Genomic DNA, 55,999 nt, shown 5'->3' on the forward strand with positions numbered 1-55,999 from the left:
CAGCATGCGCCGAAACCCTCGAACTACGACATTTCAACTTTGCCCAGATACGACATTACAACTTTGCTCTTACAACGGTTCGGTTGATAATTCACGTTATGTAAAATCAAATCAGGAAGTCCACAGGGATGGCGATAATCATGGCGGCGCCCAGCCATTGCTCTTGGGTGCGTTGGCTACCGTGCCCGACGGCAAATAGCCGTATTGCTCCCATTCCTCCGCCGTCCTCGTATGGACCGGGATTTCGCCAATTTCGACAAGGCCGTGGCGAGTTACGATGACTCCGTGCCGTTCGCCGAACCAATTGTCCATCTGATTTTCCCACGCGTCCTGCAAGCCAAGGAGTTCAGGCTCTCCGGAATGCTTGCTCGTGACGTGCCCGGCTTCGATGGTCGGCCCGTGCGCCCAGTCGACGAGATCTTCATGCTTGCGCGAAGGTGGACGCGTGAAGGCTTTGATGGTGTTTCCGGCGGCGTCTTTTCCCAGCAGAAAGCGCAACGGATGGTTGGCGTCTGCCCAGATTTTGTCCAGCGCCCACTTTCTGAATTCGCTTTTGCAATCCGTCCCGTGCGGATCGATCCACGAGTACGGATTGGGCGCGTACATGTACGGATTGCGCCCGCCTTTGAGGCCGATCGGATCCTGGCTGATGAAGTTCCCGGTTACGGGATCAAAGTAGCGATGTCGGTTGTAATGCAGGCCCGACTCATCGTCGAAGTATTGGCCCTGCAGCCTGAGGGGCTGTTTCATGACTTGCGGGAGCCCGGAGATTTCCGTCGCGGCGCCTGTCGGGCCATAAGACGCCTCCCAAACGACGTTGCCTTGGGAATCGTGCATTCGCACCGGCGCGCCGTTCGGATCATTCTGGAAGAAATACGGTACGCCGGGGCGTGGTGGCGAACGTGTGGCCGATTCCGATGCCTTTTTTTCCGCCAGTTCGGTATGTATCGTCGCATGCGGCCGGAATGTTCCAGGGTAATACACCCATTCACGGGCGCATCCCGGCACGGATATCGGTATTGACGCGTTGTCGGTTTGACGGTTGCGGCCGCTTCCGACGGCCGTCGTATAGTCATATTCGCCCACGAGCGTATTGCGATCCCAGAAAAAACGGCTGATGCGAGACGGCGATATCGAATGTTCGCCGCCCGCCGATTCCGTATCCACAATCTTGCGCACGCGTCGCCCGAATGGATCGTATTCGTAGCGCGTATGGATGCGGCCGTGCCCGCCTGCAGCGCCCGGAACGTCGAGTCGTATGGCTACCGTCTCTTCCAGTTGTCCTGTCGCATCCCAACGCAGTGTCAAATCCTGCCTGGCGTCGTGCCGCCGTCTCAGGTTTCCTGCGCGGTCGTATTCGTGGTGCTGTCCGTCGTAGGTGCCCTCGCGCACCCAGATCCCTCTCAGCGCCGGATTCATTTCGTCTACGGTGCGGCGTTCGCGAACTCGCGTTTTCAGCAGATCGCCGGCGGGATCGTGCATCAAGCGGCCGAGATGTCCGGCAGGATCGAGATGTCCGGTAAGGCGGCCCAGCCGGTCGTAGTGAAAGTGCTCGGCATAGCCGCGCGCGTCGCGTTTTTCGACCAGTTCGCCGTTCGCATCGTACAAGTATTCGCTTGTGAACAGCATGGTCTTACCGGTCGAGATCAGCAGGGCCTGCGAGGCTAGGCGGCCGTCGGCTTCATATGACAGTTCGCGTTGCAAGCCGGTCCCGACGTGCTCGGTTCGAGCGTGACCGAGCGGATCCCGGTCGATGACGGTCGGCGCGGCATCGTCGATCTGGATTGACGTCATCGCATTCAGCATGTCGTACGTATAGCGAACGGCATGCTCGATGATCTCGCTGCCGGCAACAAGCCGAGTTGCGCGATCGATTCGGTTTCCTGAAATATCGTATGCGCTGGTAATCGTGAAAGTGCTGCCCTGCTCTACGTCAAATTGGCTTTCCACGATCACCCTGCCGTCTGCGTCGTACTCGAATTCGACCCGACTGAAAGGATTTTGCGCGAGCACCAGATCGCCATGCTGATTGTAAGAAAAATGGTCGATGCGTACGCTGTTATCGCGCGTCGAGTCGGCCATTCGCTTGTGGACGAGGCGCCCGGATAGATCGTAGCCGTATTCGATCGTTTGCCCGAGCGGATCGATGCTGTGAAGCAGCTCGCCCGCCGAGCCATACCGATAACGACGCGTTTGCCCCCAATAGTCCGTTTCTTCGACAATGCGTCCCAGAGGATCGCGTACGAGCTGATACAGTTCGCCGCGCTCATTGACGACCCCGATCAACTGCTGCTCGGTGTCGTACCGATACTCCACTTGACTCCCGTCCGGTGCAAGCCGTTTGCACATCTGGCCCAATGCGGAATATTCCATTTGCGTAATCTGGCCGTTGGGGTCGCGATAGCGCGTCAGGTTGCCGTCGGCGTCATATCCGAAATGGATTTCCTTTTCCCCGGGTTCGATCGCTCGCGTCAGGTTGCCGTTACGGTCGTATTCGTAGCGGCTGACCTGATTCAGTGCGTTGATTTTCCGCGTGAGGTTGGCTCGTGCGTCATAGGCATACGTCGTGCGATGGCCAAGCGCATCGATGACCTCGATCAGGTTCCCGTCGTTGTCGTAGGAAAAGTGCATCGTCGCACCACGCGGATCCGTATGCGATATCAACTGCCCATGCGCATCATGGATGTATCGCGAGCTTGCCCCCGCAGGTGAAGTCTGGGCGATCAGCTTGCCGCACTCATCCCATGTGTACCGCCATTGCCGTCCACCCGAATGCGTCATGGACACGGGCCTTTGATTCCTGTCGTAGGCCGCGCGCACGATGCTCCCGTCAGCCCGCGCACTCGTCAGCAGATTGCCGCATGTGTCGTACTCCCATGTGGTGGCGCGTGCGGCGGGATCGACGCTTTTGCTGGTGCGCCGTTGCCCATCGTACCCGTAGCTCGTTACGCCTCCGAGAGAATCGATTCTCGCGACGGGCAAGCCGCGCTCGTTCGCCTGCAGGATGGTTACGTGTCCCCTGGAGTCGGTGATTCGCGTCTCATGATGCGCGATATCGTAGTCGAAACGGTAATCGAAAAGCCCTTTGTCGCCCCACGCATGATCGACACGCCATACTCCGTCGTCGTGATGCCGATGACCGTAGTAGAACGAGACGCCTGAGGCACTCGTGTGGCGCACCATCCGATGCCCTTCCGCGTAAGCGAATCGATGCGGCTGGCCCAAGGCATCGAGCGCGGCGACCATATTGCCGTTGCGATCGTGTTCGTAACCGACCAGCTGATGGGCGCTACCGTTGGCGTCGATCAATATCAGCGCGGTGAGCCAATTCGCGTGCGTCCGGCCCCTGCTTGCCATGGCCGCTTCACACCGGATCGCTCGTCCGCTTGGTCCGTTACGCATCCACTCGAGCAAGCGCGTGAGCGCGCCGTCCGGTCCACGTTCGAACCCCCAGCCGTTGCCGTCGAGGTCGGCCATCTTGTCGAGGGGCAGCGTCAACACGGCATCTCCCGCGGACATCGCCATCGTGCGCTGCCAGTTCGCGGGCAATGCGAACTCGTATTCGATTCCTGCGCGCGTTCTCACGACGAGCCACCTGTCTCGCTGATATAGCGCGTATCCGTACTGCCAATCATAGACGCGCGCAGGCCAACCGGCGGCATCCGGCAGCGCATCGAACGCCGTCGCACGATCCGGAAAGCATGCGGCAACGCCGGTCGCATCGATGTGATGCATCAGTTCGAGTCGAATATCGGCGGGTGTTTGCCAGCCGACGCCAATGACCCCTTGCCGCATATCGTGACTGGCGTAGTAGCGGTTCCAGACAAGCGGTAACCGTCCCGCGATCGTGAAGTCGTGCTGTTGGACGATCACCTCGCCGGTAATCGAATCAACAGGCTCTGCATCCAGCACCTTGCACTTGAGAAACCCCGGCTTCAGATGCAGCTTGTCCGCCAGCGTCTTCGCCCACTTCGATCCGCGAAACGCCTTGAACAACCCCTTCGCCAGCGCAGCCATGTTGACGATCGGTGGCCCGCCCACCAGCACGGGGCGTCCGGTCGGAACCGGCAGCATGAACGACGTCGGCAGCGACAGATGCTCGCGCTTCGTATGTGCGCCGTTGTGCGTCGGCGGCTCCAGCCCGACCGCCCAGCAACTCATCGCCGGCAGCGCCAGGAAGGCCATCGGATCGTTGTTCGCGAGCACGGTCTTGCTGCCCATGTACGCTTCCGCGTCGTTCGACGGATCCGGGTCGGGCGGCGCGAACGATTCGCCCAGCGGAAAATGCAGCGACGGCACGTGAAATGCGTGTGTGCCGGCCGTCGCGCGCAGCATTCCGTTCACGAAGATCGGCCTGCCTGCGATGCTGCCCATCCCGACGCCGGCGCCTGCCGCATTCGCGATGTCGGCGGCCACTGCCGCACCCTTCAGCGCCTGCGCGACGGTCGGATCGCTTGCCAGCTTTTTGGCTTCGTTGGAGACCGAGTTGACCGCGTCGTCGAGTTTCTTCGCGTCGTCCGGATGATCCTGGAGATACTCGACCGCCTTTTCCTCGATGATCGTGAAGGCGATTGCGCCGATGACGCCCAGCGCGGCGTTCACGTACTCGCGCAAGTCCAGCATGAACCCGACATGGGGATGCGGCAGAAACACGGGTGTCGGGCTGGGTGCGACCAATACCGAATGCAAGTCGACGCCGACGACCGGATCCAGATGTTTGACCGCGGGCAATCCCATGGGCGTCTCCGCTCACCGGCCGCCGCGCAACGCGGCGACTTTCTCGCTGAGTGCGGCCCGGCGCCGGTCGAACGCGCCGACTTGCGACACCATCCATTCGACGACGAGCTGCAGGTTGCTGTTGACGCGCGTCACGTCATCGAGCATCAATCCGGCGTCGAGCGCGTTGAAGCCGGCTTCCAGCGCGTGCTCCCGCTCCCCTGCCCGCTCCCAGCACACGGCGCTCATGCGCCACGCCTCGACGGTCATCAGTGCATCGTGCGCGGCTGTCGTCGAAGCCGCTGCCTGCTCGTAGCAATAGGCGGCTCGAGCATGATCCTTGTGCGTCAGATATACGCTCGCCTCGCCAAACAGGGCGTTCGCGACGAGCTTGTGTCCGGCTGGATGGCTTGCCTCGACCGCGCGCATGCCGCTGCCGGCGGCACGCCGGTACGCATCGATCGCATGCTCGCGATCACGCCATTTCAAATAGGCCGCACCTGCGATCAAGTGCACGACGACGCATTGGTCGAACCACTTCTCGCCTTCGGCCACCTTCAGCGCCGCAGTGCGGAGTTCCTCGAGGCGGGCGGGACTGCCGTTTTCGATCGTCTCGCTCAACGTGACAAAAAGCCGTCGGAATTCGCCGCTTGCGCCACGCTCACCCGACTCGGCCAGCAGTTCGCGCGGCACGCTGGCCATCGAATATCGACCATGCACGATGCAGACGAGAGTCGGATGATGCTGAATCAATTGTGCGAACGGATCGATGTTCGTCCGGGGCACGACGAAGCGCAAACGCTCGCCGAGTCGCGGCGACGCGACGAGGGTCGACATCAGGCGATCGATCCACCGTACCCACGCGGTTTCATCATCGACGCGGGCGGGCTCGAGCACGAAAACCAGCGCGGGGAACACGTCCGGGTGATGCTCGATCAGACTGGCTGCTACCGTCAGCATATATCGCACCGGATCGCCACCCTCGAAGAACGGCGGCTGCCAGTCGGTGCGTATCCCGTGCGTGCTAGATGCGTCACGGCGGCTATCGTAAAAGGCAATCAGTTCGACGGTCAGCGCCTGTGCATAGCCGGCCTGGTTTGCGAACGCCGCACGCATCGTTCTCACCGCACACGACGTATCGTCCTGTGCCTGAAAGTACAACCGCACGAGCGGCGCGTCCGCTTCATCGGTATGCCAGACCATCAACCGTGCGGTCTTGTTCTTCGCGAAACTCATCCAGTCCGAATGCGCATCCATGAACCTGCGCTCCACCGGATTGGTCGGCTGCCAGTGCTGCATTCGTACGGCCCTCCGTCACGGATTGAGTTTCAGGATCGTGCCTTCGACGGTGTGTTCGCCGGTGGCCGATGACGTCACCTTCGTCCCGCGCACGCTGTGACTCTCGGAGCCGATCGATGCGACGTTGACGCCCTGGATCGCAATCGTGCCGTCGCTCTTCATCACGATGCTGGACATCCCGCAGACGAGCGAAAGCTGGTCGCCCGCGTTGACGAGCACCTGATGCTGCACGTTCGTCGTATGGTTCGCGCCGACATTGACGGTGTGTTCTCCGCCGACCGTGTGCGTATGGGCATTCGTGATCGTCGACGTTCGCGTGCCGATCTCTTCGGTGTGCGCCGAGGCCACCAGCGTCTTCATGTCCTTCGACGTCGTCTGATACATCTGTCCGACGTTCAGCGTCTTGCCTTCGCCGATCGTTTCGGTCTTGGCATGCGTGACCGACTCCGTGTGGCTGCCGCCGATCGTCGCCTCACGATCCGACGCAATCGTCACGGTCTCCTTCTTCCCGACCGTTCGTGTCCGGTTCCCGCCAACCGCATGCGTCTCGTCCACCCCGATCTGCGCGACCCGGCTCTTGCCGATATTCACCGTCTCGTTCTGCCCGACGCTGCGTTGCCGGTTGTTCTTCACCTGCATCGTCTCGTCGTTCCCGACCGTATGCGTGTGATTGTTCCCGACAGAAAGCGTGTGATCGGCCTCCGTCTCCGCATCGAAGTTTCTTTCCGCATGCATCCACAGCTGCTCGGCGCCCTTCTTGTCCTCGAACCGGAACGCGTTCGCGTGCTCGGTCGTTCCGCCCGGCGACGATCGCGACAACAGCCCGCTCTGCGTCGCACTGCCCGGCAGCCCCCACGGCGGCATCTTCTCGCCGTTGAAAACGCGCCCCGTCACGATCGGCTCGTCGGGATCGCCATTGAGGAAATCGACCACAACTTCATCGCCCACGCGTGGAATCTGCACGCCACCGAACCCGCCGCCGGCCCAAGGGCTCGACACCCGCACCCAGCACGACGAATCCTGGTTGCTCTGCCCATACCGGTCCCAGCGAAACTGCAGCTTCACGCGCCCATACTGGTCGGTCCAGATTTCTTCCCCCGGCGGCCCGACCACGGTAGCCGTCTGCGGCCCATTGGTGCGCGGCCTCGGCGTCTCTCGCGGCGACCGGTAAGGCAGGCTCGACGGCTGCACGAGCATCATCGTCTGATGCACGACGGCCTCGGCGCCCTGATCGCTCGCATACGCGTTCTCCTGAAACCGGTACTGGCACCGCACGATCAGATACTCGCGATTCTGGTCAGCGCGCGGACAATGCTCGAGCGTGAAAAGATATCCAGGCGCTGCCCCCCGCACGTCCGTTTCGGCACTCGCGCGCTCATGCTCGGCCTGCTGTTCCTCGAGCCGCACACGGCTGTAATGCGCACCCGGCGCATCGTCGCGATACCCGCCGGGCCATTCGAACGACGCGAAGCTGTCGTGATCGTGGCCGCGCGGATCGACCTTCTGCGTCGACAGATCGGCCCGCGGCTTCGTGTAGTCGTAGTCGGTGGTCTGATGCTTGCCGACGCTCACCTCCTGTGCGGGCAGCCACGCGTCGATGCGCTCCTCGTCGGCGATTGCCGTGCGATCCTGCGCGATGTACGGGATCGTTTCGTAGCCGGGCAACGCGACGTGCGACGACATCGCATCGCACAGCACGAGCGTGTGACTGTCGGCCGCGTGCCGGAAATAGAAATAGATGCCCTCGAATTCCATCAGCCGCGACACGAACGCCGTATCGGTTTCGTTGTACTGCACGCAGTACTGGCGCGGCACATAGGATTCGGTCAGCTTGTTCTCGATCGGAAAGCCATACGGCGCCAGCACCTCCTGCACGATGTCGGGCACGGTGCGGTTCTGGAAGATCCGGCAGTCGGAGCGACGCGTCGCGAGCCACAGCCACGGCCGCACGATCAGCTCGTAGCCGTAGTGCCGTTCGGCGCGCCGGCCGGCCAGCGTCGCGCGCGCGACGATCCCGTTCAGGTAGCGCGTCGACAGATCCTGCTGCTCGATCCGCACGGTCACGGGCTTGCCGAGCATGTCCTTCAGCGACAGGCTGTGGTTGTCCGCCAGCGCCTCGATCCGGAATTCGAACAGGCGGCCCAGTTCGTCGCTGCCGTCGAGCGTATGGAATTTCAGGTCGTCGCCGTGCGGGCTGTCGAGTGTGAATACGCGATTCACGTTGTTCCCTCCTCGTCGAACCGGTACGCGAATTCGCCGCCAACCGCATTCACTTCGATCGACGTCAGCGCACGCCCTTCGAGCGTGGCCTCGAGGATCGCGCGGCCGATCCGCGGCATCACGGTATGCGTGAGGATCGCGTCGACCATCCGGCCGCCGGATTCGATGGTTCGGCAGCGCTCGACGATCAGCGCGGTCGCCGCGTCGGAGCACTGCAGCCGGATCCCGTGATGCAGGTCGATCCGCTTCTCGAAGCGTCGCAACTGGAGCTCGACGATGCGCGCGAGCGTCGCATCGGTCAGCGGGTAGTAAGGCACGACGGTCAGCCGGCCGAGCAGCGCGGCCGGGAACACGTCGAGCAGCGGTGCGCGCAGCGCATCGGCGAGCGTTTGCATGTCGGGCAGGCGATCCGGGGCGCGGCACAGCTGCATCACGCGATCGGCGCCAACGTTCGAGGTCAGCAGGATCACGGTATGCCGGAAATCGATGTCGCGCCCCTCGCCATCCTCCATCCAGCCCTTGTCGAACACCTGGAAGAAAATCTCGTGCACGTCGCGATGCGCCTTCTCGATCTCGTCGAGCAGCACGACGCTGTACGGCCGCCGGCGCACGGCCTCGGTGAGCACCCCGCCCTGTCCGTAGCCGACGTAGCCGGGCGGCGCGCCCTTCAGCGTCGATACCGTGTGCGCCTCCTGGAACTCGCTCATGTTGATCGTGATCGCGTTGCGCTCGCCGCCGTACAGCGTGTCGGCCAGCGCAAGCGCGGTCTCGGTCTTGCCGACACCGGACGGCCCGCACAGCAGGAACACGCCGTGCGGCTTGGTCGGGTCGTCGAGCTTCGCGCGCGCGGTCTGGATCCGTTCGGCGATCAGTTCGACCGCATGCCACTGGCCGACGACGCGTTCGCCGAGCGTTTCGGCGAGCTTCAGCACGGCCTGCGTTTCGTCGCGCACCATCCGGCCGAGCGGGATGCCGGTCCAGTCGGCGACGACGGCGGCAACGGCATGCGTGTCGACGGCGGGCAGCACGAGCGGTGCGTCGCCCTGCATCTCGGCCAGCGCCCGCTGCGCGGCGGCCAGGCGCGATTGAACATCGGCGCGTGCGGCGGCGGAAAGCTCGTGCGACGGATCGTCGTCGAGCAGTGCCGCGCGAGATTCGACGATCGCCGTCAACGCATCGCGCTCGCCCTGCCAGCGCATGTCGAGCCGATCGAGTTCCGTCTGCACGGCGGCAAGCCCGGTATCGATCGCGTCGCGCCGCGCGATGTCGCCGCTGCCGAGCGTGCATTCGCGCCCGACCCGTTCGCGCTCGACGCGCAGGCCGTCGATGCGCCGCCGCGCGTCCTCGATCGGCGCGGGCACCGCGTGCTGGCTGACGGCGACGCGCGCGCAAGCCGTATCGAGCAGGCTGATCGCCTTGTCCGGCAACTGCCGCGCGGGAATATATCGGTGCGACAGCGTCACGGCGGCCTGCAGCGCGTCGTCGAGCACGAGCACGCGATGGTGCGCTTCGAGTTTCGCGGCGAGGCCGCGCAGCATCGTCACCGCAGCCGCCTCTTCGGGTTCGAGCACGTGCACGAGCTGGAAGCGCCGCGTCAGCGCCGGGTCCTTCTCGATGTACTGCTTGTACTCGGACCACGTCGTCGCGCCGATCGTGCGCAGCAGGCCGCGCGCGAGCGCGGGTTTCAGCAGGTTCGCGGCGTCGCCGGTGCCGGCCGCCCCGCCTGCGCCGACGAGCGTATGGACTTCGTCGATGAACAGGATCGCCGGTTGCTCGGACGACATCGCTTCGTCGATCACGCCGCGCAGCCGGCTCTCGAATTCACCCTTCACGCTCGCGCCGGCCTGGAGCAGCCCGATATCGAGCAGATACAGCGCAACGTCGCGCAGCGACGGCGGCACGTCGCCGGCCGCGATCCGCAGCGCGAAGCCTTCCGCGACGGCCGTCTTGCCGACGCCGGCCTCGCCGACCAGCAGCGGGTTGTTCTGCCGGCGCCGCAGCAGGATGTCGACGATCTGGCGGATCTCGGCGTCGCGCCCGACGACGGGGTCGATCTCGCCGGCCCGCGCGCGCGCGGTCAGGTCGACGGCGAAGCGCGCAAGGGCCGAACCTTCCGCGGGCGGCACGCCGCACGTTGCGGCAGCGGCGCCGCCCGCGCCCGAGCCCGCGTCGGGATGTGCGGCCGGTGGCGCCTCCGGCGAGCCGTCGACGATCGATTCGAGTTCGTCGGCGAGCAAGTCGGGCACGACGCGTTCGAACTCGCGCGCGATCGCATACAACACGTTGCGCAACTGCGGCGTCTTCAGGATCGCGAGCAGCAGGACCGCACCGCGAATCCGCGTCGCGTCGTATTTCAACGTGGCATAGACCCACGCGCGCTCGACCGCGTCGTCGATGTGCACGGACAGGTCCGACACCGATCCCGCGCCGCGCGGCAGCCGCTCGAGCGCGGCCACCAGCCCGCGGTCGATGGCGGCCTCGTCGATCCCGAACCTGCGCAATACGCGCTGCAGGTCGCCGTCGGGCCGCTGCAGGAGCTGCTTGAACCAGTGCGCGAGCTCCACGTACGGATTGCCGCGCAGCCGGCAGAATCCGGTGGCCTGCTCGAGCGTCTCGTAGAGAAGCGGATCGAGCTTTCCGAACAGGTTGACGCGGCCGATATCGGACATGACGGTTCCCGTTTAGGCGGTTTCGCGATGAAAGGCGGCGCCGGTACGCGGCAGGTCGCGACGGCGTGCGTCGTAACGGACGACGAGATCGCGCGCGGGCCCCGCATCCAGCCGCTGCCCGAGCCACGCGGTACGGCCGAGGCCCTGCGCCGCGCCGAGCGCGATCGCCGGCACCGCGTCGGCCGCGAGTTCGAGCTGCACGTCCCAGTCGAACTCGATGCCGACGTATTCGCGCACCCAGTGCGCGAGCTGACGCGCGTGCGGGCCGCCGGGCAGGAAGCGCCGGTACGCGTCGAGCGACAGCGGCCCGAGCACGATCCGGAAATGCGACTGCGCGTCGCGCACCGCGATGCCGAGCGCGACGCCGCCGACGCGCATGGTCGGCCGCGTCGCACGGATCGTGCAGCGCTGCGACCGCTCGATCGCGACCCAGCGCGGCACGTGCTCGACGATGCGCGCGTCGACGCCGAAATGCTGGCGCAGGATCTGCACGAGCCCTTCCGGGTTGCGCGTGTGCCGCACGAGATGGCTCGCATGGAAATACAGCGCGTGCGGTGCGAGCGCGTCGGCTGCCGTGCGCCGGGCAGCGGCGGGCGCGGCCGGCTCGTCGCCGTGCGCCGCGCGCCCGATCAGGCTCGCGACATACGCGTCGAACCGTGCGCGTCCCGGCCGATCGAGGCTCACCGCCGGCTGCGCGTCGGCCCACGCCCGGTAGAACAGCAGGATCAGCCGGTGATGGAACAGGTCCGCGAAGGCGGCGAAGGTCGGATCGTCGTGCTGGGCCGCGCGCTCGTGCGCGTATTCGGTCAGGTGGGTCGGCAGCGGCCCGTTCGGCCCGAACAACCCGAACCCGTGGATCGCGATGCGCGGCCGCACGACGCCACCGCCGCCGTCGCCGTCGTCGGATACGCCGGCCAGCATCGATGCCGCGAACGCGAGCGACGGCTGCTGACCGAGCCGCACCGGCTCGTCGCGCGGCCGCGCGGCATGACCGAGCGGCACGCGGCCAGGCGACAGCGCGTCGAGCCAGCGCAATGCCGCGAACAAGTCGTAGCCATGCGGGGCGGCACGCAGCCGTGCCCACCACGCATCGCGGCGTGCGGTGTCGGTAACCGGCTGCGCGCCGGGCGGCGTGCCGTGTTTCATATCGCCGGCCGCCGGCCGATCCGCGCCGGCCAGTGCGCGAGCGTGCCGCGCTGTGCGCTGGTCAGCACGCATTCGGCGAACGCGTTGATCGACACGTGACGCGCGAAGAACTGTTCGAGCACCGCGCCGAGCAGGAACGGACTGTCGCCGGAAAACGCATGATCGTCGACGGTCACGTCGACCTGCACGCCGCGCCCGAACATCAGCGGCCCGAGCGCCGGCAGCCGCCGGAACACGGGCGAAAACGCGACGCGTCGCACACCGTCGATCTGCCGGCGCATCGCGGCGTCGGCCGGATCGGCGTGCAGGCCGAGCAGTTCGCGCAGCGCATGCGCGCCCTCGTCGTCGTCGAGATCGGTCAGCGTCTGCCGCGCGAGCCCGAGATGGCGAATGAGCCGCCAGGCCGTCTGCGCATCGGCGACGGGCGGGCGCGGTCGCGACGGGCCGCGAATCGCGACGACTCGCTCGACGGGCGCGGAGATGCGCAGCGTGAACGCGTTCGCGTCGCCCGGCGGCAGCAGCAACGCGAGGTCGCGGTTCGTGCACAGCGTGTCGACGGCCAGGTAGCGCATCGTTTCGTCGTACGGCGCGCACTGGCTGTCGACGAGCGACACGTAGGTTTCGCTGCCGACGTAACCGGTGCGCGTGCCGTTCGCGCGCGCCTGTGCGGACACCAGCCGAGGCTCGCGGCGCATCGTGTAGTACGCGCCGTAGTTGCCGTCGTCGCTCGCGAACGACGCATGAAACGGCCGGAATTCGCGCGACTGGCCGTCGTCGCGCTGTTCGCTCGCGAGCCGCTGCACCGCATAGACCTCGTGATCGAGCGGCCGGCTGCGGTCGACGACGACGTGATGCTCGCGCGCGCCCGGCTGCACCCGGATGCGGTCGCCGCGACGCGCGAACAGGTTCACGGCCGGCGTGCAGTTCAGCGCCAGATGCCGCGCATCGACGGCCGCCTCGAGCGCCGCGTCGTGGCGGTCGAGCAGCACGGTCAGCTCGCATTCGTCGCCGGTGGCGCGCGCGAGTGCGGCACGCAGCCCGCCGATGCTGAAGAACAGGAAGCGCGCCGGAAACGCGAAATACTCGCGCAGCAACCGGTAGCCGTGAAAGCTGCGCCCGTCGTCAGGCAGGATGGCCTGCGCCGGATCGAAACCCTCGTGGACGATCGCGTCGGCATCGAGCGTGTGCAGCCAGCGCGGCGGCTGCCCCGGGTCGTGGCAGACGACGCCGAGCGCATGCGCGGCGATCAGTTCCAGCAGATGCAGCGCGTCGCGCTCGGGGCCCGCGAGATGAAAGGTCAGCCGATCGAGCGGCAATTGCGAGAGCCTGGCGCCGCCGCGGGCCTTGAGCCGGATGCGCAGCGCGCCGCGCACGTCCTGGCGTGCCGGCACGGCGCCGCGCGGCAGCCACGACGGCGCGCCGGTCACGGTCGCGCCGGTCAGTTCGAGCGGCCACAGCGTCAGGTCGTGCGCGGTACGGAATTCGCAAGCGGTCTGCTCGGACGCGGCCGCGCGGGCGCGCAGCGCGGTGCCGGCCGGCAGCCGCCAGCCTTGCGCGAGGCTGCCTTCGTTGAGCATCGGCGCGAACTGCACGATCGCCATCGACGGCAGCGGCGCGAGATAGCCGGGATACACCGCATCGAGCAATGCCTGCGTGAAGCGCGGAAACTCGGCGTCCATCTTCAACTGCACGCGCGCGGTGAGGAAGCTGAAGCCTTCGAGCAAGCGTTCGACGTACGGATCGGGCGGCCCCGATTCGTGCAGCCGCAGCCGCGCGGCGACCTTCGGGAACTGCTGCGCGAATTCGTCGCCGAGTTCGCGCAGGTACGCGAGTTCGCGGTTGTAGTAGTCGAGCAGGCGTGTATCCATCGTGTCAGCTTCCCGTTGCCGACTGCAGCGACATCGCGCCCGTCTCGAGGTCGAGGTCGGAGCGCAGCACGAATTCGACCGGATGCGGGATCGACCACAGCGTGCCGCGAATCTCGAACAGCAGCACGTTGTGACGCCGCTCGCCGGCGCGCGCGCCCGATGCATCGGCGATGCTGTGCACCTCGACGCTGTCGGGCGCGATGCGCGGCTCGAAGCGGACGATCGCATCGCGGATCGACGCCTCGACCGCCATGCGTTCGACGCCCGACATCGGCTTGCCGACGAGCGGCCGCATCCCGTAATTGACCACCGACGCCTGGGCGTGCGCGAACGCGGCCCAGTCGACGAAACCGTCCTCGGCGTTGCGGGTATTGAGCAGCCACGCGAGATCGCGCAGCACGGCCGCGCGCAGGCGCTCGGCGTCGATCCACTGCGTGCCGGGCAGATCGGTCGCGCGCTGCGGCGCGTCGTCGGTCAGCCGGTCGAGCAGCGCGGGCTGCAGCCGGTCGCGCATGCCGCCGTGCCGGCCGTCGCGGGTATGCGGGTCGTCCGTCGTCATCGTCGCACCGTCACATCTCGGTGTTTTCCTTGATGTTCCAGCCGACCGACACCTCGGCGCCCTTGCCGCCGTTGTCGTTCTGCTGCCAGTACTGCTTCTTCACCTTCGCGGCCTGGAAGCCGTAGTGCATCATCAGCCGGTCGGCCGCGTCGCCGGGATCGATGCCCGCGACCTGCGCGGACGTGACGAGCACTTCCTGCAGCGTCACGCGCATGAACTCGACCTGCGTGCCGCCCGTCTTGCACGCGGAGATCTCGATCTTCGGCAAGTGCTTGCCGCTCGCGCAGTTCTTGACGATCGCGGGCGCACCCTTGTCCATGTACGCGGCCACGACGAGATCGTTGAAGCTCGCCTTGCCCGCGTTGCCGCCGCTGCCGCTCGCCATCGCGCCCGGCTGGCTCGCGCCCCACGTGAACGATTCGATGTCGGTCCAGCCCTTGTGCTGCGCGTCCGCCGATTCGCCGGTCACGCCGTCCACCTTCATAAACATTGCCACGCCCATTGCCGTCTCCGTTTCGGTGCGAAATCAGGTTGAATGCCGGGTTGAATGCGGTCCCGAATGCCGATGGCCGTTCACTCGTTCGCCGCCTTCGCGGACGGCAGCCGCGAGATGAGTCGCAGCGACACGGTGAGCCCTTCGAGTTGGTAGTGCGGTCTCAGGAAAAATTTCGACGTGTAGTAGCCGGGGTTGTCCTCGACCTCGTCGACGACCACCTGTGCCGCCGCGAGCGGCTTGCGCGCCTTGGTTTCCTGCGACGAATTCACGGGGTCGCCATCGACGTAGTTCATGATCCAGTCGTTCAGCCAGCGCTCCATGTCGTCGCGCTCGCGGAACGAGCCGATCTTGTCGCGCACGATGCATTTCAGGTAGTGCGCGAACCGGCAGCACGCGAACAGGTAAGGCAGGCGGCCGGACAGCCGCGCGTTCGCGGTCGCGTCGGGGTCGTGATACTCGGCCGGCTGGTACAGCGACTGCGCGCCGATGAATGCCGCGAAATCCGAGTTCTTCCGATGCACGAACGGCATGAAGCCGTTCTTCGCGAGCTCGGCCTCGCGGCGGTCGCTGATCGCGATCTCGGTCGGGCATTTCTGGTCGACGCCGCCGTCGTCGGTCGGGAACGTGTGACTCGGCAGCCCTTCGACCGCCCCGCCCGATTCGACGCCGCGAATCGACGAACACCAGCCGTACAGCTTGAACGAGCGATTGATGTTCGCGGCCATCGCGTAGGCGGAATTCGCCCACGTGTAGCGGTCGTGGTTCGCGGCGTCGGTGTCCTCCTCGAAGTCGAATTCGTCGACCGGATTGGTGCGTGCGCCATACGGTAGCCGCGCGAGAAAGCGCGGCATCGCGAGGCCGACGTAGCGCGAATCCTCCGACTGCCGCAGGCTGCGCCAGGCCGCGTATTCGGTGTTCTGGAAGATCTTGGTCAGATCGCGCGGATTCGACAGCTCCTGCCACGAATCCATCTGCATCAGGTCCGGCGACGCGCCCGCGATGAACGGCGCATGCGCGGCCGCCGCGATCTTCGACAGCTCGCCGAGCATCTCGACGTCCGGCGGGCTGTGATTGAAGTAGAAGTCGCCGACGAGGCAGCCGAACGGCTCGCCGCCGAACTGCCCGTACTCCTCCTCGTAGATCTTGCGGAACAGCGGGCTCTGGTCCCACGCGACGCCCTTGTAGCGTTTGAGCATCCGCGCGACCTCGTTGCGCGACGCCGGCAACGCCTTGATCTTCAGCAGTTCGTCGGTCTCGGTGTGCGTGACGAGGTAATGCAGGCCGCGCCACGCGCCTTCGAGCGTCTGGAATTCGTCGTGATGCAGGATCTGGTTGATCTGCTCGGACAGCTTCCGGTCGATTTCCGCGATGATCTGCTTCACGCTGCCGTATGCGTCGGTCGTCATGCCGACCGTGTGTTCGAGCGCCTGCTGCGCGAGCGTGCTCACCGCGCGCTCGACCGACTCGCGCGCCTCGGCCGTCTTCGGCTTGAACGCCTTCTGCAGCAGCGCGGCGAATTCGCCGGGCGCGGTGGCCGGCGCCGCAGTGCTGCGGGCGTCGCGGGCATCGGCACGGGATTGGGCGGGATCATTCATCGCGGGCCTCCGGTTGGGTCGCGTCGCCGCCCTGCGCGTCGGGGCGCGGCTCGCGCACCAGCGTCTTCAGCAGGTCGGGGTCGTTGATCGCGCGTTCGATCAGTTGCTCGGCGCCGTGCTTGCCGTCCATGTACGACAGCAGGTTCGACAGCTCGGTGCGCGCGTCCAGCAGCCGGCGCAGCGCGTCCACGTTGCGCGCGATCGCCGCCGGCGAGAAATCGTCGATCTGCTCGAACGTCAGGTCGACGCTGAGCATCCCTTCGCCCGTCAGCGTGTTCGGCACCTGGAACGCGACGCGCGGCGCGACCGACTTCATCCGCTCGTCGAAGTTGTCGATGTCGACCTCGAGGAACTTGCGCTCCGGCAGGTCCGGCAGCGGTTCGGCGCGCTTGCCCGCCAGGTCCGCGATGACGCCCATCACGAACGGCAGCTGCACCTTGCGCTCGGCGCCGTAGGTCTCGACGTCGTACTCGATCTGCACGCGCGGCGCCCGATTGCGCGCGATGAACTTCTGTCCGCTGCCTGCCGCCCTGGTTCTGTCCGTCATCGTCCACTCCTTCACATCGATCAGATTGCATGTACGCCGCCGCCGCATGGCGGCCTGCCTCATTCGCTCCGCTCGCCGCTCAGCAGGTCCAGCTTCGGCAGGCTCTCCGGAGCGAGATCCCGGATGATTTCGTAGAAGTCGAGCGCGAGCAGCCGCTGCGCGCGCCGCAGCAGCAGCGGCGCCGGGTGGCTCGGCTCGTGCAGTTCGAAATAGCGGCACATCTTGTCGAGGCCGATGCGCACGTCGTCTCGGCTCGTGACCTCGGCATCGCGCCACGCCTGCCCGTTCGGCACCACCGCCGGCGCCGATGCGGCCTGCGCCGCCGGCGTCGAACCGTCCGGCGCGGCCGGCTGCTGCGCCGCCGGCGCGGGTTCGTGCACCGGCACTTCACGGGCGATCCGTTGCAATGCCTTCTCCGTATCGCTCGCATCCGGCGACCATTCGCTGCCGAGCCGGTCGGTCACGTGCGCGCGGATCGCGTCCAGTGCGCGCAGCGCGGCACGCACGACATCGACCGGCACGCGGCCGTCGTCGCCCGCGGTCGACAGCGCGGCGACCAGGCTGCCGACGCCGCCTGCCGCCGGCCCGCCGGCTTCGTCGCGGCCGTCGAGCGCGCGTTCGGCATCGCGCACGCTCGGGCCGCCGTCGAACAGCGGCTGGCGCCGTGCCGCGCGCGCGCACTCGTGCGCGCCGGCGACATCGGCGAGCGCAGTCATCCGCGGTGTCGGGTCGGGTTCGCCGTCGGCGTCGAGGCGTGGATGAAGATCGTCCCACCAGCGCTCGAGCCAGCCCGCGACGACCGCGAGCCCGTCCGCGTAGCCGGGCATGCCGTGCTGCTCGGTCCAGCTGCGCGCGAGATACGCGGCGACGCGCAGGTCCTTCGTCCGTTCGCTCAGCACGAGTGCGAGACGCTCGACCGCGCGCCAGTCGGGCGTTTCCGCCGGAATCACGGTGTCGCCGTACTGCTGCTCGGCGCGCGGCGTCGCCCGCTGCTGAAGCTGCATGAACTCGGCGTCGTATTCGAGGTTCGCCCCGCACGGCGCATCGGGCGCGACCTCCGCGAGCAGCCGGCCGATCAGGTCGGCGCGCGGCGTCGCCGACAGGCCGGACGACGGCGAGGACGCGACGGCGGCGGCCAGCGCCGCCTGGCTGACGTCATTCGAATGCATAGTCGATGTTGATCGGTTTGCTGCCGAAATCGATCGCCACGGTGCGGTGCAACGGCGGCAGGGAACCGTTGCGGATCTCGATCTGATAGACGCCCGGCGTCAGCGACACCGCGCGCAGCGGCGGGCTCGCGCCGCGTCGCGCGCCGTTCACGTACACGTCGCCCCACGGACGCACGTTGAAACGCACCTGGACGGTTTCCTGCTTCGGGGGCCGCTGCTCGGTGGCCTGTGCGTTGACCGCGGCGACCGCCGTGTCGGCGTCCGATGGCGATGCCGGGGCTGGCACCGGTGCCGTCGGCGGCGACGCGGCGGCTTCCGACGGCGGCACGTTGACGACGCGCTCGGACGCATCGAGGCTGCCGGCCGGCGCAATCGTCGAGCCGGAGCCGGCTTGCGGCGGCGTCGCGGTTGCGATGTCCGTGGCGGTCGTCGCAACCTGCGGCGCGGAGCCGGCCGCCACGGCGGCGGGCGTGCTGGCGGGTGTGGCGGCCAGCGACGGCGGCGGCACCTGTGCGGACGATCCGGCCGGCAGGCTCGACGGCGGCACGACGATCGGCGTCGGGCCGTGCTGCGCGAGCGCCGTGTCCGACGCACCGGCCGAAGACGCAGCGCCCGCTTGCGGCTGGCTTGCGCCGGCTTCCGGTTCATTCGCGACTTTCGCGGGGGGCGACAGATAGGTGGTGGCGATGCCGACGACGATCAGCACCGCCAGCGCGCCACCGACGTAGGTCGGGATGCGCCGGTTGCCCGTCCGGGTGAACGACGGGCGGCGTGGCGTGCCGGCCGGAGGCGATGCGCCCGCCGGGGACGTCGACGTGGATGCACCAGCACCAGCAGCACCAGCAGCACCAGCAGCACCAGCAATCGGCCCCACCGTTCCACTCGGGTTCCCGATATCCGTTGCATCGCGCTGCCCGATGCCCGCCCCGGCGCTTGCCGATCGCATGCCGGTGTCGTCGTGCGCTTCGGTCTTCGAAGCCGACCGTGCATCCCGCGGTGCGTCCTGTGCGCGTTCCGCCTCGGCTTCACGTCCGTCGGAGCGCGCTGTTTTCGCGGAAGCCGGCGACGTTTGCGATACGGACGAAGAAGCGGACGAAACGGATAGCGCGCCCGCTGCTGATCCCACGGCGGCAGCCGTCTTCGCCGCCGAAGGCACGCTGTCTTCCGGCTTGTCTCCAGCGGCATCGGGCGCGGCAGACTGCGTGTCCGATGTATTCGACCGACCTTCCGGCTGCCCGGGCTGCGCCCCTCGCACATCAGCGGTTGCGTTTCCCGACGCCGTCCCGCCTTCACCAACCGACGCCGACGCCTTCGTCGCGGCAGCGGCAGCGGGAGTGAGAGCGGCAGCGGCCCCCGAACCCCCGGCAGCCACCTTCCCCTCCCCACTGTCCCCCGCATCCCCGGCCGGCGTCACAACCGCCGCGCCATACCCGCCGCCCGTCCGGTCGAGATCACGCAACCCGAGTTCCGCCGCGAACGCCGCGACCGACTCCGGCCGATCCGGGATCCGCAACTGCAGCGCATGATCGATCGCCGCGAGAAACGCCGGGCTGTATACCTCGCCGGCCGGCAACTCGCGCGACGCGAGTGGCCGGTACGTGTCCTTGATGCTGCGCACGACGGCCGCCGGCGGCAGTTCGCCGGTGATCATCGCGTGCATCACCGCGCCGAGCGCATAGAGATCCGTCCACGGCCCCTGGCTGAATGCGGGATCGTCGGTGTACTGCTCGATCGGTGCGTAGCCGGGCTTGATCATCATCGCGCCGTCGTCGACGAGATCGCCGATCCGTTTGCGCGCCGCGCCGAAGTCGAGCAGGATCGCGCTGCCGTTCGGGCGGATCAGCACGTTGTCGAGCGCGACGTCGCGATGAAAGCACTGCGCGCGATGCAGCGTGTCGAGCGCACCGAGCAGCGCGCCGACGATGCCGCGCAATTGCGTCTCGCTCATCCGCATGCCGCTGTCGAGCAGTTGCTTGAGCGTGCGCCCCTCGTAGAACGGCATCACCATGTACGCGGTGCCGTGGCTCTCCCAGAAATGCAGCACCTTGACGAGCCCCGGGTGGTCGAATTGCGCCAGCAGGCGCGCCTCGTTGAGGAACGCGCCGCGTCCCGCGTCGAACGCCTGCGCGAACCGCTCGGAGCGCAGCGACACCGTGTAGTCGCCGCCGCGCGTCGCGAGCATCGACGGCATGTACTCCTTGATCGCGACCGCGCGCCGCAACGTGCGGTCGAAAGCGCGATAGACGATCCCGAAACCGCCGATGCCCAGCACCTCGTCGAGCTGCAGCTCGCCCAGGCGATGACCGAGCGGCAGCGGCCGCACCGTGAATTCCGGCGCGTCGCCGCGGGTCGCCGTGTCGTGCTCGTTGTCTCTCGATACAGGGTCCTTCATGTCTACCTCGCGATACCGCATCCGTGTTGCCTGTGTTGCCTGCCGTCGAGCGCCGGCCGTCAGCCGTCGCCGAACAGCGTCAGGAACAGCGCGTTGTCGGGCGCGCCCGTATGCGCATGCGTGCGCAACGGAGATCCATCGGCACGATTGGTCCACCAGAAGCTCGTCCCGCCGTGCGGATCGAAATAGCCCGACAGGCCGGGCCATGCGGCGAGCGCTGGCCGCTGCGGCAGCGTCGCCGGCAGGCCGTCGACGCGTTCCGCCGGCGGCGCGCCGCCCGCCGCGAGCCGCACGCGATCGAGCGTCTGCTCGAGATCGACCGGCGCGCGCGCATGCCGGATCGCGTCGAGCAGTGCATGGCCGATCTGCCAGTAGAACGCGTCGGCGGCATCCGGCAGCCCGTTCCAGTAGTCGGCCGCCGGCATCGGCAGCGTGACGATCACCGGGTAGTAGCGTCCGACACGGTCGCAGCTCGGGGCCAGGCAGCCGGCCTGCACGCATGCCGCACCGGCGCCCGCCGGGATCAGGAAATTCCAGACCGGCGCGACCGTGTAGTGGCGCGCGATCTCGTCCGGGCCGCGCTGGCGCATCGCGGCCATTCCCTGCTGAAGCCAGCGTTCCCACCAGAGCGCGAGCGCATGCGGCAGCCGGCTGTTCACGAAGTCGCCGGCGCCGGGAATCTTTCCGTACCAGGCCGGGGCGTCGCCGTCGGCGCGCGTGAGCGGCGGGATGCGGCTCATTGCTTCGGAGGGCATGTAAAGGACTCCATCTGGGGCAGCCTGAACGGATTGCGGACACTGCCGGCATTCACCTGCAGCACGAGCGGTTTGCCGTCGACCGTGAAGCGGGCGATCATCTGGTCCGAGCCGCGCCCGGCCGACACGGCCGCGCGGTCGAACAGCCGGTGCAGCGCCCACGGCCCGTCGGTGGTGAAGCCGTCGCTCGCGCCGGCTTGCCCCGACACCTGCAGCCGCACCTGGTTGCTGCCGCGCGGGCCCGGCCAGTCCACCGCGCTCTGCACGAGCGGGCCGTGCGCATAGCGGACGATCTGGCCGTCGACGTCGAGCACCATCTCCGTGATCGACGGGTCCATTTCGAGCGGCTGGATCTGCACCTTCAGCTGCGCCGTGCGCGCGCCGCCGCCGAAATAGACGTCGCGGATCACCGCGGCCTTCTCGAACGACGACAGCATCGCCGCCGCGGCCGGATCGGCATCCGCATTGCGGTTCGCGAAACGCCACGGGTGCGACGTCGTATCGACGATCGACTGCAGGTTCTTCTGGAAGAAATCGTCCATCAGGCCGCCCGGCGCGAACATCTGCGCAAAATCCGCCGGCGCGACGTCGCGCGACGCGCCGCGCGCGAACGGATAACGGCCCGCGATCGCCTGCCGGCAGAAATCGCCGACGTTCGCGCCGGCCCGCTGGGCGACGCTGCGCTGCTCGACGGTCGCGACACTGCCGTTCGCGACGTTCGACAGGTCGTCCAGCACGTCGCGGAACGGCGTGGGCAGCCGCCCGGCCTGGGCGCGCAGACGCGCGGGCGCGTCGGACGGCGGCGGCTGTGCGCCGCTGCGCAATGCGTCATCGGTGGCCGTCAGGTACGTATAGAGCGCGTCGATCGACTTCAGCACCGCATCGAACGCCTGCGCCTGGTCGCCGCTGCCCGGCGCGAACGCGCGCAGCCCGGCGAAGTGACTGTCGACCACCTGCTCGGGGCTCGCGGGCGCCGCCGCGGACGGATTCGCGTCGCTCGCGCCCTGCCCGGCGAAGATCTGCGACAACGAGTTGCGCGCCTCGTCGACCTTGTCCTGTGCGCGCGACGCGAGATTGGGCGCGCCGCCCGGCGCATCGCCGAGCGCCGTATCGCGTGCGAGCGCAACCATCAGCCGTGTGAGCGGCGAATCCGCCGACGACAGCGCACGCGCGACCTGGATGCTCTGCGCGAGCGTCGCCGTGTGCTGCAGCTTGATGTCGGCAAGATAGTCGTCCCAGATCTTCAGGTAGTCGTTCAGGTACAGCTGGCGGATGTCGCGCGCCCACGCGCCGGCGTCGTTCGGCCCGGGAATCTCGGACAGCCCGAGGTTCAGCACCCACACTTCTTCGCGCCCGTACGTGTCGACTTCGCCGGCGAGGCGCGGCGAGAACACGTTGCGATAGCCGTTGCGCGTATACAGGCCCGGCACGCCTTCCGACAGCGGCTTGCCGCTCTGCCGGCGAAACACCAGCGACGCATCCGGCCCGACCGCGCGCGCGACGCTGAAGTCGAACGCGGACGTTGCCGGCCGCAGCGTGCGCGTGAGCTGGCGGTACAGCCGCTGCGAAAACGGCACCTGCCGCAGCCGGTCGCGCACGTCGGCCACGAGCCGCTCGTTCATCGGATACGGCGACACCGCCACCCGGTTGCCGAACAGCGCGGCGAGATGCGCGCGCAGCGCCGAGCGTTCGGCCGGCGAGAAATCGGGCGGCAGCGCGCGCTCCATCTCCAGATCGACGACGGCCTGCACGAACGCGGGATCGTAGTGCGCGCTGTCGTACAGCATCAGGTACGCCTTCAGCGCCGCATACGCGTAGTCGGTTTCGTCCGGCCGCGCGTCGCGCAGCGCGGCCTCCATCCGGCTCGCGGCGATCGGCAGCAGCACGTCCTCGAGCGCGCGCCGGTATACGGCGTCGACGGCCTCGTCGATCTTCTCGCCCTGAAAGAGCCCCCAGCGATACGCGAGCGGCGGATGCGCGCGATCGACGCCGCCGGCGTTCGCGAGCCCGCCGAGCGCGTCGAGCACGGGCAGCAGCCGCGCGATGTCGGACGCATCGGAGAATGTCGCGCCGGCGATCTGCGAATCGACCGCGGGCACACGCTGCGCGATCCGGTCGAGATACGCGCGATTGTTCGCGTAGCTGCGCAGCCACGCGGCCAGCGCCGCCACGCACACGATCGCGAGCAGCGCGTAGCCGGCGATCTGCAGCACGCGCCGTTTCTGATGCCAGCGCAGGTCGCTGCCGGCGAGCGCGGCCTCGCGGAAGATGTGTTCCTGCAGCAGCGACTTCAGGAAGAAGCTGCGCCCGGTCGAGCCGACCTGGGCAACCGGCGGCACGCCCTCGATCTTCAGGAAGCGCTTGATGCCGCTCATCACGCGGTCGAACGCCGTGCCTTCCTGCGTGCCGCTCGTCAGGTACACGCCGCGCAGCATCGGCATCGGCTCGAAGCTCGATACGGAGAACACTTCGGCGACGAACTGGCCCAGCATGTCCTGCAGATCGGCGATCTGCTGCGGCAGCAGATACGCCATCTCGCGCTGGCGTGCATCGGTCTGCGTCGCGAGCAGCTCGGGCAGCCCGTCGTTCAGCCGCTGGTGCAGCAGCCGGTATTCGCGGTCGAACGCGGCGCGCAAGTCGAAGCCTGGCGCCTCGCTCTGCGCGAGCGGGAACGTGAAGCCCCATACCTGCGCGCATTCCGCGCGGCCGAAGCCGCCGAAATACTCGGTGAAGCCGGCCAGCAGGTCGGCCTTCGTCACGAGCAGGTAGACGGGGAAGCGGATGCCGAGCTGCGCGCGCAGTTCGAGCAGCCGCTTGCGCAGAACCATCGCGTGCTGCGTGCGCTCGGCCTCCGACGCGCCGACCAGATCGGCGACGCTGATCGTCAGCATCGCGCCGTTCAGCGGCTGGCGCGTGCGGTACTTCTTCAGCAGCTCGACGAAGCCCTTCCACTCGGCTTCGTCCAGCGCGCGGTTGCCTTCGTGCGTCGTATAGCGGCCGGCCGTGTCGATCAGCACCGCGTCGTTCGTGAACCACCAGTCGCAGTGCCGGGTGCCGCCCACGCCGCGAATTGCGGCCCGGCCGAACTGCTCGGCGAGCGGAAAACTGAGCCCCGAATTGACCAGCGCGGTCGTCTTGCCCGAGCCCGGCGCACCGATGAACACGTACCACGGCAGCTGATACAGATACTGGCGCGACATCCGGTCGAACCAGTGCGCCAGCCCCTTGCGCGCGGTATCGGCCTGCCCGAAGCGGACTTTCTTCAGCAATGTCGCGGCCTCGTCGAAGCGGCTGCGCAACTCGTCGAGCTGCGCCTTCGCCGGATCGTCGGCGGTGGCCGGACCGGGCGCGGCTTCGCGCAACTGGTTCAGCAACTGGGCGTTCAGGCGGCTCGCGCGCCAGCTTCGCCACGCCACGCGTGCGCCCCACGCGACGAACAGCGCCGCGATCGTCACGCCGCGCGCCCAGCCGCTCTCGAGCGGCCGGACGTCGGCGAACGCGAACAGCGGCCCGGCGAGCCACACGAAGCAGGCGAGCACGACGAGACCGGCGAAGGTCCAGATCTCCCGCGACGGCAACGGCCGGACGAAACGCGCGACAGCCTGGTTCATGTCAATGCGCTCCCGGCGTGGCGCCGACGGCGGCGCTGCCGGGCGCCGGCAGCAGCGTGATCTCGACGCGCCGGTTCAGCGCGCGGTTCGCGGGCGTATCGTTCGGCGCGACCGGATCGAGCGTGCCGCGCCCCTCGGCCGCGAGCCGCTCCGGATGGTCGAGGCGCGCGGCGAGCATGCTGCGCACGGCCTCCGCGCGTTCGCGCGACAGATCCCAGTTCGACGCGAAGCGTGCCGTATGCACCGGCGTGTCGTCGGTATAGCCGGTCACGCGCACGTTGCCGGGCACCTGGTTCAGCGCATCCGCGACCCGCGCGAGCACCGGCGCGTAACGATCGATCACCGACGTCGAACCGGACTTGAACAGCCCGTCGCCGCGCAGCACGATCACGCTGCGATCGGCGTCGTCGCGCACCGACACGAGGCCGGCCGCGATCTCGGGCGCGAGGAACTTCGCGATGCGCGGCGCCGGTGCCGGGCGCGGCGGCGCCTGCGCGGGCTGCAGCTTCGGCACGTGCAGCGCGTCGATCGACGCGAACAACTGATCCGAATGTCCGGCCAGCGCGATGCGCAACCCGACGAACACGCCGAACCCGATCAGCAGCGCGAGCGCCACGCACACCCACAGCGGCACGACGAAGCGGCGCGACACGTCGCGCGTGACGACGTCGCGCCAGTGCGGCGACAGCGCGGGATCGAATTCGCCGCGCACCGACCGGATCGTGTGGGCCAGCTTGCGGCGCAGCGCGTCGAGCTCCGCGTGGCCGTTGTCGAGCACCCGATAGCGGCCCTCGAAGCCGAGCGCGAGACAGAAATACAGCAGCTCCAGCAGGTCGAGGTGCTGGCGCGGCTGCTGGGACAGGCGTTCGAGCAGGTGGAAGAACTTCTCGCCGCCCCAGGTTTCGTTGTGGAACGACACGAGCAGGCTGTGGGACGACCACACGCTGCCGCCCCACGGCGTCAGCGCGGCCGCTTCGTCGAGCGCCGTGCACAGGCAGTAGCGCGCGCCGATGATCGCCTCCGACGGCACGCCGGCTTCCTGCGCGCGCGCCTCGAACTGGCGGATCTCGACGACGAGGTGCTCGCGCAGCCACGCCGGATTCGGATGATGGACGGTCGAACGGATCTGCGGCACGAGATTGAGCAGCGGGTTCGCGGCCGCGACGAGCGGATTTGTGCCGCTCGCGGCCCAGCGGCCGGGCCGCGGCTGCTGCGCCGTCGGCCCGGCCGCGCCGGACGCGGCGGCCGGATGCGTGCCGCCCGGATTCGGCGGCACGAATCCGCCGGCGCCGGCGGAGATCGAATCGGAGGAAGAATTCATCGCGCTGCCCCGCCCTCACCCGCGGATCGCCCAGAACTCCATCGAGAGCCCCGGGAATTCGCCGGCGAAATGAAATGCAAGACCGCCGGAGCGCGCCAGCTGCTTCCACAGGTCGCCGCCCTTGTCGATCTCGAAATAGGTATGACCCGCGTGGTACGGGATCTGCCGCGGCGCGACCGGCAACTGGCGCATCGCGATGCCCGGCAGCTGCAACTGCACCAGATCGCGGATCCGTTCGACCGGGCCGAGCTTCGCCTGCGCGGGGAACCGTGCACGCAGGCTGTCGGCTGGCACGTCCGCGCGCACCGCGAGCACGAAGCCGGCCGTGTCGCGCAGCGCGGGATCGGCGAGCGTCGCGACCCGGATGCCGTTGCCCGCGTCGCGCAGTTCGATCTGGATCGCGTTTTGCTCCAGCACCGTTGACAACGACCGGCGCAACTCCGTCATCAATTCGGCGAAGCTCGTGCGCAGGTCGTCGTGCACGTAGACGGCGAGCGATTGCGGCCGCCGGCCGGCCGCCGTGAACGTGCTGAGGTCGCACGCGAGCTTCAGCCAGTCGCAGAACAGCGCTTCCGGATGCGTCGCGACGTCCTGCTGCGCATGCCAGGTCAGCGCCAGATAGCGGTTCACGAGCTGCAGCAACAGGAAATCCGCGACTTCCGACACGCCGCCGCGCCCCGGCTCCGACAGGCGCTCGGCCAGCGCGTCGCTGCGTTGCGTGAGCAGTCCGTGCAGTTCGCGCGTGTACGCCAGCAGTGCGGCATCGCGCTGCGCGACCAGGCGCGGCGGAATGTAACCGTCGTCGACGAGCAGCCGCGCATCGGTGCGCCGCTCGACGATCCGCACGACGCCGAGCGCATGCCAGTCGCCGGTCAGCTCGGTGTCGAGCATCAGCCGGACGTTCAGGCGCCCCGTCTGCAGCAGCGCGGGGCCGAGCGCGACCGCGTTCGCATCGGCCACTTCGTATTCGCGCACGACGTAGCGCGCAGCGTCCGGATTGCCGCTGCCGCCGCTGCCCGTCTCGGCGCCGAACGACACCTCTTCGCCGCCGCCGCGCCACAGCGGCAGCGCCAGCACGACCAGCTGGTCCTTCACATCGGCCGGCACGTCGAGCGGTTCGGGGAGATCGTCGGGATGCGACAGGTCGAACGGCGTCCCGTCGCGCATCACGCCGGCCGCCGCGCGCAGCGCGACCTTGCCGAGCGCGAGCTGCTCACGGTCGATCTCGAGCGAGTCGAAGCCCCAGTAGAACCCCTGCAGCGGCAGGCAGCGCAGCGCGACGTAGCGTTCCCAGTGCCGCTCCAACTGCTGGAAATGCTGCGGGCGCAGGAACATCCCTTCGGTCCACACCACGCGCTGACGCAGTGCGGCGACCGGCGTCGCGGACATCGTCGGTTCCGTCATGGGCGCCCCCCCGCGTCGTTCAACGCGAGACCGCCGTTCCTGACCGCGATCGACAGCTTCAACTCGCCGGGCGAGGTCTGCCAGAACTTGTATACGTTGAGCTGCTTCGCGCGCGGCAGCGGCACCGTCAGGCGCCAACGGTTCTTGTCGAGCATGCGGTACTCGGCGACCACGCCGATCGCGCCGGCCTCGACATTGCCGCGGTAGTGCAGCGTGCGCGACTCGCCCGGCCGCAGGATCACGCGGTCGGTGCCGAGCAGGTCCGCGCCGAGGATGTTCTCGGGCTTGTCCTGGAGCGAGAAGAAGTCTGCGCCGTTGAACGTCGACACCGCGCGCAGCTGGAACACCTTCAGCACGATCGGCGACGGCTTGCGGTTGAGGTCGGGATTGACGTCCGGCGCCACGTCGACCGTGATCGCATACGGCACCGCGGCGGCACGCTCGGTGGCGCCGCACCCGGGCAACAGCAATACACATCCCAATACGATGAACCCGCTCGACCGCCATCGCATATCTCACCCTCGCAGCCCAATAATCCCCCACCGATTTTCGCGTTCAAAATCGGAGATCGGGACTAAAAGGGGACAATTAATTGACCGGTAATTATGTAACTCGCACATCCTTCCATTCAAATGGAAATCGGCAATTTATTCTTGAAAAAGCCGGGTCAAATCTCCAATTACGGGCCGGGGTCGAAATTGTGGAGATGACGATGGATTGAATTGATTTCGGTCATTTTTAGAAGACGTGTTGATTCGACCGGCTCGCCGCGGCGGCCCGGTTCTATGGCACGGATACTTGCTGTATGGGCGCGCAACCCAAGCCCACTGGCCTTCGGAGACGGGTGGCGAGCGCCTCGCGGGTCGTGTCGGGCTGTTTGCATTGCGCGAACGGATGGCCGTTTTTCCGGTCATTGACGCTCGCCGAGCAAACAGCTGATGAATCCCAAAAGCACAGCGAACTATAGAAGCGATTTTCTGGATTAACAAGTCTAGAAATTCGTAGTCGATTTGAGTGCTAACTCCAGCGCAATTCACGAAATGAAACAAAAAGTAACGAAGCAAGCCGGCGGCATGATTGGCACTAGAATCCAACAGCGCTTGTGTGTCACCTTCCAATTACGCAAATATTTCATTTCAAAATGAAAGGCCGTTCATCGATCGTGATTGTTCTCGGCGCCTTGTTGCTGGGAATCGGCGGGTGCAGCACGTCCCCCACGCAGTCGGCGGCGCGCGCCGAGGTCGACAATGCGCGCGCCGCCTATGGCGCCGGCGACTACGGACGCACGATCGCGATCCTGAGCCGCGCGAAGGAGATCGACGGGGCCGACACCGACACGCAGATCGCCGCGCACAAACTGCTCGCGTTCAGCTACTGCGTGACGAACCGCATCACGCAGTGCCGCGCCGAGTTCTCGAAGATTCTCGACCTCAACCCGCGCTTCGACTTGTCCCCCGCCGAGAAGGGACATCCGATCTGGGGGCCCGCGTTCGAATTCGCGCGCCGCAGACATGCGTCGTCATCCTGACCGAACCGGTTTCCCCGCGAGCGCTTCCTCATCGAGCGACGTATGACATGCAACTGATCGTGATCGAACATGCCGGCGAGCCGGTCGAAAGCGACTCCTACGACGCCGTCGTGTTCCACCCGCCCGGCGGCACCATCGGCCGGGCGACCGACAACCATCTCGTGCTGCGCGACGACACCCGGCAGATTTCCCGGCTGCAGGCGCTGCTGCAGGTCGGCGACGATGCGTGCCTGCTGAAGAACCTGAGCAGCGTGTCGACGATCGAGGTGAATCGCGAGCCGGTCGGCTATGCGCAGGAGCGCGCGCTCAATACCGGCGACATCATCCGGATCGGGCCGTACGTGTTGAGAGCCGAGCGCGACGACGATCGCGCGGCGCCGGTCGTCGACATGCCCGCCGCCTCCGGTACGAGCGGCGACCCGCGGAGCGCGGTGCCGGAGACTGCCGCGCGCGCGCATGGCGAGAAAGGCGCCGGCAACCGGCTGTGGGGCCTGTTGCAGGAACGCCTGGTTCCGCGCGGCAAGGCGGTTGACGCCGACACACGGTCCGGCACGGCGCACCGGGATGCGGCGCAACCGGCAAGCCGTGCCGCGCACGCTGATGCAGCGGCGGCGCCATCGCAACGCGACCTGAATCAGTTGTCGATCGACCCGCTCGATCTGTTCGCGCAGTCGTCGCCCGAGATCGGCGCACCGGATTCTGCGTCATCGACCGAACACGGCCATGCCGGTCGCGACGCGCCGTCCGCGACGCAGGCCGACCACGCGCCCGAGTGGACGCAGCACGTGCGCGTGCAACCGGCGGCGGCACACGCCGAGCCGCAGCCGGCCGACGAGCCGGCGCCGCAGGCACCCCGCATCCCGACGCCCGATGAACTGCTGAACGCGTTCTTCGAAGGCGCCGGGCTCGATACGGCCGCCGAATCGCATCAATGGTCGGCCGAGCAGCTGTACATCGCGGGGCAGTTGCTCGCGCTGTTCGCGAACGGCACGGTCGAGCTGCTGTCGTCGCGCAGCATCCTGAAGCGGGAGGTGAAGGCGCACATGACGATGCTGCTCGATCGCGAGAACAATCCGCTGAAGCTGCTGCCGGACGGCGGTGCCGTGCTGCGCCAGATGTTCGGCCTGCCGCTGCCGGGCTTCATGTCGCCGCAGAGTGCGGTCAGCGATGCGTTCCAGGATCTGCATGCGCACCAGATCGGCATGGTCGCGGGCATGCGCGCCGCGCTGATGGACTTGCTGACGCGCTTTTCGCCGCAACGGCTGCGCGAGCGCGACGATGCGATGCGCTGGTACGAGAAGCGCGTGCCCGCGCTGTACAAGGCGAGGATGTGGGATCGCTACGCGGCGACCCATCGCGACACGGTGTTCGCGATCGAAGACGATTTCGCATCGGTGTTCGGCAAGGCGTTTCTTGCGGCGTACGACGCGGAAGTGGAGAGCTATCGCGGCAGCAGCCGGCATTGAATGACGGGCGCGGCCGGTGCCGCGGCGCGACGGACGGCAATATGTCGCGCATTCGCCTTCGTGCGCCGTGTGTCCCGTGCTCGACTGGAACGACCGCCATGACCGTGCATCGTTGACGCACTCGGCGCGGGCATCGCGGCGTCACCGGATCACGCGGCTTGCGCCCGCGCGCAGTGCGAACGCAAGCCGCGATGATGCCGCGACGGCACCGCACGATGCGGACGCAACCATCCCGTACGGCACGCAGAAAAAAGGCCGGGCAGCACGCCCGGCCTCCGGCAACGCGACGCGCGCACCGCGCTCGCTACGGCACGCACGCGGTCGAACGATCGTCAGACCGCCATCACCGTCACCGACTTCGTCACGAGGTACGGCTCCAGCGCTTCCGGCCCGCCTTCCGATCCGTAACCCGAATCCTTCACGCCGCCGAACGGCATTTCCGGCCACGGCGTCGCGGGCTGGTTGATCCACAGCATCCCGACTTCGAGACGCTGCGTGAGCAGATGCACGTTCGCGAACGAACGCGTGAACGCATAGCCAGCCAGCCCGAACGGCAGACGGTTCGCTTCGGCGATCGCGTCCTCGAGCTTGTCGAAACCGCGGATCGCGGCGACCGGGCCGAACGGCTCGTTGTTGAACACGTCCGCTTCGAGCGGCACGTTCGAGATCACGGTCGGCGCGAAGAAGTTGCCTTCCGAGCCGACCCGTTCGCCGCCGGTCTCGATGCTCGCGCCGACCTTGCGCGCGTTGTCGACGACCGACGCCATCGCGGTCAGCCGGCGCGGGTTCGCCAGCGCGCCGAGCGTCGTGCCTTCCTCGAGGCCGTTACCGACCTTCAGCCCCTCCGCATGCTGAACCAGCGCGCGCGTGAACGCGTCGCGGATGCTGTTGTGCACGAGGAAACGCGTCGGCGAAATGCACACCTGGCCCGCGTTGCGGAACTTCGCGCCACCGGCGGCCTTCACCGCCAGCGCGACGTCCGCATCCTCGGCGACGATCACCGGCGCGTGGCCGCCCAGCTCCATCGTCGCGCGCTTCATGTGCTGACCGGCGAGCGCGGCGAGCTGCTTGCCGACCGGCGTCGAGCCCGTGAACGTCACCTTGCGGATCACCGGGTGCGGAATCAGGTACGACGAAATTTCAGCCGGGTCGCCGTACACGAGACCGATCACGCCCGCCGGCACGCCCGCGTCGACGAATGCGCGCAGCAGCGCGGCCGGCGATGCCGGGGTTTCTTCCGGCGCCTTCACGAGGAACGAACAGCCGGTCGCCAGCGCGGCGCTCAGCTTGCGCACCACCTGGTTGACCGGGAAATTCCACGGCGTGAACGCCGCGACCGGGCCGACCGGCTCCTTCACGACGGTCTGCTGCGCGCCGAGGTTGCGCGGCGGCACGATCCGGCCGTACACGCGGCGGCCTTCGTCCGCGAACCATTCGATGATGTCGGCGGCCGACAGCACTTCGACACGGGCTTCCGTCAGCGGCTTGCCCTGCTCCTGCGTCATCAGCTGTGCGATCGCGTCGGCGCGCTCGCGCACCAGTGCGGCCGCCTTGCGCATCGTCGCCGCGCGCTCGTGCGCCGGCACCTTGCGCCATGCTTCGAAACCGCGCTGCGCGGCAGCCAGCGCGCGATCGAGATCGGCGATGCCCGCGTGGGCCACCTTGCCGATCGCCTTGCCCGTCGCCGGGTTCACGACGTCGATCGTCTTGCCGCTCGCGGCGTCGACCCACTCGCCGTCGATCAACAGTTGCGTATCGGTATAAGTCACGTTAGCCATCCAGACACCCCTACTTTGCGTCGATAAAACGCGCGCTGCCGCGAACGGCCGCGCGCGGGTTGACAGAAAGAGCTGCGCAGCCGGGCGCGACGCACCCGGCAACGTTCGACGGCAGGCACGCGGCACGCATGCCCGTCGTCATCCGCCACGTCCGGCCGCGCTTAACGCGCGGCCGCCGTCGCCTTGCGGAGTTTCGCGACGTCCGCCGCCTGCACGGCCGGCGCGCCGTTGTTCCAGCCGGCGCGCATGAACGTCAGCACGTCGGCGATCTGCCGGTCGTTCAACGCGTTCGCGAACGCCGGCATCGGGTACGCGGACGGCACGCCACCGATCACGAGCGACTCGCTGCCGTTCAGCGTCACGTTGATCAGCGACGCCGCATCGGCCTCGAGCACGTTCGGATTGCCGGCAATCGGCGCGAGCAGCGGCGCGTAGCCGCGGCCGTCCGCGCCATGGCAATGCAGGCAGTAAGCGTTATACACCTTTGCGCCGGAATCGTTCGCCGGCCGGACCAGCGCGGCCTGCGTCGCCTTCGGATCATAACGGTAAGGCGGCGCGCCCGTGCCGCCGGCCGCCGGCAACGATTTCAGATACCGGGAAATCGCCGCCAGGTCGTCGTCGGTCAACGACTGCGTGCTGTGATTGATCACGCTGACCATCGAGCCGAACGCCGTCGCATGCCGGTTCGCGCCGGTCTTCAGGAACTGCGCGACCTCCGCGTCGCTCCAGCGGCCGAGCCCCGTATTGTGCTCGCCGGTCAGGTTCGACGCGAACCAGTTGTCGATCGCCGCGCCCGACAGGAACGCCGCGCCGCCTTCGTCGAGCGCCTTCTCCTGGAAGCCGACGCCGCGCGGCGTGTGGCACGACCCGCAATGGCCGAGCCCCTGCACCAGGTACGCGCCGCGGTTCCACATCGCGTCCCTGGCCGGCTTGTCGGCGTATGGCGTCGTGTCGAGGAACACCGCGTTCCACAGCGCGAGCGGCCAGCGCATGTTCAGCGGCCACGGAATGTCGGACGGCCGGTTCGCCTGCTTCACCGGCTCGACGCCGTGCATGAAGTACGCGTACAGGGCCTTCACGTCGTCGTCGCGCAGCTTCGCGTACGACGGATAAGGCATCGCCGGATACAGGCGATGGCCGTCCTTCGCGACGCCCGCGCGCAGCGCGCCCGCGAACTCGGCCTCCGTATAGCCGCCGATGCCCGTGTCCGGGTCGGGCGTGATGTTGGTCGTGTAGATCGCGCCCATCGGCGTGACCATCTTCAGCCCGCCGGCGAACGGCACGCCGCGCGGCGCGGTGTGGCACGCGACGCAATCGCCCGCTTTCGCGAGATACGCGCCGCGCGCGACGAGCGCGCTGTCGGCCGGCGCCGTTGGCGCGGCGTGCGCCACCGCGCCGGTGGTCAACGCGGACAGCGCGAGCAGCGATGCGCCGAGCGCGTGCGCGGCGCCATTCAGGCGGTTCGGACCGCTCGGACGGTTCAGGGTGAGGTTTAGCATGGTTCGTCCTCCCCTCAAGCCGTCTTCAACTGACTGCCGACCGGCAGCTTGCGCAGCCGCGTGCCGGTTGCCGCGAAGATCGCGTTCGACAATGCCGCCGCCGTGGCGGCGGTGCCCGGCTCGCCGATCCCGCCCGGCGCCTCGCCGCTCTTCACGAGATGGACCTCGATCGGCGGCGTCTCGTTGATGCGCATCATCCGGTAGTCGGTGAAATTGCTCTGCACGACGCGGCCGTCCTCGATCGTGATCTCGCCATACAGCGCGCCCGTGATCCCGAAGATGATGCCGCCCTGCACCTGCGCCTCGATCGTGTTCGGGTTGACGACCATCCCGCAGTCGACCGCGCACACGGCACGCTTGACCTGCACTTCGCCGTCTTCCACCGCGACGTCGATGACGATCGAGAAGAAGCTGCCGAACGCATGCATCACGGAGACCCCGCGCCCTTGCCCCTTGGGCAGCGGCGTGCCCCAGCCGGCCGCCTTCGTCGCGACGTCGAGCACGTTGCGCGCGCGCGGCGTCTTGTCGAGCAGCGCTCGGCGATACTGGACGGGGTCGGTCTTGGCCTGTGCCGCCAGCTCGTCGATGAAGCTTTCGACGACGAACGTGCCGCGCGTCGGCCCGACGCCGCGCCAGAACGCGGTCGGCACGTGGCGCGGCTCCTGGCGCACGTAGTCGACGAGCTGGTTCGGCAGGTCGTACGGCAGCTCGGCCGCCACCTCGACCGCATCGGGGTCGATGCCGTTCTGGAATGCCGGCGGCGCAAAACGCGCCATGATCGACGAGCCGACGATCCGGTGCTGCCACGCGATCGGCTTGCCGTTCGCGTCGAGGCCCGCCGAGATCCTGTCGTAGTAACACGGCCGGTACATGTCGTGCTGGACGTCTTCCTCGCGCGTCCACACGACCTTCACGGGCGCATCGACCTGCTTGCCGACCTTCACGGCCTGCGCAGCCATGTCCGTCTCGAGACGACGGCCGAAGCCGCCGCCGAGCAAGTGGTTGTGCACGACGATCCGCTCCGGCGCGAGGCCCGTGAGCCGCTGCACGACATCGCGCACACGTGTCGGCACCTGCGTGCCGAGCCAGACCTCGCAGCCGTCGCCGCGCACGTGCACCGTGCAGTTCACCGGCTCCATCGTCGCGTGCGCGAGCAACGGCTGTTCGTAGACGGCGTCGACGCGCGTCTTCGCGTTCGCGAATGCCTGGCCGACGTCGCCGTCCTTGCGCGCGACCGCGCCCTTGCCGTTCGCCGCCGCCCGCGCGAGATCCGCGAAAAGATCCTGGGTCGACACCTTCGCACCCGCGCCCTCGTTCCACTTCACGACGAGCGCCGATGCGCCGCGCTTCGCGGCCCACGTGTGATCGCCGACCACCGCGACCGCGTTGTCGACGCGCACGACCTGGCGCACGCCGGGAATCTTCTTCGCGGCCGTGTCGTCGACGCTCGCGACCGTGCCGCCGAACACCGGGCTGTTCACGATCACCGCGTACAGCATGCCGGGCAGGCGCACGTCGAGCCCGAACTGCGCGGTGCCGTCGACCTTCTCCGGCGAATCGAGCCGCTTCACCGGCTTGCCGATCAGCGTGAAGTCTTCCGGCTTCTTCAGCGCGACGTCCTTCGGCACCGGCAGCGTCGCGGCGGCGTCCGCGAGCTGGCCGTACGACGCGCGACGGCCGCTCGGCGGGTGCCGCACTTCGCCGTTTTCGGCCCGGCACGCGGCCGGATCGACGTGCCATTGCTTCGCCGCCGCCGCAACCAGCAGCGTGCGCGCGGTCGCGCCCGCGCGGCGCAGCGGTTCCCATGCGTAACGCACCGACGTCGAGCCGCCCGTCAACTGGCCGCCGAGCAGCGGATCGAGGAACAGCTTCTCGTTCGGCGGCGCGTGGTCGAGCGTCACGCTCGACAGCGGCACTTCGAGTTCCTCGGCGATCAGCATCGGCAGCGCGGTGTAGACGCCCTGGCCCATTTCCACCTTCGGCATCACCAGCGTGACCTTGCCGCCGCGGTCGATCTGCACGAACGCGTTCGGCGCGAACACGCCGGCGCGCGCGCTTTCGTCGGCATCACCGCCGATCACCGAGCGCCGCGCGTCATCGCCGGCTGCCGGCATGCTGAAGCCGAGCAGCAAGCCGCCGCCCGCGGCCGCGCCGAGCGATACGCCGAACCGGAGGAACCCGCGGCGCGACAGGCCTGCGCCGGCCCGGCCGGCTTCGATCAGTCCACGTGACATGTCAGCCTCCGCAGCGCAGCCTCGACGACGCCGACCGGCCCTTCGGGGCGGCGCGAACAAAGTGAACGTGAGGGTTGTTTCATCTCACGCCCCCTTCGCGGCATGCTTGACCGCCGCGCGAATCCGGTTGTACGTGCCGCAGCGGCAGATGTTGCCGGCCATCGCCGCATCGATGTCGGCGTCGCTCGGGCTCGGGTTCGATGCGATCAGCGCGGCGGCCGCCATCACCTGCCCCGACTGACAGTAGCCGCACTGGACGACGTCGAGCTCGCGCCAGGCCTCCTGCACCTTCTGGCCGGCCGGCGTCGCGCCGACGGCCTCGATCGTCGTGATCCTGCGGCCCGCGACGGCCGCGACCGGCAGCACGCACGCGCGCGCGGCGACGCCGTCGAGATGCACGGTGCACGCGCCGCATTGCGCAATCCCGCAGCCGAATTTCGTGCCGGTCAGGCCGACGACGTCGCGCAGGACCCACAGCAGGGGCATGTCGTCGGGGGCGTCGACCGTGCGGTTTTCGCCGTTGATGTTGAGGGTGACCATTCAGCCTCCGGGGCCGGTGTATTGGGGAAGCGGCGCGGCCGGCGCGCCGTGGGTTCATCGCCGCCGCGCATGGCGCGGCGACTGTCGCGCGGCCCGGGTGGGAGCGAGCCGCGGCGATGGTTCAGCGTCGGTCATTCGACCGCGTCGATGCCCGACAGCACCTTGATGACGGGCGGCGCCGCGAACCAGTCGGCCGACTTGATGCGAAACGCGGTGAAGTACGGGCTGGCGAGGTGGGCGTCGAAGGCCGCCTGGTCGTCGTAGATCTCGAACAGATGCAGCGCCGCCGAGCCGTCCTGTTCGCGGAACAGGTCGTAGCGGCGGTTGCCGGGTTCGGCGCGGGACGACGGGACCATGCTGCGCAATTCGGCCTCGACGGCCGGTGCATGTTCGGGTTTCGGGAAGATCGAGGCCATCACGTAAAGCGCCATGTTTACACTCCTTTTCGAAACGGAAATGCTGCGGAAATACAGAAATGCCGCCATCGGCCCGCGCCACGTGACGCGGGCCGATGGCCGGCCGGGTGTGTGTGTCAGGCGAGTTCGTCCGGGCCCACACGCACGACGACCTTGCCGAAATTCTTGCCGGCGAGCAAGCCGATCAGCGCATTCGGTGCATCGGCCAGATCGGGGATCACGTGCTCGAGCGCCTTCACGTTGCCCTGCGCGCCCCACTCGCGCCTCGCTTTCAGGAACGGCGCATAGCCGGTCGCATTTCAGTATGGAAATCGTTCGTGGCGAGCGCACCGACCGGGCGCGCGTTCAGGATGATTCTGCGGTTTGCTGCCTTGCTTTGCGGCATGGGAACCTTCGTCAAGAAATGGACGTGCAACGTGCACGATCGGATCAACGTTGGACAACCGTGATGCAAATGCCTGCGGGAGTGCCGGTGAATCGCGCCGACGCCGCCGCAGGCACGCGGGTAAAGCAGTCAAACCCCGATTTGAGTAGACCAGTCGTCTAGATTTCGGGCAAAAACAACGCGCGCAATGCGCGCCCGGGTTACGACCGTGCTTCGTCATCCGCGACCGGCGGCAGATTCAGCATCCGCCGCGTTTCGCGCATCGCGCGTTCGAGCGGTTTGCGGTTGCGGTGAATCTTCTCCAGCAGCGTTGCGCCGAGCCACAGCTCGTAAAGAATCGCGGCCGTGTGCGCCGGATCGTCGACGCCGCTCAGCGAACCGTCGGCCAGCCCGGCCTCGATCCCGCCCGCGAGCCGCTCGATGATCTGGCCGGTGCCGCGCCGCAGGACCGCGCGCATCGCTTCCGACAGATCCGACACCTCCGCGCCGAGCTTCACCGCGAGGCACTTGCCTTCCGGGTCGTCCGCGCACTGCGTGTGCAGCCAGTTGCCCCAGTACGTCATCAGGCGCTGCGCGCCCGTGCCGGCCTGATGCCGGAGCAGGTTGTCGAGATGCTCGAGATAGCCTTCGAAATACGATTCGAGCAGCGCTTCGCCGAACGCCTCTTTCGAGCCGAAGTAATGGTAGAACGACCCCTTCGGGATGCCCGCCGCAGCGAGAATCTCGTTCAGACCGACGGCCGAAAACCCCTTGTGGAGCATGATCGGCTTCGCGATATTCAGGATGTGCTGGCGAACTTCCGCGCCTGAAGATGCATTCATGATGGCGTATCTTAGCAACGATTAGACCGGTCGTCTAGTAACGTCGAGCCGGTGGATTGAGCGGCACTTTACCCGATCCCCGGCGCGCGCCCAATGGTCCGGCATCGGCCCGTGTGGTCGCGCGCACGGCCTCGCGCGCCGCGACCCGGCGGCGCTGGCGGCGCTGCATCGATCGTGTCGGGAGATTCCGCCTGGAATGGCGGGGAGAGAGGCGCACGATACCGGCGGCCGGCGCGCCGGCCGCACGGCTGGCGGCCTTACAGCCCTTCGTCTTCGAAGTTCCGCGCGTACTGGAGCCGGTTGCCCATCTGCGGATCGGTCGCCTGCTCGTAATCGGTGTCCCAGACCTGGGTGGCCTGTTCGACGCTCGTCGAGTTCTTCAGGTCCGAAATCGTCTGGCTGTACGGGCCGTCGAGTTCCTGGTTCATGAAGCCGATGTTCGCGTCGAGGCTGCCGGGGTCGAGATGGTGCTGGTTCGCATACGCGATCTCGCCCTGCTTGCGTGAGCCGCCCCATTGCGCGAGCCCCCAGCCGTTCGCGTTGTCGTCCGCGAAATTGCCGGACGGCCCGCCTTCGACACCGCCCTGGTTGACGTCCGGCTCCAGATTGCTTTCCTGTTTCAGGTTGCCGAGCGCACCCGCGATTTGCGTGTCGTTCAGGCCGTAGCGGCTGCGCAAATCGTCCGCGATCGCGTTCGCGGCGCTGCCGCCGGTGTTCGCGGGCAGCGTCGACGTGCTTTGGCCGGTCGACTGCGGGCCGTTGTTCTGGTTGACCTGATTGCCCGGGTCGCCGCTGCCGGTGCTCGCCGGCGACGCGCTACGCAGGTTCAGCGCAGGCCCGTTGTTCTGGCCGGTCGACTGCGACGGATCGTTCTGCGGCAGCGCGTTGTCGTTGGCCAGCGGCGAAGGCGAACTGCCGGCGCCGCCCACCGGCGATGACGACGAATCGTCGTTGCCCTGCCCGGACAGCAGGTTCTTGAGCTCCGCCATCAGCGCCTGGATGATCTGTGCGATCTGTTGCGTTCCCAAGTTGTCCGGCGACGACGCGTCGCTGGTCGGATCACTCCGGGTCGTCGGAGCGCTGCCCTGAATCGTGATGGTGATCATGATTGCCGTGGTCCGCAGGTAGTCGACGCGGTCGGACGCGTCGCGTGTCGCCGTCGTGTGCGCCGACCGAACCTGGCCGGCCCCGGCACGTTTCGACTGTATGCCGCGACGCCGCGCACGGGGCGCGCGACACGAAATGCCGGCACGCGACGCGAAGCGCCGCGGCAAGACGGCGAGCGAACGGCGCCGCCCGCCGTTCGCTCGCATACGGATTCATAGGCGCGTCGCCCTCGAAGCAAGCGCCGATGGTTCGCCGCCGAGCCGCGCGTCGGCCAGCGCGTCGAGCCGCCGCGCGCCGGTCAGAAATGAATGATGCGCGGCGTCAGCAGGAACACGCGCTCCATGCGCTTGTGCGAGCGGTTGGTATTCCTGAACAGTGCGCCGATCACCGGGATCTTCGACACCCACGGCACGCGCGCGACGCCGTTCGAATCGTTGTCGGTGCTGTAGCCGGCGATCAGCAGGCTCTCCCCTTCCCCGACGAACGCCTGCGTGTTGATCTCGCTGCTCGTGATCACCGGCAGCGTATCGACCAGGTCGCCGGTCAGCTGGCCGTCCTCGATGTGCACGTCGAGCTTGATCCGGGTCGTGCCGTTGGTGTCCTGCACGACCATCGGCAGCACCCGCATCGACACGCCGGTCGACACCGAATAGAGATCGCCCGACGTGTAGCCCTGCACGCGCACGAAAAAGCGCGTGCGGTTGTCCATCACAGCCTCGACGTTGTCGAGCGTCGCCACCTTCGGGCTGGAGTCGATCTTCGCTTCCGATGTCGATTCCATCGCGGTGATCCGTGCGAGCAGATAGCGCCCCGCGTTGCCGAGCACCGCGGTGATCGCCCCGCCGACCGGCGTGGCCGCGACCGACGTGGTGCCGTCGGACAGCGTGGTCACGCCGAAGTTCGGATTGATGTTGCCGTTGTAGCCATTCTGCTGTTGCGTGCCGGCCCCGGTCTGCAGGTCGACGTGGCTGTTGTGCGCGCGCCAGTCCACGCCGATCTGCCGCAGCAGGTCGTCGTCGATCTCGATGATGTGCGCTTCGATCTCGATCAGGTTGGGCCGCGCGTCGAGCTTCTCGATCAGCGGCGCATAGAGCCCGATGCGCTGCGGCGTGTCGCGGATCAGCACCGAGTTGGTCGTCGGATCGGCTTCCACGACCGGCAGGCTCTGGTCGCCCGCCCCCGGGTCCGCCGTGCCGCCGCCCGGGCCGCCCTGCGTCGCATCCATCAGGGCGCCGTTCTTGCCGCCGCCCGACTGGCCGCCGCCGAGCAGGCTGTTCACCAGGCCACGCGTCGAGCCGTCGCCGCCCGCCATGCCCGGCGGCAGCGGCGGGATCGGCGAGCCGCCCGTGGTGCCGCCGCTCGCATCGGTCATCGGCGACAGCCGCTGCAGGCCGCCGACCGGCTGCGTCGGGCCGCCGCCGCCCGTCCCGCCAGCCTGTTGCGGATGATAGAGATTCGACACGACGGTCGCCACGCCCGGCACGACGACGTTCTTGCCGTCGAGCTGGACCTTGTGGTCGGCCGCCCATGCGCTGCTCAGCTTGAACGCCCGCACCACCGTGCCGTTCGAGCGCTGCATGTTCTCGTCGAGATGCTTCGCCACGCCGGCCACCATCTGCACGTACTGCGGCGGCCCGCTGATGATCACCGTGCGCGCACTGCTGTCGTAGGTGAGCGGATAGCGCTTGTCGTCGAGCCGCATGCCGTGCAGCGTCGTGTTGAGGTCGCCGATCGACGCGTTGTCGAGCCGGACGATCTGTCGCGTGACGTCGTTCGCATTGCTGATCGACATCACGCTGCCGTCGTAGAACCACACGAAGCCGAAGGTGGCGGCGAGCGTGTCCAGGATTCGTTGCGGCGGCATGTCGAAGCGACCGGTCACGGTGCCCTGGACGTTGTCGGCAATCGACGCGGTCACGCCCTGGCTCGCGAGCAGGTCGCGCAGCACGTCCTTCAGGTCCTTGCCTTCGGCCGTCACGTGCGCGACGCTGCTGCGCCAGCGCACCACGTCCGCATGCGCGGCGCCCGCGGCGCTCATCCCGATCGCCCATGCCACCCACGCCGTGCAAAATATCGCCTTCGATTTCATCGCTGTCGCACACCCGTCACGGAAGAAAAAAATCGGTTCGTTATCGTTCGAGCGTGTGCGACGGCGCTTCGTCGAACTGCTTGCGATAGCCGTTGATCAACGTCGAGCGGTTTTGCACGCCCCAGCGGCTCGCGGTGGCGAGCACCCCGCCGTCGGACGCCGAGCCGTCCACCAGCTCGGAGCGGATGCGCTCCATGCGCTGGCGGCGGATCAGCTCGGTCGGGGACATGTTCAGGAATTTCTTGAACGCGCTCTGCAGCGCCCGCTCGGTCACGCCGACTTCCGCGGCGATGTCGCGCACCGACAGGTCGGCGTGCTCGAGATTCTCGAGCAGGAAGCTGTACGCGCGCCGGTAGCGGGCCGGCAGCCGCGCGCCGATGTCGTCGAGCTGCGACGTCTCGCGGATCTTGCGTTCGAGAAACGGCACGCGCGCCGACAGCGCTTCGCGCAGGCATTCCATCGAGGTCAGCGCATAACGGCTGTAGAACTGCTGCGCGTCCTGCAGCCGCCCCTGTGCCTGGCGGGTTTTCGCCACGCAATACAGGTATTCGATTTGCCGGTGGCCGGCCACGCCGGCCTGCGCGGCGCCGTACAGCGGCTCGAGGATCATGTCCGCGGCCTGCGCGGCGTCGCACGCGAGCATCGCGAGCGCGATTTCGAGCCGCAGCGTGCGCTGGTAGTCGTGCAGGTTCTGGTCGCGCGCCCAGTTCACGTGCTTCAGCAGCCCGTCCACCGCGTTGCGGTCGGCGCCGGTTGCTTCGCGCAACTGGCACAGGTAATCGATGCGGGCGCGCAGCACCGGAATGTGCACGCAGGCGATGTCGACGCGGCTCTCTTCGCTGTCCAGATACGCGTGCAGCGACGCCCGCGTGGAGCGGCCATGCATCGAGCCCGACTGCCAGTAGACGTGATCCTGCAGCGGCGCGGACGAGCGCAGCGCGCATTGCATCGCGATGTCGAGCTTCAGCGCCGCGAGCAGCGCGTGCCAGGCCGGCATCGTCTGCGCCGACGCGTCGCGCGCCAGCGCGCGCAGTTCGTCCAGCTCGCCGATCGCCTCCGCTACGCGCCCCAGTTCGTAGAGCACGCACACGATGCCGACCCGCACCTCGATCACGCGGTCGAGCGGAATGTCGTCCTCGTCCGCCGCACGGCCGAAGCAGGCGAGCGCGGTGTTCAGGCGATAGCGGAAAAACGCCTGCCACGCGGTGTTGCGGCAGGACTCCGCGCGCATCGCCTGGCGCGACGCGTTGCTCTGGCGCTGGGCGGCGCGATAGGCCTCCTCCGCTTCCACGTCGCCGCCGGTCAGCAATTGCATGTCGGCGTGCAGTTGCAGCGCGTGCGGCGTATTGCGCGGCGCATCGGCCTCGTCGGCCCAGCGGCTGGCGAGCTGTCGGGCGACACCGATGTCGCCATTGAAAAGGACTGCGCCAAAACGTTCCCGCCCCGAGGCGAAATCCGGTGTGCCCAAATACGCGGCAAGCGGGAAATACAGTGTCGAGAACATGACTGACTCCAGTGCGAACGGGCTTGTCGGGCCGCATTGGAGAACAGGGTAATGGAATGAAATATTCAGAAATTCAATTAATCTAATTTTTACCGGATCTTTGAGAAAGTTTGAGTTTGAAATGAATTAGTAAGCCGGGGATTAATTTGCTTTCCCGTGCTTTGAGAAAATTCCATTCCATTGCGATTCGAGCGAATGCAGTGCCAGCTGCCCGTGCACCTGGTCGACGAACAGCCCGATGAAGATCGCCAGCATCGCGATCGCGACCGCCGCCTTCACCGGCTGGCTCAGGCTGGAGATGTCCAGCTTCGACGCCGATTTCGAGATGAAGCCGAACGCGACGTCGACCAGCACCAGAATGAACAACAGCGGCGCCGCGAGCTTCGCGATCGATTGCATCAGCGTGTCCGTCTGCTGGAGCACGAAAGATTCCACGATATCGCCGGCGATCGGCGCGCCTTTCGCGATCGGCCACCAGTTATACGATTCGTACAGCGTGCCGAGCAGGAACGTCATCCCGCCGAGCGCCCAGAACGCCATGATCGCGACCTGCTGCAGCAGCGTGCCGACCGGCGTGCTCTGCTCCTGGCTGGCCGGGTTGGTGATCTGGATGTTGTTGTGCCCGGTCAGATCGTCGATGTACACGCCCACGCTCTCCGCGACCCAGAACACCGTCGACGCCGCGTAGCCGAGCACCAGCCCGATCGCGGCTTCGCGCAGCGCCACTTCGGCGAGAAACAGCCCGTGCAGCGATTCGATGAACGAGATCGGCTGGCCTACGGCGACGTATGCGCTGAATACGATCGCGATCGCGTTGCGCACCGTGCCCTGGATCACGCCGTCGGCGGTCGGCGGAAACACGAACATCAGCACGAACAGCCGCAGCGCGCACACGGAGGTGACCGTCAGGTAGCCGATGAAAAGGCCGTGCAGATCGACAATCGGTTCAAGCGTCTGGATCATCCGGTATCACCCCTGGAACGCGCGCGCCCGGATGAACCGGGACGTGGCGATTTCCTCGTTTTCCTCGTCCTGCGCGTCCTCGCGGGCGAGTTCGATCGTCCGCCGGATCGCCGCGATCCGTTCGCTGCACTGGTCGATGCGCTGCGTGTTGATGGCGATCTCGCGCTGGAGCCGCGCGATCTCGCGCTCGACGCCGCCGATCTCGCCGTCGAGCTGCGCCAGCTCCGCGACCATCCCGCGCTTGCGGTCGGTCACGACGCCGATGTAGCGCACGCACTGGTTGAGCGCATCGATCGAGAAGCCGTCGCTGCCGCCCGTCATGCGCGACACGCGCGCCTGGTAACCTTCGATCACCCGGGTCTCGCCGTCGATCTGCTCGACCTTCGCCGCGCGGCGCGCGAGCAGCCCGACGCGTTCGTCGTGCCGCGCGGCCAGCTCGACGCGCAGCGCGTCGATCGCGCGATTGCGGCGCGCGTTGGCATGCCCGAGCGCGGCGATCCGCTGGCGGTTCGCGTCCGCCATCAGCCTGCGGTCAGCGCATGGAGCCCGGCCTCGGTGTCGGCCAGCGCGACGATCTCGTCGGTGGGCTGCGACAGGAACGCCTTGATCGCGTCGTGCCGCGCGATCGCCTCGTCGGCGAGCGCGTTCGCCCCCGGCTTGTATTCGCCGATCTGCAGCAGCATCTCGATCTCGCGGTACTTCGCCATCAAGGCCCGCACGCGGGCGGCCGCGTCGACGTACCGCGCGGGCATCACCTGCGACATCACGCGCGACAGGCTGCCCAGCACGTCGATGGCCGGATACTGGTTGCGCGCGGCGATCTCGCGCGACAGGATCATGTGCCCGTCGAGAATCCCGCGCACTTCCTCCGCGATCGGGTCGCTGCCGCTCTCGTCCTCGGCGAGCACCGTGTAGAGCGCGGTGATCGAGCCGGTGGCGCCCATGCCCGCGCGCTCCAGCAGGCGCGGCAGCTCCGCGAAGATCGACGGCGGGAAGCCGCGCCGCGCAGGCGGCTCGCCGGCGGCCAGGCCGATTTCCCGGCCGGCGCGCGCGAAGCGCGTGAGCGAATCCATCATCAGCAGCACGCGCAGGCCGCGATCGCGGAAATACTCGGCGATCGCCGTCGCCACGTAGGCGGCCTTCGCGCGCTCCATCGACGAACGGTCGGAGGTCGCGCACACGACGACCGAGCGCGCCATGCCGGCCGGCCCGAGAATCAGCTCGACGAACTCGCGCACTTCGCGGCCGCGCTCGCCGATCAGCGCGATCACGTTGACGTCGCAATCGGTGCCGCGCGCGAACATGCCGAGCAGTGTGCTCTTGCCGACGCCCGCCGGCGCGAAGATGCCCATCCGCTGCCCTTCCGCGAGCGTCATCATGCCGTCCACCGCGCGCACGCCGGTTGCCATCGGCGTGTCGATCATGCGGCGGCTCATCGGTTCCGGCGGCGACGCGAAAACCGGCTGCAGCGTGTCGGATTCGATCTCGGGGCCGCCGTCGACGGGATTGCCGAGGCTGTCGATCACGCGCCCGAGCAGCATGTCGCCGACCTTCACGGCGAGCGAGCGGCCGAGCCCGACCACCTGGGTCGAGCGCGAGATGTCCGTCAGCCGCGAGAACGGCGACAGCAGCGCGCAGTCGCGCGTGAAGCCGATCACTTCCGCGTGCTGCAGCAGCGCGCCGGCCGGCGTGCGCAGCTCGCACAGCTCGCCCAGCGACACGTCGAGCCCGCCCACCTTGACGAGCGTGCCGATCACCTCGATCACCTTGCCGGTGCGCAGCACGCCCGGCCGCGCGAGAATCTCGCGCTCGATCTCGTCGGTCAGGCGCTCGAAGCCGAGCGTCCGGTCGAACCAGCCGTCCTTCATCGCGATGCCTCGGCTGCGGCGGCGTCGCCGCTTTCAGCCGCGTCGTCGTCCGCGTCGTCCGGCGCGATTGCCGCGTCGGCGTCGGCATCGGCATCGGCCTGATCCTGGTATATCGAGCGCTTGAGCGCCCGCGCGACGGCGCTGCGCATCGCGCGCAACTGCGTCTTCAGGCTCGCGTCGACCGAGCCGAAATCCGTTTCGCAGACACACGCGCCCGGCTCGAGCTGCTTGTCGGCGACGATCGACACCGGAATCGGCCGGCCGAGGTCGCGCCATTTCGCCGCGAGCTGATCGAACGCCGCGCGCGCCGCGTCATAGTCCTGCGGATTCACCGCGACGCGCAGGTAGGTGGAGTTGTCGATGATGCGGTCGACGGTCGACAGCGCGCGGGCGAACAGCGCTTCGCGATCCATGCTGTGCACGATGCTCTCGACCGCCGACGCGATGATGTCGGCCAGCCGCTCGCGCATGCGGACCTGCAGGCGGTTCTGCGCGTCGGTCGCATCGGCGAGCCGCTCCATCCATTCCGTCAGCGCGCGGTTCGCGCCTTCGCGGTAGCCGCGCTTCGCGGCCGTCTCGTAGGTTTCGCTCGCGGCGTCCAGCAGCAGCTCGGCCTGCTCCTCGCCCGCCGCGACGATCGCCGCGGCCTCGTCCTGCGCCTGCGCCAGCACGAGCGCCCGATCGGCTTCGAGTTGCGCGTACGCGTGCGCGATCGACAGCAGATCGCCGAACGTCTCGCGCCGGACCACGTCGCCGTGCACGCCGAACCGCACTGCCGGGCCGTCGGGGTCGTCCCGAGCGCCCGCGTCGGCGCTCAGCCGGCGGCTGTTCAACCAAATAACCATGCCCACTCCCGAAGCAATTCCGGCAGACGACGAAACAGCCGGGCGGTGCCCGCCTCGTCATGCTGCGTCGGCAATGCGCTGAGCCATGCCGGCACCTCGACGTAACGGGGCAGCGCGAGCCGCGACAACGGAAACGGCAGGCCGTCCGCGCTTTTCAGGTCGCGCAGCACCAGCAGCATGCCTTCGATCGCGAGCGCGTCCGCGTCCAGCGACGCGAGCGGCGGCATCGCGACGGCGGCGAGCCGCGCCGCGTCGTTCGCGCTGTCCGTGCCGGGGCCGCTCATCAGCACGTCCACGTCGAGCCCGGTCCAGTCGGCGAGCCGCTTCTGCGCATGGCGATCGATCAACCGCCGCACCTCGCCGCGCCGCAGCAGCAGCGCGCGCATGCGCCAGATCCGCATCGTCAGCGGGGCGGGCACGACGTCGAGCAGGCACGCGTTCGGCTGCGACGCGACGATCGCGCCGACCGGCGTGAAACCGCCCGGCGACAATGCCGCGAAACCCGGCGGCGTCACGCCGAGCGTGCGCACCAGCGCCCACGAACAGCGCGCGGCGACGCCGGGCGGCACGTTCGCCAGCAGCGCGCGCCAGTTGCTCAACCGCGCCTCGGGCACGCCGAGCGACGCGGCGATCCACGACGGATGCACCCAGTCGGCGACGCGATCCACGTTGTTCCGGTAACAGTCGAGCGCCCTGGCGACACGCACGGCCGGCACACCGGCGTCGAGCCCGGCAGGCGCGGCGAACCCCGTCATCGCTCAGGATTCCTTGCGGGCCGGCCGGAACCGGCCGGCGAACGCATCGAGCCAGCCCTGCAGCGCCGGCGTGCCGCGCTTCGCGCCGAACCGGTACGCGGCGAAGCCGGCGGCCGCCAGCACGGCGACGATGCCGACGCCCAGCGCCAGCATCCACCACGGGTTCGACGCGGGCGGCGCGAGCTTCGACAATTCGACGGGATCGGCCGCGACGGTCGTCACGCTCACGTGGTCGTAGGTCAGCCCTTCGACGCTGTGCATCACGAGGGTCTTGATCTGCGGGATCAGCGTGTTGATGTCCGCGTCGGGGCGGTACTTGATGAACACGGCGGCGGACGACGGCTTGACGTCCTGCGCGAGCGGATCGTTGTTCGGCAGCACGATCTGCACGCGCGCGACCAGCACGCCGTCGATCTTCGACAGGGTGGACGACAGCTCCTGCGAGATGCCGTAGACGAACCGCACGCGCTCCTCGGTCGGGGTCGACACGAGGCCGTCCTTCTTGAACAGTTCGCCGAGATCGTTGAACTTGCTGTGCGGCAGCCCGCGCGCGCGCAGCACTTCCATCGCGCGCACCAGCTGTGCGTCGTCGACGTCGAGCGTCCAGTTCTTGCCGCCGTCCGGGCTGTCCTTGCTGGCGGTCACGCCCTGTTCGAGCAGCGCGACCAGCATCTCGTTCGCATCCTGCTCGGTGAGGCTGCCGTAAAGTTCCTTCTTGCATCCGCCGAGCAAGGCGATGCAAAGCGCGACGACCGCCACGCGCGCCCAGCGACGATTCGACTTCATTGAGTTGCCATCCGCCCTTCAAGCACTGCCGTTTGCGACGCCCGCCCCGCCGGCCGGCGGAGCGCGGGGCTCATTGGTTCTTCATCAGGGTCTGGACCGACGACTTCGACGATTCCGCGAGACTCATCTTGACCTGCATGTTCATCTGCATGCTGGTCATCTCGAACATCATGTGGATGGTGCGGTTGGTCATCTCCGTCGTCGACAGCCCCGGGATGTCGTCGGACAGCTTGCCGATATCGGCGATCGTCCGCTGGAACTGCGCGTCCTGCGCCTCGACGGCCTTCGACACCGTGGACGACAGATGGCTGTTCGCATGCTCGGGCGGCGCCATCGGCGCGCGCGCCATCAGGGCCTTGAACTTGTCGCCCAACTGAGCGTGATCGGCGGACGCGGCGGCCGGCGCCGCCGTGGCGTCGAGTGCTGCGGGCGCCAGTTGGCTGACGGGATCGATGGACATGTCGGTTCCTCCTGAATTACGCGCGCAGGAATGCGCCGCCGCCCTGGAATATCTCGGCCGCCTGCGCGGGGTCGTGCTGCACGGTGCTCGCCGGCTCGTCGGCGCTCGCACCGGCCTCTTCCAGCGACGCGGGCGAAACGAACGGCTGGCCCGGACGATGCTCGCGGATCGCGCGATCCACCTCGTCCTTCACTTCGAGCGCCCGCACCAGCGCGCGCGTGTCCTTGTTGTCCGGATCGTCCGCGAGCGCCTCGGTCGCGATCTGCCGCCATGACGGATCGCCCATCGACGACAGCGAGAACGCGAGCAGCGCCTTCGCATAACCGAACTGCGGCCGCATCTCGATCACCCGCAGCAGGATCTGGTTCGCTTCCTGCCACTGCCCCTTCGCCATGCGCAGCAGGCCGTCCAGCGCGTCGATCTCGACCACGCGCGGGCGCAGCAGCCGCAGCGCGTCGATCGCCTGTTCGATGTCGAACAGGTCGACGGGCGTGTTCGGGAAATTGTCCAGCAGCGCCACGGAGACGGTCTCGATGAGCCCGCCAATGAATTCCGGGCTGCAGTTCAGGTACTCCGGCGTGTCTACGGTCATGGCAACGCGCTCCTGCGATGGGGTGGAAACAGGCCGGCCGGTCGCGCCGCGAACGGCGGCGCTGCCGGATGCATCCCGACGCCTTCGACCATAGCAATTCCGTCCCGCCCGCCTGCCGCCCATGCGAAGCCAGCGCGCACGAGGCGAAGCGCGCCCCGCCCGGCACCGCCGCCGGCCGCTTGCTTCGGCCCGCGCGGCGCCACTTCGCATCGCCCGCGCCGGCCGCGTGCGGCGGGCGCTAAGGTCGTCGCAACGGCGCGACTGCGCGTGCGTTTCCAGTTTCCATTCGATCCGGCCGAGACTGCGCCGCGGGCCCTTCCATGAGCGACGAAAAGACCGAACAGCCAACCGACAAGAAACTCGAGGACGCGCGCAAGGACGGCGAGGCCGCGCGCAGCAGCGACTTCTCCGACGCGCTGTCGATGGCCGGCGCGCTGATCGCGCTGGTCGCGACGGTGCCGATGTTTCGCGACGGGCTGCACGAGATCGTGTCGATCCCGCTGTCGTTCGTCGGCCAGGATCATTCGCTGGAGCACCTCCACGCCGACCTGTTCAGGATCGGCGCCACCGCGCTGAAGCTCGTCGTGCCGTGCGTGCTCGCGGCCGCGCTGGCGTCCACGGCCGGCTCGATCGCGCAAGTGGGCTTCCGGATCGCCACCAAGCCGGTCACGCCCAACATGCAGACGGTCAACCCGGCGAGCGGCATCAAGCGGATCTTTTCCGCGAAAAGCCTGATCGACTGCGCGAAGATGGTGATCAAGGCGATCATCCTCGCCTGGGTGATGTGGCAGTCGATCAAGTGGCTGTTCCCGCTGGTGGTCGGTTCGATCTACCAGCCGCTCGCCGGGCTGTCGCTGATGTTCTGGGACATGCTGGCGAAGCTCGGCGCGATCTCGGTGGGCATCTTCGTGCTGGTCGGCGCGATCGACATCAGGCTGCAGGGCTTCCTGTTCATCAAGAAGATGAAGATGAGCAAGGACGAGGTGAAGCGCGAGCACAAGGAGCAGGAAGGCAGCCCCGAACTCAAGGGCGAGCGCCGCCGCCTCGCGCGCGAGCTGGCGACCACGCCGCCGAAGCCGCGCATCGGCCTCGCCAACGTGCTGGTGGTCAACCCGACCCACTTCGCGGTCGCGGTGCGCTACGCGCCCGACGAGCATCCGCTGCCCGTCGTGATCGCGAAGGGCATGGACGCGGACGCCGCGTTGCTGCGCCGCGCCGCGCGCGAGGCCGGCGTGCCGATCATCGGCAACCCGCCCGTCGCGCGGGCGCTGTACAAGGTCACGCTCGACCAGCCGGTGCCGGAAGCGCTGTTCGAGACGGTCGCCGCGATCCTGCGCTGGGTCGACGCGATCGGCGCGAGCCGCCCGCCCGAGTCGCCCTCCCCGTCACCCCATCACTGAGCGTTCCGATGTTCAAGGCCCTCAAGATCCCGGCCGGCGGCGAAATCGGCATCGCGCTGCTGGTCACCGCGATCATCTCGCTGATGATCCTGCCGCTGCCGCCCGAGCTGATCGACATCCTGCTCGCGATCAACATCACGATCAGCGTCACGCTGCTGATGGTGACGATGTACGTGCCGGACATCGTGTCGCTGTCCGCGTTCCCGTCGCTGCTGCTGTTCACCACGCTCTACCGGCTGTCGCTGAACATCGCGTCGACCAAGTCGATCCTGCTGCACGCCGAGGCCGGCAACATCATCGACAGCTTCGGCAAACTGGTGGTCGGCGGCAACCTGGTCGTCGGGCTGGTGGTGTTCATCATCATCACGACCGTGCAGTTCATCGTGATCGCGAAAGGCTCGGAGCGGGTGGCCGAGGTCGGCGCGCGCTTCACGCTCGACGCGATGCCGGGCAAGCAGATGAGCATCGACGCCGATCTGCGCGCGAACCTGCTGAGCCCCGAGGAAGCCCGCCACCGGCGCGCGACGCTGGCGATCGAGAGCCAGCTGCACGGCGGGATGGACGGCGCGATGAAGTTCGTGAAAGGCGACGCGATCGCCGGCCTGCTGATCACGACCATCAACATCGTCGCGGGCATCGCGGTGGGCGTCGCGTATCACGGGATGACCGCCGGCGAGGCGGCGAACCGCTTCTCGGTGCTGTCGGTCGGCGATGCGATGGTGTCGCAGATCCCGTCGCTGCTGCTGTCGGTCGCGGCCGGCGTGATGATCACGCGGGTGGCGGACGAACGGCACCACAAGCCCCGCTCGCTCGGCGAGGAAATCGGCCGCCAGCTCGGCTCGAGTTCGCGCGCGCTGTATTTCGCCGCGCTGCTGCTGCTCGGCTTCGCGCTGGTGCCGGGCTTCCCGGTCGCGCTCTTCCTGCTGCTGTCCGCGCTTCTCGCGTTCATCGCGTACAAGCTGAATCGCAAGCAGCCGCAGCAGGGGCCCGCGCAAGACGGGCTGCAGGCGATGCAGCGCTCCGGCGCGAAGGCCGACACGCCGGCGATCATGACGCGCGCGCCGCAGTTCGCGTGCCCGATCGGCGTGCGCGTCGCGCCCGACCTGATGCAGCGGCTGGCCTTGCCGACCCTCGACAATGCGTTCGGCGCGGAGCGCGCGCGGCTGCAGGAGGAGCTGGGGCTGCCGTTCCCCGGCATCACGATGTGGACCCATGCGGCGCTGCCGGCAATGCACGCGGAGATCCTGATTCACGACGTGCCGTATCTGCTGATGGAGCTGCCGGCGGGCCGGGTCATGCTGCCGGAACCGGAACGCGTCGCGCCGGGCACGCCGCTGTCGGACGACGACGCGCGGCAGCGCGACGCGCTGATCGCGAAGAGCGAGCCGCGCCCGCCGATCGATCCCGGCGGCCGGCCGACCCACTGGGCCGATGCGCGCGAGCTGCCGCCGCGCATTCCGGCGTGGGGCCCCGAGCAGGTGATCGCGCACGCGTCGGTCGCGCTGATGCGCCACCACGCAACCCAGTTCCTCGGCATCCAGGAGGTGCAGTGGATCCTGGAGCAGCTCGGCGAGGATCACCCGGGGCTCGTCGCGGAAGTCCAGAAGGTGCTGCCGCCGCAACGGATCGCCGACGTGCTGCGGCGCCTGCTCGAGGAACAGATCTCGATCCGCAACGTGCGGACCATCATGGAAAGCCTCATCGCATGGGGGCCGAAGGAAAAGGACATGCTGATGCTGACGGAATACGTGCGGGGCGACCTGTCGCGCTTCCTCGCGCATCGCGCGACGCGCGGCCAGCGCACGCTGCCCGCCGTGCTGCTCGACCTGCCGATCGAGCAGCACATCCGGCAGGCGATCAAGCAGACCCCGACCGGCAATTTCCTGGCGCTCGCGCCGGACGAGATCGGCCTGCTGATCGACAAGATCCAGGCCGTCGTCGGCCCGCAGCCGGCCGACGGCGTCGCGCTCGTCACGTCGATGGACATCCGCCGCTACGTGCGCCGGATGATCGAGGCGAAGCTCGGCTGGCTCGCCGTGTATTCGTACCAGGAGCTGGGCGAGCACGTCGACCTGCGCCCGATCGGCCGCATCACCATCTGACGCCGCACCGTGACCCGCATCGACAGCCGAGACGCGCCCCCGCTGCCGACTCGGGACGACGCGGGGCCCGCGCCCGCGCGCGGCACGCGCCGCTTCGACTACGCGGCGCTGCTGGCCGCGCGCCGCACGGTGGCGCGCCCGGTATCCGATGCGCCGCCCGCGTCGCGGGAGCCGGACGACGCCGGCGCCGAACCCGATCCGTCGCCCGCGCCGCACGAGCACGTGCCGCTGATCTCGAACGAGCGCGACGCGCCCGCGCCGGACACGTGGCCGACCCCCGCCGAACGCGCCGAATGCGAGGCGATCGCCGCGCGCATCGCGAGCGCCGCCACGCCGATCGCATCGGTCACGCTGCAGGAGCGGCGCGATCACCTCGGCCTGCTCGGCGTGCTGTCGCGCGAGGTCGCGGCGTTCTGCGGCGATCCCGCCGTCGCGGCCGCCGGGCAGTGGGAAGCGCAGGTCGTGCTGAACGACCGGATTCTGCCGGCCACCGAACTGCAGGTGTCGCTTTCGCATTTCGACCTGCTGCTTCGGTTCGATACGCAGGATCGCGAAGCCCGGCAGTTACTCTTGGCCCACAGCATCGCGCTCGAGCACGAGCTCGACGCGATGCTGCGTGCATGGGGGCAGCCGCGAACCGTTCGTCTCACGGTGTGGTGAGCGCTCCGCATGAATCGCCTCGGCGCAGGGGCCGCTTGCGCGGGCCAACGGCGGCATTTCTTGGCAAGGGTTGAAACTGATTCGTCATTCGATTACGCCTGACGGCGACGCCGTCGCCGCGCCGTTCGCGCTGCCCCCGCTCGATGCGGCGAGCGCGCACGCGTCGCGCCGGCTGTTCGACGCACGCTTGCCGGTGTTCCTGCGCGACACGCTCGGCGTGCGCGATTTTCGCCGCGGCTTCGCGGCCCACGCCCCGGACTATGCCGATCCGGCGTTCGCGGAATTGCGGGTCGACACGCCGGCCGGCCCGGTGAGCGCGCATCTGCTGCTCGATCTCGAACGCTACCCCGCGCTGGCGGTCTGCGCGTGGTCCGAGGCGCAGGCCGCCGATCGCCGCACGAGCCCGGAGCTCACGCTGCGCAATGCCGTGGCGAACGTGCTGTGCACGCCGCTGCTGCGCTGCCTCGACACGCTCGGCCTGAAAGACGTGCAGATCGTCGCGGTCAGGCGCGGCGCGTGGCCCGCACCGCGTCCGGACAGCGTGACCGTCGCCCTGTCGCTCACGCTGCGCGACCGGCGGCACGACGCGCGGGTGCGCTTGCCCGGGCGCTGCATCGAGTGGCTGGACGGCTGCCTGGCCAGCACGGCCAGGCTCGCGCGGTTCGACGCGTCGCTGCGCGTGCCCGGCAGCCTCGTGCTCGGTACGAAGCCGCTGTCGGTCGACACGCTGCAGAGCCTGCGCGGCGGCGACATCCTGATGCGCGCGCTCGCCCCGTCGCTCGATGCCGCGTGGCTGCACGCCGCAAGCGCGGCGCCGGACGACGGTTCGCCGGCCGTTGCCCGAGCCGTCGCGCTCGCGACCTGGGGCAGCGCGGGCCTCGCGCACTGCCAGGCCGCCGTGGCGCTGCAACCCCGAACGATCACTTTGTTGAAGGAACCCGTGATGACCGAAAGCACCGTCCTGGGCACCGCGGAAGCCGGGCTGGACGCGCCGGAAGCCGAACGTGCCGTCGAAGTGGGCGAACTCGAGCTGCCCGTGCAGTTCGTCGCCGATACCGTGGCGCTGACGATCGACGAGGTGTCGTCGCTCGCGCCCGGCTACGTGATCGAGCTGCCGACCGCGATCGCCGACCTGACGCTCAAGCTGGTCGCGCACGGCCAGGTGATCGGCTACGGCGAGCTGGTCGGGATCGGCGAACACGTGGGCATCCGCATTCTTCGCATGGCGCACGAGCATGGTTCAGTACAGTGACCTGTCCGGCCTGCTGCTGATCGTCGTCGCGATCGGCCTGTTGCCGTTCGTCGCGATGGTCGTGACGTCGTATGCGAAGGTGGTCGTCGTGCTCGGCCTGCTGCGCAATGCGCTCGGCGTGCAGCAGGTGCCGCCCAACATGGTGCTGAACGGCATCGCGATCCTGGTATCGGTCTACGTGATGGCGCCCATCGGCATGATGGCCGCGAAGACGCTGAACGGCCAGACGATCTCGCCGCAATCGTCGCAAGCCGTGATCCAGGCGGCCGACGCGGCGCGCGAGCCGTTCCGCCAGTTCCTCATCAAGCACACGCAGGAACGCGAAAAGCGCTTCTTCATGCGCTCGGCGTCGATCGTGTGGCCGAAGGAGGAAGCGCAGGCGCTGAAGGAAACCGACCTGATCGTGCTCGCGCCGGCGTTCACGCTGACCGAGCTCACCGATGCGTTCAAGATCGGCTTCCTGCTGTACGTGACCTTCATCGTGATCGACCTGATCATCGCCAACGTGCTGCTGTCGATGGGGCTGAACCAGGTATCGCCGACCAACGTCGCGATCCCGTTCAAGCTGCTGCTGTTCGTCGTGATGGATGGATGGTCGGCGCTGGTCCACGGGCTCGTGCTGACCTACAAGTAACCGGACCGGAGCCGCCATCATGGACGTCGATTCGCTGGTTCACGCCGCCACCCAGGGCATGCTGCTGTGCCTGACCGTGTCGCTGCCGTTCGTGATCGCGGCCGCTGCGGTCGGGCTCGCCGTGTCGTTCGTGCAGGCCATCACGTCGCTGCAGGATCAGGCGCTGCCGTTCGCGATCAAGCTGATCGCCGTGACGATCGTGCTGGTGATCGCCGCGCCGCTGTCGTGCGCGGCGATCCTGCATTTCGCGAACGAGATGATGCGCACGGCATTTCCGTCCTGACGCGAGGCCGCCATGACCCGGATTACCCAGCACGCCGCGGAGATCGCCCGGCAAGCGGCTGTCGCCGCGCACAAGAAATCGGCGAAACCGCGGCGTTCGAAGCCCGCCGGGCAATTCGCGACGCTGTATCGCGGCACGCGTTTCGCGCACGGCGGCCCGCCGGGCCAGCAGAGCGCCGCGCAAGCGCAGCGCACCAGGAAGATGGCCGCGCGGCTCGCGCGCCGGCGCCGCCCGGCCCGCGGCAAGCGCGGCGCCGTGGGCTCCG

General features: G+C 68.1%; 42 protein-coding genes and 2 pseudogenes. 9 read left to right on the forward strand and 35 right to left on the reverse strand.

The window, feature by feature from the left end:
• Positions 1-138: 138 nt before the first annotated feature.
• The 17 genes from BME24068_RS32945 to tssJ all read right to left on the reverse strand — a co-directional run bounded on the left by BME24068_RS32945 (position 139) and on the right by tssJ (position 28,279).
• A complete protein-coding gene (locus BME24068_RS32945) occupies positions 139-4,737 on the reverse strand; it encodes an RHS repeat-associated core domain-containing protein (protein WP_174928582.1) in 4,599 nt (1,532 codons plus the stop codon).
• A gap of 12 nt (positions 4,738-4,749) precedes the next feature.
• Complete coding sequence (locus BME24068_RS32950; protein ID WP_174928583.1) at positions 4,750-6,015, reverse strand: tetratricopeptide repeat protein; 1,266 nt, start codon at positions 6,013-6,015, stop codon at positions 4,750-4,752.
• A gap of 15 nt (positions 6,016-6,030) precedes the next feature.
• Positions 6,031-8,235 carry a type VI secretion system Vgr family protein gene (locus BME24068_RS32955; protein WP_174928584.1) on the reverse strand — a complete coding sequence of 735 codons (2,205 nt, stop codon included), beginning with the start codon at positions 8,233-8,235 and terminating at the stop codon, positions 6,031-6,033.
• Entirely contained in the window at positions 8,232-10,904 is a 2,673-nt protein-coding gene (gene tssH / locus BME24068_RS32960) for a type VI secretion system ATPase TssH (protein WP_174928585.1), read from the reverse strand. The genes BME24068_RS32955 and tssH overlap by 4 nt, the downstream gene beginning before the upstream one ends.
• 12 nt (positions 10,905-10,916) lie before the next feature.
• Entirely contained in the window at positions 10,917-12,050 is a 1,134-nt protein-coding gene (gene tssG / locus BME24068_RS32965; RefSeq protein ID WP_174928586.1) for a type VI secretion system baseplate subunit TssG, read from the reverse strand.
• Positions 12,047-13,918, reverse strand: coding sequence for a type VI secretion system baseplate subunit TssF (gene tssF, locus BME24068_RS32970; protein ID WP_174928587.1), 1,872 nt, complete (start codon positions 13,916-13,918; stop codon positions 12,047-12,049). The genes tssG and tssF overlap by 4 nt, the downstream gene beginning before the upstream one ends.
• Before the next feature lie 4 nt (positions 13,919-13,922).
• The gene (gene tssE, locus BME24068_RS32975; RefSeq protein WP_174928588.1) at positions 13,923-14,477 is read right to left on the reverse strand and encodes a type VI secretion system baseplate subunit TssE; all 555 of its coding nucleotides are present in this window, start codon (positions 14,475-14,477) and stop codon (positions 13,923-13,925) included.
• A 10-nt stretch (positions 14,478-14,487) separates the two neighbouring features.
• Positions 14,488-14,979: an Hcp family type VI secretion system effector gene (locus tag BME24068_RS32980; RefSeq protein WP_174928589.1), complete on the reverse strand. Its 492-nt coding sequence runs from the start codon at positions 14,977-14,979 to the stop codon at positions 14,488-14,490.
• A gap of 71 nt (positions 14,980-15,050) precedes the next feature.
• On the reverse strand, positions 15,051-16,568 hold the full coding sequence (gene tssC / locus BME24068_RS32985; RefSeq protein WP_174928590.1) for a type VI secretion system contractile sheath large subunit: 1,518 nt from the start codon (positions 16,566-16,568) through the stop codon (positions 15,051-15,053).
• Positions 16,561-17,115 carry a type VI secretion system contractile sheath small subunit gene (gene tssB, locus BME24068_RS32990; protein WP_098552089.1) on the reverse strand — a complete coding sequence of 185 codons (555 nt, stop codon included), beginning with the start codon at positions 17,113-17,115 and terminating at the stop codon, positions 16,561-16,563. The genes tssC and tssB overlap by 8 nt, the downstream gene beginning before the upstream one ends.
• A 59-nt stretch (positions 17,116-17,174) precedes the next feature.
• Complete coding sequence (gene tssA / locus BME24068_RS32995; protein WP_174928591.1) at positions 17,175-18,284, reverse strand: type VI secretion system protein TssA; 1,110 nt, start codon at positions 18,282-18,284, stop codon at positions 17,175-17,177.
• Entirely contained in the window at positions 18,271-20,676 is a 2,406-nt protein-coding gene (locus tag BME24068_RS33000; RefSeq protein WP_174928592.1) for a protein kinase domain-containing protein, read from the reverse strand. The genes tssA and BME24068_RS33000 overlap by 14 nt, the downstream gene beginning before the upstream one ends.
• 59 nt (positions 20,677-20,735) lie before the next feature.
• Positions 20,736-21,431, reverse strand: coding sequence for a type VI secretion system-associated protein TagF (tagF, locus tag BME24068_RS33005; protein ID WP_174928593.1), 696 nt, complete (start codon positions 21,429-21,431; stop codon positions 20,736-20,738).
• Entirely contained in the window at positions 21,413-25,042 is a 3,630-nt protein-coding gene (gene tssM, locus BME24068_RS33010; protein WP_174928594.1) for a type VI secretion system membrane subunit TssM, read from the reverse strand. The genes tagF and tssM overlap by 19 nt, the downstream gene beginning before the upstream one ends.
• Before the next feature lies 1 nt (position 25,043).
• Positions 25,044-26,363 carry a DotU family type VI secretion system protein gene (locus tag BME24068_RS33015; RefSeq protein ID WP_174928595.1) on the reverse strand — a complete coding sequence of 440 codons (1,320 nt, stop codon included), beginning with the start codon at positions 26,361-26,363 and terminating at the stop codon, positions 25,044-25,046.
• Between the two features lie 15 nt (positions 26,364-26,378).
• Positions 26,379-27,767, reverse strand: coding sequence for a type VI secretion system baseplate subunit TssK (gene tssK, locus BME24068_RS33020; protein WP_174928596.1), 1,389 nt, complete (start codon positions 27,765-27,767; stop codon positions 26,379-26,381).
• A complete protein-coding gene (gene tssJ / locus BME24068_RS33025; RefSeq protein WP_096498560.1) occupies positions 27,764-28,279 on the reverse strand; it encodes a type VI secretion system lipoprotein TssJ in 516 nt (171 codons plus the stop codon). The genes tssK and tssJ overlap by 4 nt, the downstream gene beginning before the upstream one ends.
• A 629-nt stretch (positions 28,280-28,908) precedes the next feature.
• Here tssJ and BME24068_RS33030 point away from each other — a divergent pair.
• Both BME24068_RS33030 and tagH read left to right on the forward strand, forming a co-directional pair.
• Entirely contained in the window at positions 28,909-29,295 is a 387-nt protein-coding gene (locus tag BME24068_RS33030; RefSeq protein ID WP_096498562.1) for a TssQ family T6SS-associated lipoprotein, read from the forward strand.
• 47 nt (positions 29,296-29,342) lie between these two features.
• Entirely contained in the window at positions 29,343-30,761 is a 1,419-nt protein-coding gene (gene tagH / locus BME24068_RS33035; RefSeq protein WP_174928597.1) for a type VI secretion system-associated FHA domain protein TagH, read from the forward strand.
• A 332-nt stretch (positions 30,762-31,093) separates the two neighbouring features.
• On the opposite strand, the gene BME24068_RS33040 is transcribed toward tagH, so the two are convergent.
• The 18 genes and pseudogenes from BME24068_RS33040 to BME24068_RS33125 form a co-directional block, all read right to left on the reverse strand.
• Complete coding sequence (locus BME24068_RS33040; protein WP_096498566.1) at positions 31,094-32,539, reverse strand: NAD-dependent succinate-semialdehyde dehydrogenase; 1,446 nt, start codon at positions 32,537-32,539, stop codon at positions 31,094-31,096.
• Positions 32,540-32,700: 161 nt separating this feature from the next.
• Positions 32,701-34,038, reverse strand: a complete 1,338-nt coding sequence (locus tag BME24068_RS33045) for a cytochrome c (protein ID WP_174928598.1) — start codon at positions 34,036-34,038, stop codon at positions 32,701-32,703.
• 14 nt (positions 34,039-34,052) lie between these two features.
• A complete protein-coding gene (locus BME24068_RS33050) occupies positions 34,053-36,272 on the reverse strand; it encodes a xanthine dehydrogenase family protein molybdopterin-binding subunit (protein WP_174928599.1) in 2,220 nt (739 codons plus the stop codon).
• Between the two features lie 84 nt (positions 36,273-36,356).
• Positions 36,357-36,812, reverse strand: a complete 456-nt coding sequence (locus BME24068_RS33055) for a (2Fe-2S)-binding protein (protein ID WP_096498572.1) — start codon at positions 36,810-36,812, stop codon at positions 36,357-36,359.
• 131 nt (positions 36,813-36,943) lie between these two features.
• Entirely contained in the window at positions 36,944-37,243 is a 300-nt protein-coding gene (locus BME24068_RS33060; RefSeq protein WP_174928600.1) for a putative quinol monooxygenase, read from the reverse strand.
• 101 nt (positions 37,244-37,344) lie between these two features.
• A pseudogene (locus tag BME24068_RS33065) lies at positions 37,345-37,524 on the reverse strand (NADP-dependent oxidoreductase); the annotation flags it as partial.
• A gap of 289 nt (positions 37,525-37,813) precedes the next feature.
• Positions 37,814-38,434, reverse strand: coding sequence for a TetR/AcrR family transcriptional regulator (locus BME24068_RS33070; RefSeq protein ID WP_096498576.1), 621 nt, complete (start codon positions 38,432-38,434; stop codon positions 37,814-37,816).
• Between the two features lie 257 nt (positions 38,435-38,691).
• Positions 38,692-39,540, reverse strand: a complete 849-nt coding sequence (locus BME24068_RS33075) for a phage tail tip lysozyme (protein ID WP_174928601.1) — start codon at positions 39,538-39,540, stop codon at positions 38,692-38,694.
• Between the two features lie 299 nt (positions 39,541-39,839).
• Positions 39,840-41,630, reverse strand: a complete 1,791-nt coding sequence (sctC, locus tag BME24068_RS33080) for a type III secretion system outer membrane ring subunit SctC (protein ID WP_174928602.1) — start codon at positions 41,628-41,630, stop codon at positions 39,840-39,842.
• Between the two features lie 40 nt (positions 41,631-41,670).
• On the reverse strand, positions 41,671-43,134 hold the full coding sequence (locus tag BME24068_RS33085; RefSeq protein WP_096498580.1) for a helix-turn-helix transcriptional regulator: 1,464 nt from the start codon (positions 43,132-43,134) through the stop codon (positions 41,671-41,673).
• Between the two features lie 141 nt (positions 43,135-43,275).
• Positions 43,276-44,097, reverse strand: a complete 822-nt coding sequence (gene sctT, locus BME24068_RS33090) for a type III secretion system export apparatus subunit SctT (protein WP_096498582.1) — start codon at positions 44,095-44,097, stop codon at positions 43,276-43,278.
• Between the two features lie 6 nt (positions 44,098-44,103).
• The gene (locus BME24068_RS33095) at positions 44,104-44,619 is read right to left on the reverse strand and encodes a hypothetical protein (RefSeq protein WP_174928603.1); all 516 of its coding nucleotides are present in this window, start codon (positions 44,617-44,619) and stop codon (positions 44,104-44,106) included.
• Complete coding sequence (gene sctN / locus BME24068_RS33100) at positions 44,619-45,965, reverse strand: type III secretion system ATPase SctN (protein ID WP_174928604.1); 1,347 nt, start codon at positions 45,963-45,965, stop codon at positions 44,619-44,621. Before sctN ends, BME24068_RS33095 begins: the two co-directional genes overlap by 1 nt.
• A complete protein-coding gene (gene sctL / locus BME24068_RS33105) occupies positions 45,962-46,810 on the reverse strand; it encodes a type III secretion system stator protein SctL (RefSeq protein WP_174928605.1) in 849 nt (282 codons plus the stop codon). Before sctL ends, sctN begins: the two co-directional genes overlap by 4 nt.
• Complete coding sequence (locus BME24068_RS33110; protein WP_174928606.1) at positions 46,795-47,565, reverse strand: type III secretion protein HrpB4; 771 nt, start codon at positions 47,563-47,565, stop codon at positions 46,795-46,797. The genes sctL and BME24068_RS33110 overlap by 16 nt, the downstream gene beginning before the upstream one ends.
• Before the next feature lie 3 nt (positions 47,566-47,568).
• A complete protein-coding gene (gene sctJ, locus BME24068_RS33115) occupies positions 47,569-48,351 on the reverse strand; it encodes a type III secretion system inner membrane ring lipoprotein SctJ (RefSeq protein WP_096498592.1) in 783 nt (260 codons plus the stop codon).
• A gap of 70 nt (positions 48,352-48,421) precedes the next feature.
• Positions 48,422-48,811: a type III secretion protein HrpB2 gene (locus BME24068_RS33120; protein WP_096498594.1), complete on the reverse strand. Its 390-nt coding sequence runs from the start codon at positions 48,809-48,811 to the stop codon at positions 48,422-48,424.
• 16 nt (positions 48,812-48,827) lie between these two features.
• Positions 48,828-49,403, reverse strand: a complete 576-nt coding sequence (locus tag BME24068_RS33125) for an HrpB1 family type III secretion system apparatus protein (RefSeq protein ID WP_174928607.1) — start codon at positions 49,401-49,403, stop codon at positions 48,828-48,830.
• A 320-nt stretch (positions 49,404-49,723) separates the two neighbouring features.
• Here BME24068_RS33125 and sctU point away from each other — a divergent pair, with 320 nt between their 5' ends.
• The 7 genes and pseudogenes from sctU to BME24068_RS33160 form a co-directional block, all read left to right on the forward strand.
• The gene (gene sctU / locus BME24068_RS33130) at positions 49,724-50,803 is read left to right on the forward strand and encodes a type III secretion system export apparatus subunit SctU (RefSeq protein ID WP_174928608.1); all 1,080 of its coding nucleotides are present in this window, start codon (positions 49,724-49,726) and stop codon (positions 50,801-50,803) included.
• 8 nt (positions 50,804-50,811) lie between these two features.
• Positions 50,812-52,905, forward strand: a complete 2,094-nt coding sequence (gene sctV / locus BME24068_RS33135) for a type III secretion system export apparatus subunit SctV (protein WP_174928609.1) — start codon at positions 50,812-50,814, stop codon at positions 52,903-52,905.
• A 9-nt stretch (positions 52,906-52,914) separates the two neighbouring features.
• Complete coding sequence (sctP, locus tag BME24068_RS33140) at positions 52,915-53,565, forward strand: type III secretion system protein SctP (RefSeq protein WP_174928610.1); 651 nt, start codon at positions 52,915-52,917, stop codon at positions 53,563-53,565.
• Positions 53,566-53,635: 70 nt separating this feature from the next.
• Positions 53,636-54,817: a type III secretion system cytoplasmic ring protein SctQ gene (gene sctQ, locus BME24068_RS33145; protein WP_162826182.1), complete on the forward strand. Its 1,182-nt coding sequence runs from the start codon at positions 53,636-53,638 to the stop codon at positions 54,815-54,817.
• Positions 54,801-55,451: a type III secretion system export apparatus subunit SctR gene (sctR, locus tag BME24068_RS33150; RefSeq protein ID WP_096498606.1), complete on the forward strand. Its 651-nt coding sequence runs from the start codon at positions 54,801-54,803 to the stop codon at positions 55,449-55,451. The genes sctQ and sctR overlap by 17 nt, the downstream gene beginning before the upstream one ends.
• 19 nt (positions 55,452-55,470) lie before the next feature.
• Positions 55,471-55,734: a type III secretion system export apparatus subunit SctS gene (gene sctS / locus BME24068_RS33155; RefSeq protein WP_096498608.1), complete on the forward strand. Its 264-nt coding sequence runs from the start codon at positions 55,471-55,473 to the stop codon at positions 55,732-55,734.
• A 12-nt stretch (positions 55,735-55,746) separates the two neighbouring features.
• Positions 55,747-55,999 (forward strand): annotated as a pseudogene (locus BME24068_RS33160) (hypothetical protein); the annotation flags it as partial.

Source organism: Burkholderia anthina (assembly GCF_902498995.1).
In the GTDB taxonomy this organism is placed as follows: Bacteria; Pseudomonadota; Gammaproteobacteria; order Burkholderiales; family Burkholderiaceae; genus Burkholderia; species Burkholderia anthina.

Excerpts from the sequence above, each read along its gene's own strand:
- BME24068_RS32945 (WP_174928582.1), bottom strand. The coding sequence starts at position 4,737 with ATGGGATTGCCCGCGGTCAAACATCTGGATCCGGTCGTCGGCGTCGAC.
- BME24068_RS32950 (WP_174928583.1), bottom strand. The coding sequence starts at position 6,015 with ATGCAGCACTGGCAGCCGACCAATCCGGTGGAGCGCAGGTTCATGGAT.
- tssH (WP_174928585.1), bottom strand. The coding sequence starts at position 10,904 with ATGTCCGATATCGGCCGCGTCAACCTGTTCGGAAAGCTCGATCCGCTT.
- tssG (WP_174928586.1), bottom strand. The coding sequence starts at position 12,050 with ATGAAACACGGCACGCCGCCCGGCGCGCAGCCGGTTACCGACACCGCA.
- tssF (WP_174928587.1), bottom strand. The coding sequence starts at position 13,918 with ATGGATACACGCCTGCTCGACTACTACAACCGCGAACTCGCGTACCTG.
- tssE (WP_174928588.1), bottom strand. The coding sequence starts at position 14,477 with ATGACGACGGACGACCCGCATACCCGCGACGGCCGGCACGGCGGCATG.
- BME24068_RS32980 (WP_174928589.1), bottom strand. The coding sequence starts at position 14,979 with ATGGGCGTGGCAATGTTTATGAAGGTGGACGGCGTGACCGGCGAATCG.
- tssC (WP_174928590.1), bottom strand. The coding sequence starts at position 16,568 with ATGAATGATCCCGCCCAATCCCGTGCCGATGCCCGCGACGCCCGCAGC.
- tssB (WP_098552089.1), bottom strand. The coding sequence starts at position 17,115 with ATGACGGACAGAACCAGGGCGGCAGGCAGCGGACAGAAGTTCATCGCG.
- tssA (WP_174928591.1), bottom strand. The coding sequence starts at position 18,284 with ATGCATTCGAATGACGTCAGCCAGGCGGCGCTGGCCGCCGCCGTCGCG.
- BME24068_RS33000 (WP_174928592.1), bottom strand. The coding sequence starts at position 20,676 with ATGAAGGACCCTGTATCGAGAGACAACGAGCACGACACGGCGACCCGC.
- tagF (WP_174928593.1), bottom strand. The coding sequence starts at position 21,431 with ATGCCCTCCGAAGCAATGAGCCGCATCCCGCCGCTCACGCGCGCCGAC.
- tssM (WP_174928594.1), bottom strand. The coding sequence starts at position 25,042 with ATGAACCAGGCTGTCGCGCGTTTCGTCCGGCCGTTGCCGTCGCGGGAG.
- BME24068_RS33015 (WP_174928595.1), bottom strand. The coding sequence starts at position 26,363 with ATGAATTCTTCCTCCGATTCGATCTCCGCCGGCGCCGGCGGATTCGTG.
- tssK (WP_174928596.1), bottom strand. The coding sequence starts at position 27,767 with ATGACGGAACCGACGATGTCCGCGACGCCGGTCGCCGCACTGCGTCAG.
- tssJ (WP_096498560.1), bottom strand. The coding sequence starts at position 28,279 with ATGCGATGGCGGTCGAGCGGGTTCATCGTATTGGGATGTGTATTGCTG.
- BME24068_RS33030 (WP_096498562.1), top strand. The coding sequence starts at position 28,909 with ATGAAAGGCCGTTCATCGATCGTGATTGTTCTCGGCGCCTTGTTGCTG.
- tagH (WP_174928597.1), top strand. The coding sequence starts at position 29,343 with ATGCAACTGATCGTGATCGAACATGCCGGCGAGCCGGTCGAAAGCGAC.
- BME24068_RS33040 (WP_096498566.1), bottom strand. The coding sequence starts at position 32,539 with ATGGCTAACGTGACTTATACCGATACGCAACTGTTGATCGACGGCGAG.
- BME24068_RS33045 (WP_174928598.1), bottom strand. The coding sequence starts at position 34,038 with ATGCTAAACCTCACCCTGAACCGTCCGAGCGGTCCGAACCGCCTGAAT.
- BME24068_RS33050 (WP_174928599.1), bottom strand. The coding sequence starts at position 36,272 with ATGTCACGTGGACTGATCGAAGCCGGCCGGGCCGGCGCAGGCCTGTCG.
- BME24068_RS33055 (WP_096498572.1), bottom strand. The coding sequence starts at position 36,812 with ATGGTCACCCTCAACATCAACGGCGAAAACCGCACGGTCGACGCCCCC.
- BME24068_RS33060 (WP_174928600.1), bottom strand. The coding sequence starts at position 37,243 with ATGGCGCTTTACGTGATGGCCTCGATCTTCCCGAAACCCGAACATGCA.
- BME24068_RS33070 (WP_096498576.1), bottom strand. The coding sequence starts at position 38,434 with ATGAATGCATCTTCAGGCGCGGAAGTTCGCCAGCACATCCTGAATATC.
- BME24068_RS33075 (WP_174928601.1), bottom strand. The coding sequence starts at position 39,540 with ATGATCACCATCACGATTCAGGGCAGCGCTCCGACGACCCGGAGTGAT.
- sctC (WP_174928602.1), bottom strand. The coding sequence starts at position 41,630 with ATGAAATCGAAGGCGATATTTTGCACGGCGTGGGTGGCATGGGCGATC.
- BME24068_RS33085 (WP_096498580.1), bottom strand. The coding sequence starts at position 43,134 with ATGTTCTCGACACTGTATTTCCCGCTTGCCGCGTATTTGGGCACACCG.
- sctT (WP_096498582.1), bottom strand. The coding sequence starts at position 44,097 with ATGATCCAGACGCTTGAACCGATTGTCGATCTGCACGGCCTTTTCATC.
- BME24068_RS33095 (WP_174928603.1), bottom strand. The coding sequence starts at position 44,619 with ATGGCGGACGCGAACCGCCAGCGGATCGCCGCGCTCGGGCATGCCAAC.
- sctN (WP_174928604.1), bottom strand. The coding sequence starts at position 45,965 with ATGAAGGACGGCTGGTTCGACCGGACGCTCGGCTTCGAGCGCCTGACC.
- sctL (WP_174928605.1), bottom strand. The coding sequence starts at position 46,810 with ATGGTTATTTGGTTGAACAGCCGCCGGCTGAGCGCCGACGCGGGCGCT.
- BME24068_RS33110 (WP_174928606.1), bottom strand. The coding sequence starts at position 47,565 with ATGACGGGGTTCGCCGCGCCTGCCGGGCTCGACGCCGGTGTGCCGGCC.
- sctJ (WP_096498592.1), bottom strand. The coding sequence starts at position 48,351 with ATGAAGTCGAATCGTCGCTGGGCGCGCGTGGCGGTCGTCGCGCTTTGC.
- BME24068_RS33120 (WP_096498594.1), bottom strand. The coding sequence starts at position 48,811 with ATGTCCATCGATCCCGTCAGCCAACTGGCGCCCGCAGCACTCGACGCC.
- BME24068_RS33125 (WP_174928607.1), bottom strand. The coding sequence starts at position 49,403 with ATGACCGTAGACACGCCGGAGTACCTGAACTGCAGCCCGGAATTCATT.
- sctU (WP_174928608.1), top strand. The coding sequence starts at position 49,724 with ATGAGCGACGAAAAGACCGAACAGCCAACCGACAAGAAACTCGAGGAC.
- sctV (WP_174928609.1), top strand. The coding sequence starts at position 50,812 with ATGTTCAAGGCCCTCAAGATCCCGGCCGGCGGCGAAATCGGCATCGCG.
- sctR (WP_096498606.1), top strand. The coding sequence starts at position 54,801 with ATGGTTCAGTACAGTGACCTGTCCGGCCTGCTGCTGATCGTCGTCGCG.
- sctS (WP_096498608.1), top strand. The coding sequence starts at position 55,471 with ATGGACGTCGATTCGCTGGTTCACGCCGCCACCCAGGGCATGCTGCTG.